The following is a 57,671-nucleotide window of genomic DNA, read 5'->3' on the forward strand; positions in this document are numbered from 1 at the left end:
TTAATCTATAATATTCTATATTATCAAATTCAAAATAATTCTTATGATTATTTGATGTACATCCAAAATTAAAAATAAGTACTAATAAGATTAAAATACTTTTATTCATATTAAAAATTTTAAATTTAACTATAAATATAAAACAAAAAAAGCCCAAGAAAATAAATTCTTGAGCTTTGTTGTACCTCAGGCGGGACTTGAACCCGCACGTCCTAATGGACACAGGATTTTAAGTCCTGCGTGTCTACCAATTCCACCACCAAGGCATCCACTTCTAAGAAAGAAGTTGAGCGGGAAACGAGACTCGAACTCGCAACATTCAGCTTGGAAGGCTGACGCTCTACCAATTGAGCTATTCCCGCGATTGTGAGTGCAAATATAGAACAGCTTTTTGAATTACAAAACTTTTAGGAAACATTTTTTTCATAATTATTTTACATCAAAAGCTAAGTTTCTCATCATAATATTTTTAAGCACTAAAATAATTTTACTTTTCTTCGATTAAATTATTTTGAACATAGAAAATTCATCTTAAATAATTGCATTTTTCCAGATTTCAAGCAATCGTTCGTAAGAAAATTGAGCATTTGCTGGACTTGTACTTGGCAAAGAAATATACTCTATGGATGTTTTTTTATCAAAATATTTCCAAAATAATTGCTCTGCTTTCTTTCCATTGAAAATTATTTTATCAATTGTAGGATATTCATTCAACAATTCATCAATCTGATTTGGCAAAACATTTTTCATATCCACATCCATGCTTCCTTTTCGTTCAGCAGAATGTGCAACATCCCAAAGCGCAAACTTATTCTGTAAAATAAGTTGTTTTCTTATTTCATAATCTTCTGAAAATTCTGTCTCAAAAATCTCAAACATCATTTTCCAAAATCGATTACGCGGATGTCCATAATATTGATTGACTTCTAACGATAAATCACCAGGTAAAGAGCCAAGAATTAATGTTTTTGGTAGTTCTGATATAATTGCAGCAAATGATTGTTTATGCATTTTGTTTTATTCTAAAAATATAATGTACAAAAAAAGTGCTACAGTTTGTAGCACTTTTTTTTCTATTTCTATCATTAGATAATTTGTTCAGAAACCTCCTCCCACTCTAACATTTTTTTGTCTAAATCATTTTTCAGATTCGAGTATTTATCTAATTCTTGTTGCGTTTGCGAACCTGCATGCAACTTATTTTCTAAATCGGCAATCTTCGTCTCTAAATCAGAAATCTCCGTTTCTATTCTTGACAATCTATTTTTAAGACGTTTTTGCTCTTTCTCTTCCTCAAAAGATAAAACTCTTTTCGCTTGTTCTATTTTAACCTCAATCGGTTTCTCTTCTTTTCGTGCAGCCAAACTATTTCCTTTCTCCACTTCACGGAAACTTCCCGCTTTTATTTGCGCCAAATAATCATCAATTCCAGAAAGATATTCTTTCACTTGACCATTACGGAAATCGAACACTTTATCTACTAAACCTTCTAAAAATTCACGGTCATGAGATACTAAAATCAAAGTTCCAGAATATTTTTGTAAAGCTTTTTTCAACAATTCTTTTGATACAATATCCAAGTGGTTCGTTGGCTCATCCATGATTAATACATTGAATGGACGTAACAATAATTTACACAACGCCAAACGATTTCGCTCACCTCCCGAAAGAACCGAAACTTTTTTCTCAACAGCATCACCACCAAACATAAATGCACCTAAATAATCGCGAACATGTTTACGAGTTTCTTCTGTTGCAGAATTTTCCGCTTCTTCTAAAACCGTTAATTTATCATTCAAAACATGTGCTTGATTTTGAGCAAAATATCCGATTTCTACATTATGTCCATGTTTTATTTTACCTGAATGCTCTTGTTCGTTGATAATCGCACGTGATAAAGTCGTTTTTCCTTGACCATTTTGACCAACAAACGCTACTTTCTCTCCACGATTTACATAAAACGAAACATGATCAAAAACTTGATGATCGCCAAAAGCAACTCCAACATCATCTAATTCGAAAATAATTTTACCTGGCTGAACAGCGTCCACAAAACGGATATTCATCTTCGTCACATCATCATTTTCAATTTCGATGCGTTCTATTTTATCTAATTTTTTGATTAATGATTGCGCCATCGAAGCTTTGTTCGCTTTTGCACGGAATTTGGAAATCAAATCTTCCGTGTGCTTAATCATTTGCTCTTGATTCTTCTGTGCTTGCTCTAATTTTTCGCGACGATCTTCACGCAATTCTAAATAACGCGTATAATTCGCTTTAAAATCAGAAATGTGGCGATTTGCAATTTCGATTGTACGATTAGTTACGTTATCCAAAAATTGACGGTCGTGCGAAACCAACACAACAGCTCCAGGATAATCTTTCAAGAAATCTTCTAACCAAACAATCGAATCGATATCCAAATGGTTGGTAGGCTCATCTAAAAGCATTACATCATGTTTTTGCAACAATAGTTTTGCCAATTCAATTCGCATTCTCCAACCTCCAGAAAATTCTTCTGTTGGGCGATGAAAATCTGAATTTTTGAATCCTAAACCAATTAAAATTTGTTCGATTTCAGCATCTTTTGTGTAACCACCTAAAAGTCCGAAACGTTCTGTTAAATGAGAAATATCTTCAATTAATTTTCCATATTCGTCCGATTCGTAATCTGTTCTTTCAGCTAATTCTTTGTTTACAAAATCAATACGTTCTTGAATTTCAACCAATTGCTCAAAAGCAGAATCCGCTTCTTGCCAAACCGTTCTTCCTTGTACAAAATCAATATCTTGCGATAAATATCCGATTGTAACGTCGCCTTCGTAAACAACTTCACCTTCTGAAGATTGCTGACTTTTGGCTAAAATTTTAAGCAAAGTAGATTTTCCTGCTCCATTTTTCCCTACCAAACCAACACGGTTTCCTTTGTTGATGCGGAACGAAACGTTTTCGAATAAATATCTACCCGCAAAATAAACTCCTAAATTTTGTACTAATAACATTTTGCAAAAATACAATGTTTTTTGTTAGATGAAAACTTATCTCAAAACTATAAGTAGTATATTGTGAAAGTGTTTTAAAAATAACAATCACCTTTCAATTAATGATTATGAGTAAAATTATTATTGTTCCTATTAATAAAGAAGCTGAATTAAAATTAGATTATGATACAGCTTCTCCAAACGAATTAATCGAAATTAGGTTAAATGAATCAGAATTTAATATTTTATGGAAGAAAGGTGTTTTTGATTTAATTAATCAAACTTGTAATTCAATAATTGACGATTATGAAGACGAAAAAATTAATAATTTAGTTTTAATTGAAAACACTTATAATCAATTGAAGAAAACATATCCTGAATGCGAAAATATTATTAATATATTTCATAAAGCATTAGAACTTAAAACAAGTATTCATTTCTATTTTTAACAATATTTAAAATCACTTATGAAGATAATATTTGATGGCTGGAATGAAGGATTTCAAAAAGTCACTTTAACACATCTACAAATTGACTTACTAAAAATATCATTAAAAGTTGCTAAAAGTAATGTTGACAAATTATTAGATGGACATTCAATAACAATTGATGTTAACGATGAACAATTAGCTTTAACTTTTATAAAAGAAGCTAAAAATATTAATGCTAATTGTAGAATTTTGCATTGATTTTTTTTAAGGTTTTAAACGATAACTCAAAAAATACAATACAAAACTGATTAAAATCGAAAAAGTTGCTGGCACAAAATAAGCCAATGCGAGATTTTTGGTTGCAATAAAATTAATTGGAAGATTGATTAATCTGAATTGAAAAACTAAAAAACACAACACTACTATAATTACAGACATTTTCCAATCGTAATTGCGTTTATGGTTGATAACTGAACATAAAATATATGCCAAAACAATACCTACAAAACTCAAAATTGTTTTCATTGTAGCTAAATGTTTCAGTTTTTCGCTGATTCCGAATTCGTCACTTTTTCTAACCAAAAAGGCAAAATTATCTTTTCCCATTGAATGAATTAATTCAATCAAATCTAATTCAACCAAAACGTAAAATTGTTGAATTCCTAAAAATAACAAAACGCTTGCTACAAGTTGAATTGCAAATATTTTTATGTCAAAATTTTTCATTCAAAATAGGTTTAAAATCGATCATAGAAACGTGCAATATTCGCTTCTTTATCAATAGGTTGATTATTTTCTAAAAAATCGTACAAATCATCCACCATCACAGGGGCCAACATTGTTCCGCGCGTTCCCATTCCATTCAAACAAATCAATTGTTGATACGTTGGATGCGCTCCAATAATCGGACGACGATCGACAACAGTTGGACGAATTGACGCATGTTGTTCCACAACTTCAAAATCATCTTTAAAAAAATTCTGAACACCTTCAACCAAATATTGTTTTGCATCCTCAGTATTTTTATAATTCACATAATCGCGATCGTAAGTTGCGCCTACAAAATATTGATTATTTTCTAAAGGCATCAAAAATTCTTTTCCTTTTACCACAGCTTCGGGTAAATTGGCTTCAGTTTTTATCTTTAAAACTTCGCCTTTTACACCAATTACAGGTAAATTTTTGAAATATGGATTGCTCAAAATATTATAACCTTCAGCAAAAATTATTTTAGTTGCTTCTATATTTTTATAGCTCGTTTGATTATCATCTAATTTTAATTCTTCGAAATCAAAAGTCTCATCAAGGAACAAATCATTTTCGACTAAATAATCTTTAAAATCAGCCAAAAGATTTGTCAAATCAACACGACCAGTATGCAAAACTTCGCCGGAACCAATCGGAGAATTGATTGAAGAAAAATCATTCAATTGTTCTGTATCTGTTGCTAAATAATCAATCAAATCTGGATGAGTTATCGCTTTTTTCAGCCACGTTTTTTTCTCTTGTTCGTCATTAAAAATTCTATAAACAGGAAAATTGTAGATATATTTTTTGTTTAATAATTGTTCAAAATCACCAAAAACTTCGCGCAATCTTTCGATTTGTTTTGTTGCATTCCAAACAATTGAAAATCGTTTTAGCACTACAGGATTAAAAATTCCAGCAGCAATCGCCGATGCTTTGTGAAAATGATTATCAATCACCACAAAAGATTTCTTTTCCTTCAACAATTTCATCGCCATACAACTCCCTGCAACACCTTGACCAACGATGATATATTCTACTTTTTTCAATTTCTAAAATTTGCTTACAAAGGTAAATAATGTTTCGGTTTTACTTATCTTTATTCTTAAAATCAACCATTTTATGCAAATATTCTATACCATAATTTCTTGCCTCATTATCCTTTCAGTCATTATTCCTTTCATCAAACATACACATTGGACGGTTAGAGTTTTTGATTATCCACGATTTCAGAAATTTGTTTTGGTAATTGCTACTTGTATTTTATTCATTGTTGTGCCTAAAACTTCAATTACAATAAGTTTATTTATTTGTTTAATTTTTACTGCGATTTATTTGCTTTGGGTCATTATTCCTTATTCTCCATTTGGTAAAAAAATGATTGAACAAGTATCCTTAAAACCAAATGAAAAACCGCTTGATTTACTTGTTTATAATGTTTTGCAAGACAATACGAAATATCAAAATTTGGTTGAATTAATTAAGAAAAGAAATCCTTATATCGTTTTTTTATTAGAAACGAACAACGAATGGATGGAACAAATAAAAGAAGCTACAAACGATTTTGAGTACAAAATAGAAGTTCCGTTAGAAAATACTTATGGATTATTGTTTTACTCTAAATTACCTATAAAATACCAAAAAATTAATTATTTAATCAGCACAGAAATCCCTTCAATTATTGCTGATATCGAATATAATAATCAAATTGTGCGTTTGTATGGTTTACATCCAACTCCGCCAGTTCCGCAAGAAAATGAAGAAAGTGCTGAACGCGATGCTGAGATTTTGATTATAGGAAAACAAGCGAAAGAATATAGAAAAGCGTGCATTGTTTTTGGAGATTTGAATGATGTTGCGTGGAGCAGAACAACACGTTTATTTTTGAAAACTTCGCAACTTTTAGATCCTCGTCGTGGTCGTGGAATGTTCAATACTTTTCATGCGCATCATTGGTTCTTACGTTGGCCTTTGGATCATTATTTTTTGAGTTCTCAATTTCGATTAATTGATATGATACGAGAACCAAATATTGGCTCAGATCATTTTCCTATCAGTATTCAAGTTGTTTTACGTAGTGATGATGATTCGGGAGAAATGAAATTGGACCATGAAGAAAAGGCAGAAGTTGAAGAAAAAATAGAGGAAGGAATTGAAAAAGGAGATGCGAATTAGATTTTAGATTTTAGATTTTAGATTTTAGATTTTAGATTTTAGATTTTAGATTTTAGAAAGTTAAATTCTTATAAATACATAAACAATAAAATCCAGTCGATGACTGGATTTTTTCTATTTTAATTCTATCATAACCATTCCAAATAATTCGCCTCTTCTTCCGTAAAGAGCTTCGATTGTTTTATCTTTTTTATACTCAAAAGATTTTAATTGACCTACAGAAATATCATTCAAATCTTTCAATTTCATCGATTCAAATTTACCTGAGTTTCTTTTTACTTGTACACTAAGCTCATCAGTGTTTATCAATAGTTTCTCTCCTTCAAAAGTATTTAATGAATTAATGTAAATACTCTCTACAAACTCTTTTAAAGTTTTTCTATCTGAGCTTTTGTCTAATTTAGTTGTTGATTTTTTAATAGAATTAGAAAGAGTTTTTGCTTGTCCAAAACTATTAATTGAAACAAATAGTGTTGTAGTAAAATAATACTTTTCATCATTATGTTTTTAATCGACCTAATTTAAATAAAAAAAACTCCAATCAAATGATTGGAGTTTTTTTATTGTATTCTGATTAGTAATTCCACATATCAGCTTCTGACTGAATAATAGAATTTCTAATTTTATGATGTTCTTCTAATTGACCTTTCGCATCATTTGGAATGTAATCATCAATCATTTTCGTTCCATACATTGTTTGAGCTTTATAAATAACAGAACTAAATCTGCGTGCATTTAACATCTCATCGTATGTAATTGCCGAATTTGAATTACTTGGATTAAATACTGTTGCATTCACCAAAACATTACGAGCATCAGGATACCAAATCCAAAATAAATCTACGTAAGCTCCGTCAGCAAATTCTGTTCCTAACGATTGCGCATCAGGCCCCATAATTGCTAAACCTAACAAACGATATTTTAATTCTCCTAAACGACGGTCGATATACCAAAGACCTTTCGTTTTTACCATTTTGATATCGTCAGATTTAATTTTATAATTAAAAATAGCAGCTTCGTCAGGAGTTTCTCCAGCAGCTTTCATATCGTAGTAATACTGCTGTGTATCTTTCTTCTCATTACGAGCCATAATTTGCTCATAACTCATTTTAGTTTGAAAGTACTCATCATCGTAAACTTCTCTAATCTTTTTGCTACGAACTCCGTCAACCAATACATCGTATAATGATTTAGAATTTTGCACTAACTCATCACCAGATCTATAATAAGGTTGATTTAGACGCTCATTCAAATCAATTACTTCCCATACAACTTTCGACCATAAAACATCTTTATCTTCGATAAAACCATATTTCATAGGATCTTGAGCCGTACTTACTGTATCTCCAGCTTCATCAACTCTTGTTTTATTTTCGCGGTCTTTTCTTAACTGTTCTGGCGAAACAGCGTTAAGAACATTTTGCGCCATTGTAAGAGTTGAGAAAAAACTCATTAAACCAAACAAAAGATACTTCATATTTTAAATTTTTACTTTTTAAATTATTGTACTTGAATTGCGATAGATGATGCTTCTCCAGTTGCTCCTGAATTTGTACGATATTTAATATCGAAAACACCAATAATATCACCTTTTTTCGCTTTCGAAATAACTCCAGCTGCTCCTGACATTTTATTTCCAGAAACACGAGCCGTTGCCTGACCAGGAACTTTAACATTGAAAGATGTTACTTCACCTGAAATTGGGAATAAGAAATCTGGCCAATCTACACGAATTGTTTGCGCTGCAATTCCATTATCTGGAATAGCTGGACTTGTATTTCCTAAAATAACACCACGTGCTGGTGGAACTGGTTTGATACGGAATGTTTCACGAACTGATAATGTTTTACCAGAACTTGCTCTTGCAGATGCCGTAAACACCACTTCGTTTCCTCCTCCAGGCGTATAATTCCATTTGTTAGCTCCCGCTCCAGAAGGACTTCCAGAAGAAGCACTTAAACTAACAGGTCCGTTTGCACCGTTAATTGTTGCTGAAATTGGATTAGATACTCCACGATAAACTACACGTAAATTATCTGCAACAATAGAACCTCCTGTTGGATCTTTTTCAATAATCTCAGCAGCTTTTTTATCTAATGTTTGTGCAACAACTTGATAAGTTGAAGGTGCTATGGCTACCGTTTTCGTTTTTCCATTCGATACGTATGTAATGTTACCTGTTAATTGATGCATACCAACTGCAGATGTATTCAGCTTAATAGATGCTTTACCATCAACAACAGTAGCAGAACCAACACTTGTAGAAACAGAACCTTTGATTGAATTATCGTAAGCTCCTAAAACTACATTAAGAACAGCTTCATCTCCGACTTTAACAACACCTGGAGATAAGAATAAACCTTGGAAAGCATCCAATTCGATTTTTTCTTCTAATTTACCAGATAATAATGCTCTCACTAAGTTACCTTCTTCTGTACGAGCATCCATTTGCATTTTCGATAAATTCGTTAAAGAAGCAACCATTGGTTGATCATAGAATTTTTCTTGCATCCAACTTTGTTTCTTCGATTTTGGAGTTGTTCCAAAAAATTCGTTGATACGAGCTTCCGCATTTTTAGCATCAGGACTTTGTTTTGCAAAAGTCATTAAGAAATTTCTGAAACCATCAATTTTGTTTGTAAACTCTTGTGCTTTCTCATTTCCTTTGTCACCTCCTTTTCCTTTAAAGAATAAAGATACAACAGGCTCTGTATTAGACAATGCATTGTAATCTGTATCTTCTGATCCAGAAATAAAATCAGCACCAGCTAATTCTTTTTTCAATCCATCGATATAAGCAACAAAATCATTTGTTTGCTTTTTAACTTCTGCAGCCTCAGCTTGAGTTTTTGCATAAGTTGGATCATCCTTCGCTTTTAGATCAATTTGACCATAGAAGGTATCGTTATTTGTTTTCGTTAAAGTCGTTGTTGACTCTAAAGAAGTATTTATCGTTTCGAAAGATCTCAACACCTCACGATCCACGTTCAAAGCCATCATTGCAATGAACACGAGATACATCAGGTTAATCATCTTCTGACGTCCGGTTAGTCTACCACCTCCTGCCATAATAATTTATAGAATTAATGAATAATTAGTTTAATTTATCGGAGCAATGTATTAGTTGTTTTTCATTGCAGAAAGCATACCTCCGTATACTTTGTTTAATGCATTAATGTTAGCAGAAAGCTCTTGCATTTCTTTCAAGAATTGCTCTGAACTACCTGAAGATTTTTGCATTTCTTCGATAAATTGTTTATTTAATTCTACTTGTTTTTGGCTATTTACAATTTGCTCAGCATATACAGCATTTAATTGGCTGATGTTAGTTGATGCTTTTGCAATTTCGTTGCTATATTGTTCTGTTGAAGCGACAGCTGATGTTGTTGTGTTTAATTCGTTAACAGCTGAACCAAATTTATCTAAAGAACCACGTAATCTTTCGAAAACTTCTTTATCTAATTTTGCATCTGCTAATACTTTGTCTAACTCAGCAGTTAAATTATTTCCTGCAGTTGCAACAGCAGCAGTTTTTCTTTGTACTGGTTCTCCATTTAATAATTCTGGATAAGCTTTTTCCCATTCATAGCTTCCTTGAGGTTTATCGAAAAATGCTGAATAAAAGAAGACGAATGCTTCAGCTACTAATCCGATTGTTAAGATTAAATTGGCTGATATTGGTCCTAAATTCGTGTGCGTAATTTTACATAATGCCCCGATAATTACTACTGCGGCAAAGAAATTATACAAAAAATTTGTAAGACGTTCTTGTTTTGAAGCTTGTACTGCCATAAGAGTGCTTTTTATTAAATTGTTTTATTAATTAGGTTATTTGGTTTTTCTAAAATTTACTTTTGATCCTTCTGGGAAAGATTGAACTGTACGGAATCCGATGAAACTTCTTGCAGAATCTTTGTGTTCCCAATCTCTTGCTGAAGTCATTAATAAATATCCAACATCTTTCCAAGATCCTCCTCTTACACTTCTATTTACTTCTCCAGACATTGTAATTGACGGATTAAGTGATGAAGACATTGTATAAGATGATCTGTTATACGGAGAACTTGTCCATTCAGCTACGTTACCAGCCATGTCATAAAGACCATATCCATTCGCACGGAATGTTTTTATAGGAGCCGTATACATGTAACCAGTTTTCTTGCCATCGTTGATTTCTAAATAATCTCCACGTTTTGGTTTGAAGTTCGCTAGATAACAACCTCTATCATCTGTTAAATAAGGACCTCCCCAAGGATAAGGTGCATTTTCTAAACCACCTTTCGCTGCGTATTCCCACTCAATTTCTGTTGGTAAACGGTAACTAATAACTTTTACTTGACTTCCTCTTTTCTTTTTATTATTCAATGCTGTGTTATGATATCTTGTGCGGAAATCACAAAAAGCTGTTGCTTGATTCCAGTTAACACCTACAACAGGATAATTTGCATAAGCTTTATGCCAAAAATAGTCTTGGTGCATTGGATCATTGTACGAATAGTTGAAATCTCTTACCCAAACTGTTGTATCAGGATAAATGTTTAAACTAAATTCTTTACGAAAATCTACACGGAAAGTACCACGTTTTTTTGCTGCAGCAGTTTGATCAACTGTCACATAAGAATAGTTTAATTTACGCGTATCAATACGTCTTTCTCCATTCATACGCTCTTCTGGAGGATAATATAATCCTTCCATAACCTCAGCATAATCTACATCTGGATATTTGTATTTATCCCACTCCAAACGCTGTTTCCAATTTAATTTCTTACCATCTAAAGATTGACCATCACGACCTGTATTACTGTTTTTAATATATTCATCATATGGCGTCCCTTGTCCATCTTGTGAACCAGAAATATATGCATAATCACCAATACCTCCTGCTCCATTATTTGGATTCATAGGGTCAAAACCTAAAGTTTCTGCCTTGTTTGCCAAAGCAGTACGAGCGATAGAATCTTTTACATAATTTACAAAATACTGATACTCAGAGTTTGTAATCTCTGTATCATCCATAAAGAAACCTGTAACAGTAACCGTTTTTACTGGAGCATCATTTGTTTTTGTAAAATCGTAATCGGTTTGTCCTAAAACAAACGATCCACTCGGAATCGGAACCATTCCTTTTGGACGAACTGGCGTCCAAGCCGAAGATGTTTTCGAAACTATTTGTCCATCATTTCTATCACTACTCCCTCTGTTCTTCAACATTTTACATGATGATAAAGAAAGAGATAGCAACAATGCACTTACCAAAATTCTATTCATTCTGTTATAGATTTATTTTTATACAGGTTTTATACTTTTAGTTCTCAATTAATAAGGCTACAAATTAAGGCAATTTATTAATTGATTTTTAAAATTGTTCTTTATTTTTTAATAAAATTTTTTGAAATATTTCCACCACCTATTCGGTATTTCTCCATTCAAGGCTTGCTCATAATCTTTTTCTGAACACGGAATAATTTCAAATTTTCGCTCTCCATCAACAGTGTTATCAACTTCTATCCACAATTGATTGGTTAATATATTTCGGTAAAAAATATAATTGTATCCTTCTGTAGGAACAAAAATTTTCTCAAAATATTGTGTATCCTCAAAACTTTTTATCTCTGGACGGTGATTTTTTCCATCAATAAAATACCAAATCATCTGCGAAATTAATAGATGATCTAATTTTTTATAATTTTCGATATAATCACAAACGTAAAGTGAAGTCAATTTATTGCTGAAACCTAAATATCTTGTTAACGCACAAATTTCGCGTGAAGTAAATCCATTTGGCGTCATATTTTTTGAAGAAGAGAAATCCGAACCTTGTAAACTCGATAAATTAAGCAAAGCCGCATTTGCATCTCTCGAATAAGGTTCTATTTCTTTTACATTTTCAGAAATCACACCCAAACGAACAGCATCAAAATTTAACTGATCTAACAAATCTAATTTTTCTTGAGCAACAAAATACGTTTGAAAACCGATATTCGTATAATCCAATAAATTGAAAGGCTCATTCGAAATAATTTTTGTTAAATAATTATTTTCTGTTGTTTGTGCTTCATCTTTTCCTAATCGTAATTTATGATCGATTGTTAAGTAATAAACTTTATCAACAATTTCGTCATAAGCACGATATTGTTGATAACCTAAACTTGGGTTTCCACCCAAAATAACAACAACATATCCATCACGAATTAATCCGTTGGTAACTTCTCTAAAAACTTTTTCGGTTTCGGCTTTATCATCATAATAAACAACATCGCCAAAATCGTACAAATCTATCGACCAATTTCCCATTTGCAATTCGTACAATTGTGTACGAACAAGGCTAAAATCTACATCTTCGATCAAATCTTTTTGTTTCGAACGAGATTCTGTCACACCAATAATCGCAATTTTATCGTTCGATTTTTCATCGCTTTCGATAACATCTTCGCGAAATTTTATAGCTTGTCCTAACGCAAAAGAATTACAAGATTTAGCAAAATCTTGTAATTCTTCAGAAACGGGTTTTAAAAAGTCGTTGTACATTATTACTTTTTAGTCGTTGTTTTTTTAGTTGTCGTTTTCTTCGCAGTTGTCTTTTTTGCGGGCGCTTTTTTAGTCACTGCTTTCTTTTTAGGTTTCGCAGCTTCTATTAATTTTTCAACCTCAGCCAAAGTCAACGCTTCTGGATTCGTCTCTTTCGATAACTCAACTTTTATTTTTCCTTGAATCAAATTATAACGTCCCCAACGCGCTTTCTCTAATCGAATTTCCTGTTCTGACCATTCGCGAACAACACGTTCAGATTCTTTACGTTTTTTATCTTCAATCAATTCGATAATATCAGCTTGAGATAAATGATCGAAATCGTATTTTTTCGGAACATTAATAAACCATTCATTCCATTTGATAAATGGTCCAAAACGTCCTTTTCCTTTTGTTACATCATACCCTTCGTATTGTGCAATCGGTGCATCAGCTTTTAATTTTTCTTCGATTAATTCTACTGCACGATCAAATGATAAATCCATTGGATCTTCCTCTTTCGGAATCGAAATATATTTATCATCAAATTTCACATAAGGTCCAAAACGTCCAATATTCACTTCTACTTCGTGCGCTTTATACTCACCTAAAGTTTTTGGTAATTCGAACAATTTCATTGCCTCTTCTAAGGTAATATTATGAATAGATTGATGTTTTTGAAGACTTGCAAAGCGAGGTTTTTCTTCATCTTCTGCTTCACCAATCTGAATCATTGGCCCAAAACGTCCAATACGTGCATGCACTTTTTTACCCGATACAGGATCAATTCCTAATTCGCGTTCTCCAGTTGCACGATCAGCATTTTCTTGAACATCTTCTACAACATGATGAAATTTCGTATAAAATTCATCAATCATTTTTGTCCAATTCAATTTACCTTCCGCAATATCATCAAAACTATTTTCGACACGCGCTGTAAAATCGTAATCCATCACATTCGTAAAATAATCAACCAAGAAATCATTTACCACAATTCCGATATCAGTTGGCATTAATTTGCGACGATCAGCTCCAAAAATTTCTTTTTGTTGAACTTTTTTGATTTGATTATCGATTAGCGTTAAGGTATTATATTTTCGTTCTTGACCATCCAATTCCCCAACTTCCACATAGCCTCTATTCTGGATTGTAGAAATCGTTGGTGCATAAGTTGATGGACGACCTATTCCTAATTCTTCTAATTTTTTTACCAAAGATGCTTCTGTATAACGAGCCGAAGGACGAGAAAAACGTTCAGTACCGTTTATTTCATCTGCTTTCAATTGCTCATTTACTTTTACACTTGGTAATAATACTTTATCATCATCAGCATCTTCGTCGTCAAACGATTCTTGATATACTTTTAAGAAACCATCAAACACAATTACTTCTCCTTTCGCTTGGAAAATAAAGTTGTTTTTGTTGTTATCAATATCAATAATAGTTCGTTCCAATTCTGCATTTGCCATTTGAGAAGCAACTGTACGTTTCCAAATTAATTCGTACAATTTTCGCATAGAATCGTCTGCATTTATTGAATGATTTTCGAAATGCGTTGGACGAATCGCTTCGTGCGCTTCTTGTGCAGATGAATTTTTGTTTTTATATTTTCTTATCTCAACATATTTGTTTCCGTAAGCAGATTCTATCTCAGCTTTTACTGCTGTTAATGCATCATCAGACAAATTCACACTATCTGTTCTCATATATGTGATATGTCCAGATTCGTATAATTGTTGTGCGACACGCATCGTTCTTGAAACTGAAAAACCTAATTTACGAGATGCTTCTTGTTGCAAAGTTGATGTTGTAAATGGTGCTGAAGGTGTACGCTTTGCTGGTTTCTTTTGTAAATCATTTACTTTAAAATCTGCTCCAACACATGTTTCTAAGAAATCTTCGGCTTCTTTTAACGTAGAAAATTCTTTTGTTAAAACTGCTTTTAATGTTCTTCCCTCATTTGTTTCGAAAATTGCAATGAATTTATATGACGAAACTGGAACAAAATTTTGAATTTCTTTTTCACGTTCAACAATTAATCGAACAGAAACTGATTGAACACGACCTGCAGATAAGCCTGGTTTGATTTTTTTCCATAAAATTGGCGACATTTCGAAACCAACTAATCTGTCCAAAACACGACGAGCTTGTTGTGCATCAACCAAATTCTCATCAATTTGACGTGGATTTTCTACCGCACGTTGAATCGCTTTTTTTGTAATTTCATTAAAAACAATACGTTTTGTATCTTTCTTTTCTAATCCAAGAACGTGATACAAATGCCAAGAAATTGCTTCTCCTTCGCGGTCCTCATCGGATGCTAACCAAATTGTTTGGGCTTTCGAAGACAATTTTTTCAGTTTACTTACAACCTCCTTTTTATCAGGTGTTACTTCGTATATTGGCTTATAATGATTCTCGATTTCGATTCCCATTCCTTTCTTTGGTAAATCGACCACGTGACCAAAACTTGATTCCACGATAAAATCATCACCTAAAAAACCTTGAATGGTTTTAGCTTTTGCTGGGGACTCAACAATAACGAGATTTTTAGACATATTGTTTTCTTAAAAAATTTCTGCAAAATTAATAACAAAAAAATGAAGCAGCCAAAAATGATTTTCAACTGCTTCATAATTTTGTCTATTTCATGTAAGGATTATCCTTGTAAATATCTGTTCCTATTTGGTCTATTTCTGATTGTTCATTGTCTTCTGTTCCTATAACTGTTTCATATAAAACATATGTAGCAATATAAATTAGAGGCATTGCTACTAATAATCCAACTCCACAAGCAAGTACGCCTAAAATTGCAACTCCAAAACAAGCCAAACAAAAAACAAATGCTGATCCGAAGTTTTTAAATAAAATACTTACACTTGATTTTATAGCTTCCGTTGTAGTAAAACTTGTAAACAATACAAAAGGAATTGCTAGTATTGATGTAACATAGAAAATAAATCCAGGTACAATACATAATAAAATACCTATGAATCCTAAAAATTGAACAGCTAAATATGTTGTAAAAATCACACCAAATTTTCCATCTTTATAATGAACAAACAAATCTGAAAAATCAGGATTTTGATGTTTATTAAATTTTTTAGCCATTGTCAAAATACTTACTGTAATCGGTGCTAAAGCTGCTGCAACTACAATACTAACAATATTACTCACCCACGCTAAAGGAGATGATGCTTCTGCAAACACTTCATTTAAATCAGATGGATCATTAATAACCATAGTTGGTGCTGAAATGATTAATCCTAAGAAGAAATTAATCATGAAACTAATTGCGAATGTTATTACAATTGCAAGAATTGCATATAAAGCGATTCCTGAAAAAATTTCCCATGATTTTGAAAAAATATCGCCAACGTTTATATTTACTCCTCGTTGTTTAATTTCTTCTATTCTTTGTCTAATTCTATCATCCATAGTTTTATATTTTTTTAGATTTCCTCAAATCTACAAAATGTTAATAAAATGCAAAAGAAAATTTTACTGCCAATATGTCACATAGATTTATTATTTTTGCACGATAAAATATCCATTTTAGAATGCATACAGAAGAAAAACATATAGATGAAGCAAGACAAGGAGAGGCTTTGATGACTGCTCCTACTCGTAATGCAACAAAGAAATTATTCTTAGAAAGTTACGGATGTCAAATGAATTTCTCGGATAGTGAAATTGTTGCATCTATTCTAAATAACGAAGGTTATCAAACCACTCAAAAAGTTGACGAAGCAGATTTAATTCTTTTAAACACTTGTTCTATTCGTGAAAAAGCGGAACAAACAGTTCGTAAACGTTTAGGAACTTTAAACGCAATCAAAAAACAAAATCCAAGTCTTAAAATTGGCGTTTTAGGTTGTATGGCGGAACGTTTGAAACATAAATTCTTAGAAGAAGAACATTTAGTAGATATCGTTGTAGGACCAGATGCTTACCGCGATTTACCAAACTTAATCAACGATGTAGAAGATGGTCGTGATGCGGTAAACGTACAATTATCAAAAGAAGAAACATATGCCGAAATTTCTCCTGTTCGTTTAGGTGGAAATGGCGTTACAGCCTTTGTTACGATTACTCGTGGCTGTGATAACATGTGTACATTCTGTGTTGTTCCTTTTACGCGTGGTCGTGAGCGTTCTCGTGATCCACATTCTATCTTGAATGAGTGTAAAGAATTAGCAGAATCTGGTTACAAAGAAATTACACTTTTAGGTCAAAATGTCGATTCATATTTATGGTATGGTGGAGGACCAAAAAAAGATTTCAAAAATGCAACTGATATTCAGAAAGCGACTGCTGTAGATTTTGCTCAATTATTAGACATGGTTGCAACGCAGTTTCCTAACATTCGCTTACGTTTTTCAACTTCTAATCCACAAGATATGGAAGAAGGCGTATTGCAAATGATGGCGAAACACAAAAATATTTGTAAATACATTCACTTACCTGTTCAATCGGGTTCTACCACTGTCTTAGCACGTATGAATCGTCAACATACTCGTGAAGAATATTTCGAATTAATTGATAAAATTCGTCGTATCGTTCCAGATTGTGCTTTATCTCACGATATGATTGCAGGTTTCTGTGGCGAAACAGAAGAAGAACATCAAGATACATTATCGTTAATGGAATATGTGAAATATGATTTCGGTTATATGTTCGCTTATTCTGAGCGTCCAGGAACGCCAGCGCACAAAAAAATGCCTGATGATGTTTTACCAGAAGATAAAAAACGTCGTTTACAAGAAATCATCGAAATGCAACAAAAACACTCTGCAGAGCGTATGAATAGTTATGTTGGAAAAACTCATGAAGTTTTGATTGAAGGAAACTCTAAACGTGACGAAAATTTCTGGTACGGACGTAATACACAAAACGCGGTTTTAGTTTTCCCTAAAGTAGAAGGAACTAAAATAGGAGATTTTGTAAACGTAAAAGCAAATAGCTGTACAACGGCTACTTTGATTGGTGAAATGATAGAAGGATAAACAATCAATCCGTCAATTGTATACTAAAAATAAAATTCGTCAATTCGAGTGATTTTTATAAATGAAATGATTAAAAATTGTATCGAGAATAGAATTTTAATAGTTTAAAACCTTATTTTCGATACAAACTCTAAAAAATTTTACTCGAAATGACGGTTTTAATAAGACAATAATTGAAATTTGATAGATCATTTTTCAAAAACCTAAAAAATAAAAAAATGGATTCTTTACAAACTATCAAACAACGTTTTGGAATCATTGGAAATAATATAGCCTTGAATCGTGCTTTAGAAAAGGCGATTCAGGTTGCACCTACAGACATTTCTGTTCTTGTTATCGGAGAAAGTGGTGTAGGTAAAGAATTTATTCCGAAAATTATTCACAATCAATCTGCACGCAAACACAACAATTATATTGCAGTGAACTGTGGTGCGATTCCAGAAGGAACAATCGATTCTGAATTATTTGGACACGAAAAAGGTGCTTTTACAGGCGCTACACAAACACGTAAAGGTTATTTTGAAGTAGCAGATGGTGGAACTATTTTCTTAGATGAAGTTGGTGAATTGCCTTTAGCTACACAAGTGCGTTTATTGCGTATTTTAGAGTCGGGTGAATTTATGAAAGTTGGTTCTTCGGAACTTCAAAAAACAAATGTTCGTGTTGTTGCTGCAACGAATGTAAAATTGAAAGAAGCTGTTGAAAAAGGTAAATTTCGTGAAGATTTATATTATCGATTAAATACAGTTCAAATTGATATTCCTGCTTTGCGCGAGCGTAAGGAAGATATTAATTTATTGTTCCGAAAATTTGCTTCAGATTTTGCAAATAAATACAGAATGCCGCATATTGAGCTTTCTCCAGAAGCCCAAAATTATATTGCGAATTATCCTTGGCCGGGAAATGTGCGTCAATTAAGAAATTTTGCTGAACAAGTTTCTGTTGTGGAAAAAGACCGTGTGATTTCGTTAGAAAAAATCATGGAATTATTACCCAATAATTCAACAATGTTGACGGTAACAAATAAATCGAAAGATGGAAGTTCTTCTGATTTTATGGAACGTGAATTATTGTTCAAAGTTTTATTGGACATGAAAAAAGATTTGAACGATTTACGTGCTTTAACATTAGATTTAATCAAACACAAAGATGTTGAAGATTTTAATGGCAATACACAAGAATTGATTCAGCGCGTTTATCAAGATCAAAACGAACCAGAAGAAGATTTTGTGCCAAGTCAATATAATTTGGTTCCAACGAAATCTGCTCCAATTACACCAAATTATCAACAATCGCAATACGATTATTCGAACGATGTATATGATGTAAGTCCAATCGAAGAACCAGAATCTCTTTCGTTGCAAGATAATGAAAAGGAAATGATAAAATTGGCGTTGGAAAAACACAAAGGAAAACGTAAAATGGCGGCTGACGAATTGGGAATTTCTGAGCGAACATTGTACCGAAAAATCAAACAATATCATTTGTAATATGAACAAAATAAAACTATTCGTCCTTAGTATTTTTGCTATTTTTAGTTTAACAGGATGTATAAAATATTCACTTTCGGGAGCAGCAATTCAACCAGATTGGAACACAATTTATGTGGCAACTTTTCCGAATTACGCACCTCAACAAAATCCTACTTTGAGTCAAGATTTAACGATTGCGATTCAAGATATTTTTAGAAGTAGAACGAAGTTGAAGTTAAACTCAAACGAAAATTCTGACTTAATTATCGAAGGTGAAATTACGGGATACGATGTTGTTCCAGAAGCAATTCAATCGAATGATATTGCAGCAAAAAACCGTTTGACAATTTATGTAAAAGTTCGATATATCAACAATAAAGACGAATCAAAAAGTTATGACAGAACATTTTCTGCTTTCCAATTATATGACGGAAATGCGATGTTAAGCGCTGTAGAATCGTCAATTGTTCCTTTAATTATTGATGATATTCGCGACCAAGTTTTTGCGTCTATTGCGATGGATTGGTAAAAAAATAACCTTATATTTGAGCAATGACCAGAATTGAATATTTAGTAGCACATCCGTACGAAGTCGAGAAATCGGACATTCCACTTCTTAAAAAAGAGGTAGAAAAATACCCGTATTTCTACACATTGCGCGCTTTGTTACTTTATGGTTTAAAAAAGGAAAATCATCCTTCTTTTGAGGATTATTTGAACAAAACTTCAATTCACAGCAGCAATCGTGTCGATTTGTATCATTACATCAATTCGGAAACAATTCAGAAAGAAATTCAAACAAAAACTGAAACTATTTCTCCTGAAATGGTAGAAGAAAAAGTGGAAGAATTAGCTGAAAACAAAATTATTTCTGAACCTATTTTAGAAAATTCTACTTCTGAAATCATCGAAAACAATAACGAAACAGTTGAAGTTATTGATGAAATCATTGAAGAAAAAGAAGAAGAATTAAACCAAGAAATTGAAGTTGTTTCTGAAACTAATTCAGAAGAAATCAATGAAGATATTGTAGACGAAATGATCGAAAATGATACAGAAGAATCTGAATTGAGAACAGATCATGTTGTTGATATTATTTCGGATGAAGAATTGAACGAAGTTGCTGAAATCACGAATAAAGTTGTGGTAGAAAATAATTCGAAAGAAGAAAATTTAACTTCTGAGAATGATATCGAAAATGCTGTTCAACAAACTTCTGGAATTGAAATTATTGAATCTGAACCTCAGCAGGTAATTGAAACAATTGAAGATAATCAGGAAGAAGAAATTATAGAAGGATTGTCTGAAAATGCGGAGGTAATTGAAGAATCTGAACCTGAAACGATTGAAGAAAAAGTAGAAATCATTGAAAATAATTCGGATGATTCGACGTTCTCTTTTTCGGATTGGTTGAAGAAAGTTCCTTCTCAATCAAAAACTCAACAAGAGATTGAGGAAGAGCAAGAAATTGCAGAAAGAGAAATAAAATATAAGTTGATTGATGACTTTTTGGAAAAAAATCCGAAAATCGTTCCGATGAAAAAAACGGATATTACACCAGTTAACACACCATCAAATTTCGTTCAGAATACGGAAGAATATTCGGATTTGATGACCGAAACTTTGGCTCAAATTTATATTGAGCAAAAAAAATATGATAAGGCAATTAAAGCTTATAAGATATTAATTTTGAAATATCCAGAAAAAAATAGTTTATTTGCAAATCGAATTAAAGAAATTGAAAATTTAAAAAACTCTAAATAATAAAATGGGACTATTTCAGTTTTTCATGATTATTATCATGATTTTATGTGTATTATTAGTACTAATCGTATTATCTCAAAACCCTAAAGGAGGAGGATTATCTTCTACTTTCGGAGGTGGCGGAGGAAGCCAAATGTTTGGAGTTCAAAGAACGAATAAATTCTTAGACAACACAACTTGGGGATTATTTATCGCTGTAATCGTATTGATTATTGGAGCAAGTGCTTCGCATGAAAATCCAAATGCGATAAAACCAATTAAGCCAAATGTTACGGCACCAGCTAATAATTTACCAACGCAACCTGCTGCAAACGGAGCAAGTCAAAATCAATTACCAGCTCAACCAGCGAAGTAATTTTGATAAGAAAATATACAAGCCTCACAAATTGTGAGGCTTTTTTTGTTGATTGATTAATATTATCTTTAAATTTATCAAAACCTAAATTATGAAAACATTCGTTTCATTTATAACCATCTTACTTACTTTTATAAGCTGTGTTGGTCAAAAAGTATATCAGAAAATTCCAAAAGAAAATTATCAATTACTCACAACTTTTTCTGCGCAATATGAATTATCAGGAACACATTTCTTCAAAAATGAAACTGAATTAAACAACATGTATGCCACATTACCAAAAGATTACAATAAATCATTACCTCGTTTCGTTATTGATTATGAACAAAATCAAATAATTTTGATTCCTCAAAAACATATTAATTCATATAATATTGATTCTATTACTGGTAATGAAAAGATTTATAATTTACATTTAACACCTATAAAAGGAATTAATCAAACACAAGATTCTTCAAATTTATTGATGATGATTGTACCTAAATCTGTAGAGAAGATTTTAGTAAAAACTAAATAAAAATGGAAAAATATACATCTAAATATTTACTTATTTGTCTTGCATTTAGCACAAACTTATTTGCTCAACAAAACTTTTGGAAAACTACCAATGCGAAAGGAAATATTTCTAAAGAGCAATTAAATCCAAGAGCACATATACCAACTAAATCGGTTAAATTAGACTTAGCTTATGATAATTTGGTGAACTATTTAAACAATACGAATCAACAAAATTTTTTATTAAAATTTCCAACTGAGAACGGAAAGTTTAATACATATCGTATTGTAGAAACCTCAAATTTATCTCCTGAATTACAAACTAAATACCCAGATATAAAATCTTTTTCTGGATACAATACAAATGATTTGACAGAGAAAATCAATTTTAGTTTATCTCCTCAATTTGGTTTGTATGGTTTAGTTTCAAACGGCAATAAAACAGTGTTAATAGACGCTTACACCAAAAATAAAGCGTCATATATTGTGTATGATAAAAAAGATTTAGTTAATACAAATTCTTTCAAATGTGCTACAGAACCTTCTGAAAGTGCTCTTGGGATAGATAATTTGAATTTTGAAACTATTAAACAATCTTCTCGAACAGCAACTCAAAATGGAAGTTTAAGAAAATTTAGATTAGCCATTACAACAACGACTGAGTATTCAGATTTTGTAATCAAACAAGCTAATTTATCATCTGGTACAGAAGCTCAAAAGAAAGCGTCAATATTAGCTGCAGTCAATTTATCACTCACACGAATTAATGGCGTTTTAAAAAATGATGTTGGTGTTTTTTTAGAATTAATTCCAAATACTGATCAATTATTTTTTATTGATTCTGATTCTTTCCAAGACCCTAATATTAATTCTAATTCTGCAGCAAATTACAATCTTGAGGAAAATATTACTGTTACAAATAATGTTATTGGAGTTGCTAACTACGATATTGGTCATTTATTTTTTCAAGTGAATGATGATAATAATTCAAATGGATTAGCCAATACGCCAGCAGTTTGTAATGATAGAGCAAAAGCAGGAGGAGTGACTGGTACAATAGTTCCTATTGGGGATGCTTTTGATATTGATTATACTGCCCACGAAATTGGTCATCAATTAGGTGCCTACCATACACAAAACAACAATTGTAATCGTACACTTAACAGTTCTGTTGAACCTGGAAGTGGTTCTACAATTATGGCTTACACTGGTATCTGTTCACCAAACGTACAAAATCAAAGTGATGCATATTTCCATACAAAAAGTTTAGAAGAAATGGCAAAAGTGCTAAATTATGTGAATTGTGGACAATTCGTTACAACAACTAATGCTGCACCTATTATAGCTTCTAACTTGAAAACAAAATATAACATTCCAATTTCAACTGCATTTGCTTTAGAAACATTAGCCACTGACTCAAATAATGATCAATTAACATATTCTTGGGAGCAGATGAATCCTGAAGTTTCTGAAACTTCTATTAAATCACTTCCTCCTATTTCCTCTAATTCTCAAGGCCCAAATTTCAGATCATTCTCTCCACAAAAAGTTGGAATTCGCTATTTTCCTCGTTTAGAAAAAATTATTTCAAATGAATTAGTATTTCAAACAAATCTATATCTGTCAAACGTTTCAAATTACGATAAAAACAATTGGGAAGTCATTCCTTCAGTTCCTCGTACAATGAATTTCTCTGTAACAGTTCGTGACAATAATTCTGAAGTTGGATTAACCGCTCGACAAAATGTTCAGTTAAACTTTCTAAATTTTGGTCCATTCAAAGTGACTTCGCAATCAATTGCAGAAAATTGGAAACAAGATAACACTGCTACAATTACTTGGAATGTTGCAGGAACTGATGCAAACGGTATTGACACACAAAATGTAAAAATTTTATTATCGGTTGATGGAGGAAAAACATTTGATTATGTTTTAGCTGAATCAGTTCCGAACAACGGTTCTTATACATTCACAGTTCCTGCAGGATTAGGAATTACTAATAAAGCGAGAATTATGATTAAAGCTATTGATAACGTTTTCTTAGCTGTTAACTCTACTGATTTTTCTATAGAAAGTTCTTTAACTACAAATGATATAAAAGGAAAAGATTTAGGTACGATTTCTCCAAATCCTTCAAATGGAATAATCAATTTAGATTTTACAAACTCATTTACAACAGGTAAAATTACTGTGACAGATTTAGCAGGAAGAACAGTTTACTCAAACAAATTGAATTCTTCGAAATCTCAACAAGTTAATTTATCTAGTTTATCAAATGGTGTTTACATTGTTTCGATTGAAGCAGGTAACGAACAATTCACGAAAAAAGTGATTATCAAAAAATAATTATTCATAAAAATCACTTTAAATGCCAAGTTGTCATACAACTTGGCATTTTTGTTTTAAGGAGTGAAATTAACTTATCCATAATGGCAGAAATTGTGTGTTGGCACGTTTTTCGTTTATTTAAAACCATCAATTATTAAAATAAAAATACAAATATGTCACAATTAAACATTAAACCATTAGCAGATCGAGTGGTTATTGAGCCTGCTCCTGCAGAAACTAAAACAGCATCAGGAATTATTATCCCAGATTCAGCAAAAGAGAAACCTCAAGAAGGAATCGTTGTAGCAGTTGGTAATGGTAAAAAAGATGAACCAATAACTGTTGCAATTGGAGACAAAGTTCTTTACGGAAAATATTCAGGAACTGAATTAAAATTAGAAGGAAAGGACTATTTAATCATGCGTGAAGCTGATATTTTGGCAATCATCTAAATTTAGTTGTAATTAGTAAAATGTATTAAGTACAAAGTAACTTATTTTTTAATTTTTAATCATATTCGACTTAAGACTTAAGACAACAAAACTTATAAAAAATGGCAAAAGATATTAAATTCGATATTGAATCAAGAGACGCTTTAAAAAGAGGTGTTGATGCATTAGCAAATGCAGTTAAAGTAACATTAGGACCAAAAGGTCGTAACGTAGTTTTAGAAAAATCTTTCGGTGCTCCACATGTAACAAAAGACGGAGTTTCTGTAGCAAAAGAAATCGAATTGGAAGATCCAATCGAAAACTTAGGTGCACAAATGGTGAAAGAAGTTGCTTCTAAAACAAACGACGTTGCAGGTGATGGTACTACAACTGCTACAGTTTTAGCTCAAGCTATCGTTCGCGAAGGTTTGAAAAACGTTGCTGCAGGTGCAAACCCAATGGACTTAAAACGTGGTATTGACAAAGCTGTTGCTGGAATTGTTGCTAACTTAAGAGAGCAATCTCAAGAAGTTGGTGATTCATCAGAAAAAATTAAACAAGTTGCATCTATCTCTGCAAATAACGATGATACTATTGGATCATTAATCGCAGAAGCTTTTTCTAAAGTTGGAAAAGAAGGAGTAATTACTGTTGAAGAAGCAAAAGGAACAGAAACTTACGTTGACGTTGTAGAGGGAATGCAATTCGATCGTGGATATCAATCTCCTTACTTCGTTACAAACGCAGATAAAATGATTGCTGAATTAGAGAATCCTTACATCTTATTATGTGAGAAAAAAATCTCTAACTTACAAGAAATCTTACCTTTATTAGAACCAGTTGCTCAATCAGGACGTCCATTCTTAATTATTTCTGAAGAAGTTGAAGGTCAAGCTTTAGCTACTTTAGTAGTGAACCGTTTAAGAGGATCTTTAAAAATTGCTGCTGTTAAAGCACCAGGATTCGGAGATCGTAGAAAAGCAATGTTACAAGATATCGCTATCTTAACAGGAGGTACTGTTATCTCAGAAGAGCAAGGAATTACGTTAGAAACTGCTACTTTAGAAATGTTAGGTACTGCTGAAAGAGTAGTTATCGACAAAGACAATACAACTATTGTTAACGGAGCTGGTGATGCAGAACAAATCAAATCTCGTGTTAACCAAATTAAAGCGCAAGTAGAAACAACTACTTCTGACTATGACCGCGAAAAATTACAAGAGCGTTTAGCTAAATTAGCTGGAGGTGTTGCTGTATTATACGTTGGTGCTGCTTCTGAAGTTGAGATGAAAGAAATCAAAGACCGTGTTGATGATGCTTTACACGCAACTCGCGCAGCTGTAGAAGAAGGTATCGTTGCTGGTGGTGGTGTTGCTTTTGTTAGAGCTTTATCTAACTTAACAATTGATACTACAAATGCTGACGAAGCGACAGGTGTTAAAATAGTAACGCGTGCAGTTGAAGAACCATTACGCCAAATCGTTCACAACGCTGGTGGTGAAGGTTCTGTAGTTGTTGCAAAAGTAAAAGAAGGAAATGGAGATTTCGGATACAATGCAAAAACTGACGAATATGTAAACATGATCGAGGCTGGAGTTATTGATCCAACTAAAGTCGCTCGTGTTGCATTAGAAAACGCTGCTTCTGTTGCAGGTATGTTAATTACTACTGAGGCGGTTGTTACAGAAATTAAAAAAGATGAGCCAGCTATGCCACCAATGGGAGGCGGAATGCCAGGAATGATGTAATCATCAACTCATAAAAATATACAATAGAAAAAGCCATTCAGAACTCTGAATGGCTTTTTCATTAAGTCATAAATAATAAAAACTATATAATCGTCGATTTCCCCATCAATACATTTTCAAAATTAAAATATGAATGATGATCATGATCGCTCAATAATATCTTCGCAATATAATTTGCCACAACAGATGTCGAATAATCACTCGTTTCATCTAAATCTGAAGTTACAATCAAATTATTAATCGCATTTTCCACCGCATTCTCAATTGCTTTTGCACCTTCTTCTAATCCCAAATAACGCAACATCATTGCAGCACTCAAAATAGAAGCCATAGGATTTGCAATTCCTTTTCCTTTTGCTTGTGGATACGAACCATGAATTGGTTCGAACAATGCATTTTCTGTCCCAATAGAAGCCGAAGGCAACAACCCTATACTTCCTCCAATTACACTTCCTTCATCCGAAATAATATCACCAAACATGTTCTCCGTTAATATCACATCAAATTGTTTTGGATTGATGATTAATTGCATCGCCGCATTATCAACAAACAAGAAATCTAACTCAACTTCTGGATATTCTTGGCTAATATCCATTGCAACTTTTCGCCATAAACGAGACGTGTCCAACACATTTGCCTTGTCTACCAACGTTACTTTTTTGCGGCGTTTCATTGCTTCCTGAAAAGCTAAATGTGTAATTTGCTCAATGTCTTTTCTGTTGTACGAACACGTATCATACGCATGCGAACCATCTTGCGCCGTAAATTTTTCTCCGAAATAAATTCCGTTAATCAACTCGCGAAAAATAACCATATCCGTTCCTTCGATGTGCGAACGTTTCAATGGACTTTTCCCCAACAAAGATTCGTAAGCCTTGATTGGACGGATATTTGCAAATAAACCAAGTTCCTTTCTCAGCTTTAACAAACCTTGTTCGGGACGAACTTTTGCGTTCGGATTATTATCATATTTTGGATCTCCAATAGAACCAAACAAAACCGCATCTGCATCTTTACATAATTGCAACGTCGTATCTGGCAAAGGATTTCCCGTTTCGTCAATCGCAATTGCACCAATCAAAGCTTCCTCAAATTCGAAATCATATTTAAAAAGTTGTTCTACGACTTTCAGAACTTTTATTGTTTCCGAAACGACTTCTGATCCTATTCCATCGCCAGAAAGTACTGCAATTTTATGCGTTTTCATGTTGTAAAGATTTATGGTTTTGTTCGTAAGTTTCTATTTTATCTTTTTGACTGATTAAAAAATCAATGTCATCATATCCATTTAATAAACAGATTTTTTTATAAGAATCAACATCAAAGTTGATGGTTTGATCTTGAATTTTTAAGATTTGATTTTCTAAATTAACTTCAAATTCAGTTGAAGAATTTTGATCGATGATTTCAAAGATTTGATTTAAAATTTCATCTGAAACAACGATTGGTAAAATTCCGTTATTCAATGCGTTTCCTTTAAAGATATCTGCAAAATAACTACTAATCACTACATCAAACCCATAATCTTTAATTGCCCAAGCGGCGTGTTCTCGGCTACTTCCACAACCAAAATTTTTGCCTGCAACTAATATTTTTCCAGCATATTTTGAATCATTCAGCGGGAAATCTTCAATTGATTGATTATCTTGATTAAATCGCCAATCTCTGAACAAATTATCTCCAAAACCTTCTCTACTAATCGCTTTCAAGAAACGAGCTGGAATAATTTGATCGGTATCTATATTTTCTATTTTAATCGGAACAGCCGATGATTTTAGTTGATTGATTGAATCCATTTTGAATAAATTTTAATTGATATCAACAATTTTTCCGTGAATTGCAGCAGCAGCAGCAATCAAAGGACTTGCTAATAATGTACGAGAATTTGGACCTTGACGACCTTCAAAATTTCTATTCGAAGTCGATACACAATATTTTCCTTCTGGAACTTTATCGTCGTTCATTGCCAAACAAGCCGAACAACCTGGTTCGCGCAATTTGAATCCAGAAGCTTCAAAAATTTTATCCAAACCCTCTTCTATCGCTTGTTTTTCTACTTGTTTCGATCCTGGAACAATCCACGCTGTTACATTTTCATTGCGCTGTTTTCCTTTTACATAATTTGCCACTTCACGCAAATCTTCGATTCTCGCATTGGTACAACTTCCGATAAACACATAATCAATTGGATGATTGATAATCGATTGATTATCTTGGAATCCCATATATTTCAACGCTTTTTCAAACGATTCTTTTTCATTATCGCTTAATGAATCTTTTGATGGAATGATATCTTTCACCGAAATTCCCATTCCTGGATTCGTACCAAACGTAATCATTGGATAAATATCCGCAGCGTCAAATTCTATTTCTTCATCAAAAATTGCATCAGTATCACTTGGTAAAGTTTTCCAATATGCTACTTTTTGCTCCCAATCTTCTCCTTTCGGTGCAAATGGTTTATCTTTTAAATAAGCAAAAGTTGTTTCATCTGGTGCAATCATTCCACCACGAGCGCCCATTTCTATCGACATATTACAAACTGTCATTCGACCTTCCATCGACATATTCTCGAAAACATCTCCTGCATATTCACAGAAAAAACCTGTTCCTGCATTTGTTCCAACTTTAGAAATGATATACAAAATCACATCTTTTGGTTGAACATTTGGATTCAGTTTTCCATTAACTGTAATTCGCATCGATTTTGGTTTATTCATCAACAAACATTGACTAGCAAAAACCTGTGCAACTTGACTTGTTCCAATTCCGAAAGCAATTGCTCCAAAAGCTCCATGCGTAGATGTGTGACTATCGCCACAAACCATGCTCATTCCTGGTTGCGTAACACCCAATTCTGGCGCAATAATGTGAACAATTCCTTGATACGGATGACCTAAACCATAAAAAGTAATATTATTTTTTTCGCAATTAATCGCTAATTGCTCTAATTGTTGTTTTGATAATGGATCTCGAACTGGCTTATCTTGATTAATCGTTGGTACATTGTGATCCGCAGTTGCAACAATTTGATTTGGTCGAAAAATTGGAATATTTCTCGCTTCTAATTCTGCAAAAGCTTGTGGACTTGTTACTTCGTGAATTAAATGTTTATCAATATAAATCACTTGTGGTCCATTTTCTACTTGGCTGACAACATGGGCATCCCACACTTTATCGAATAATGTTCTCATGCGAATTTTCTCTGTGATGTTTGATTAAACTGATGCATTAATCCAAGTAAATCTTCACGAACAACTTCTTTCTTCAAATCTGCAATTTCTAAAAATTGTTCATATAAAATATCTAATTCATTTTTAGATGTATCGAAACCGATATCTTTTAGACGATAAGCTAACGCCGAACGCCCGCTACGAGCTGTCAAAATAATAGAGGATTCATTAACTCCAACATCTGCTGGATTGATAATTTCGTATGTTTCACGGTTTTTAATCACACCATCTTGATGAATTCCAGAACTGTGCGCAAAAGCATTCGATCCTACAATTGCTTTGTTTGGTTGAACCATCATTCCCATTGTTTCAGAAGTTAATTGACTTAATTCTGTTAACATTTGAGCATTGATATCTGTATAAAAATTCAATTCTTTGTGTTGTCTAAAAATCATCACGATTTCTTCCAAGGCCGTATTACCAGCACGCTCACCAATTCCATTAATTGTACATTCTATTTGGCGTGCTCCATTTATAGCTCCTGCAACTGCATTCGCTGTCGCTAAACCTAAATCGTTATGATTGTGGCAAGAAATAATCACATTATCAATTCCTTGAACATGATCTTTTAAATATTTAATTTTATTTCCATACTCAAAAGGCAAACAATAACCCGTTGTGTCTGGAATATTAAGAACCGTCGCACCAGCTTTTATCACTTCTTCACAAACTTGAGCAAGAAAAGCATTATCCGTTCTTCCTGCATCTTCAGCATAAAACTCAACATCATCTACAAATGTTTTTGCATATGCAACCGCTTCAACTGCACGTTCGATAATCGCTTCACGATTCGAATTAAATTTGTGAATAATATGAGAATCCGAAGTTCCAATTCCGGTATGAATTCTTGGTTTTACGGCATATTGTAAAGCTTTAGCTGCAGATTCTATATCTTTTTTGTTTGCACGAGTTAAACCACAAACTGTGGCATTTTTCACTAATTTTGAAATTGCATTTACGGCTTCGAAATCTCCAGGACTTGAAATTGGAAAACCAGCCTCGATAATATCAACGCCTAATTCGTCCAATCGAGCCGCAATTTCTAACTTCTGTTTTTTGTTTAACTTACACCCCGGCACTTGCTCTCCATCTCTCAGTGTCGTATCAAAAATTTGAATCTTCTCAGCACTCATTGCAATTAGTTTTGTTTGTTATTGTGATGTAAAATTAAAATTGTACTAACTTTAAATTTTCAAATTGAAAAGTGTTTTACAATTCTTAAAGCTAAAATATTTATCATAATCATTTTATTTTCAATACATTATATATAATTTAATTACAATGTCAAATCATAACAAAGACGCACTATTTAGTTTAATAAAGTCACTTAATCGTTCCGAAAAACGTCAATTCAAACTTTATGTAAATCGTCTGCAAATTAATGCAGATGCAAAATTTTTGTTATTATTTGAAGCATTGGATAAGTTGGAAGAATATGATGAAACGGCTATTTTGAAGAAAAAAATTACCACGAAACAACAATTATCTAATCTAAAAGCGCATTTGTACAAACAAATTTTGTTTAGCTTGAGAATGAATCCTTCGCAACAAAATTCGCGTATGCAAATACGTGAACAGTTTGATTTTGCTACGATTTTGTATCAAAAAGGCTTACACAAACAAAGTCTAAAAATGTTGGACAAAGCCAAAACTCAAGCCTTAGATTTTGACGAAAAAGCCATTGCTTATGATATTTTAGAACTCGAAAAAATTATCGAATCACAATTCATTACACGAAGTATTTCTGGTCGTGCAGATCAGTTGATTGAACAATCGGAGGAATTGAGTTTACAGAATTTACAAGCAAGTAAATTGTCTAATTTATCGCTAAAATTGTATAGTATTTTGCTCGAGAATGGATACGCAAAAGATGATGATGAAATTCAAAAAATTCAGAATTTCTTTGATTCGGAAACAAAAAATATCGATTTTAAGAAATTAAAATTCAAAGAGAAACTGTGGTTTTACAAAGCAAATGTTTGGTTGTCGATGTTAACGCAAAACCTACACTCTGCCTATGAATTTTCGAAAAAATGGGTTGAATTATTTTACGAGAAAAAAGAACGAATTCTTAGTCATCCAGTTTGGTTTATTAAAGGAAATAGCTATTTATTAAAGATCTTATACCTGAAAAAAAATTCTGAAGAATTTAAATTTTGGTTTGATAAATTAGAATCTGTTTACGAGATTTTGCCTCAAAATGATAATGTGGAAGCGCTTTGGTTTATCAATAAATTTAATAGTAAACTGAATTATTTTTTCATTAATCCAAAAGAAAATATTAGCCCTTTTTTAATTAAAGATATTTTGCGCGAAATAAAATTGCATCAACATAAAATCGATAACCACCATATTTTAGTGCTTTATCTAAAAATAGCTGCGTATTATTTTCTGAATAAAGATTGGGATAATTCCTTTGATTATTGTCAAAAAATTATCAATAGTGAATCTACAATTCAAGAAGATTTACATTTTTACACCTTGGTTTTGATTATGATGAATTTATATGATTCTGGCAACGATCAAGAATTGGATATGTATTCGTACAAAACGCATCAATTCTGTAAAAAGATGAAAAATAGTAACATTATTACACGAAAAATTAGTTTATTTTTTATTGAATTAAATGATTTGTATCCTCATGAAAAAGTTAAAGCTTTCAGAGAATTAGATGATTTCTTGAAAGATTCGGACAATGAAAATTTGTTGCGTAGAAATACCAATTATATCAACCTTAGACGTTGGATGGAAGATAAAATTTAATAATAATTCCACTAAAATTATCATTTATCATATATTTACAACTAATTAACACTAAACATTATGTATCAAGATTACAAAGTTGGCGAACACAAAACCAATCAAGGTTTGAGATTAGCAAATTATTTAATAGATGGCATAGTATACTTGATATGTACATTTATTATTGGATTGATATTAGGTGTAGTAGCAGTAATGATGAATTTCCAATTACCTGAAAGCAATTTGATTTATAATATTATAGCAGCAATTGTTTTAGTTTTTTATTACTTTCTGATAGAATCTATCACAAAAGGACGTTCTATTGGCAAATTAGTTACCGGAACAAAAGTTGTGATGATAGATGGTTCTACACCTACCACGAAAGATTATTTTATGAGAAGTCTTTGTAGAATAATTCCTTTTAAGTTTTATCTTTTTTAGGAGAAAATGGTTGGCACGATAAGATTTCTAAAACTACAGTTGTCAATAAAAAAGCTTTTGAATTAGATTTATCACAAGCAGACAACATCGAAAGTATCGGAAAAACAGAGTTTGAATAATTTTCTATAAAATAAAATCTATTCAAATTATCTCAAAACAATAATTTATGTAAAAAATCATTGTTTTTTCTGCGTATTATTTCGCAAAAAAGGCTATTTATTAATACCTTTGCAACGTAAATATATTTTTGAGAAATGGAAAAACAACCTCAAGAGGTAGTGTTAGTTGGTGCTGGTATCATGAGTGCTACTTTAAGCATACTTCTTAAAAAAATAAATCCGGCTATTAAGATTTCTGTTTTCGAAAAATTAGATAAGATTGGATTTGAAAGTTCTGATGCTTTCAATAATGCAGGTACTGGTCACTCTGCTTTTTGCGAATTGAATTATACGCCAATGGACAAAAATGGAGTGGTTAATATTGATAAAGCAATTAATATTGCAAAACAATTTGAAACTTCTAAAGAGTTTTGGTCTTACTTAGTCGAAAATAATTACGTTTCTTCTCCCGAAAAATTCTTACGTCCTACTCCACACATGTCTTTTGTTTGGGGCGATGACGATGTAAATTTCTTGAAAAAACGTTACGAAAAATTATCTCAACATCCTTTATTTAAGGATATGGAATATTCTGATGATGTTTCTAAAATCAAAGAATGGGCTCCATTAATTGTTGATGGTAGAAAAGGTAATGAAAAAGTCGCGGCAACGCATATGAACTTGGGAACTGATGTGAATTTTGGTGAATTAACGCGTCAAATTTTCAAAGGTTTACAAGACAAAAAAGAAATTACGTTAGAAACTGAACACGAAGTAAAAGACTTAACTCGTCTTAGCAACGGAAAATGGGCAGTTAAAGTAAAAGATTTAAAATCTGGAAATAACAAAGCACTTAATGCTGATTTCGTATTTATTGGTGCAGGTGGAGGAGCAATTTTATTGTTGCAAAAATCTGGAATTCCAGAATCGAAAAAATTTGGTGGTTTTCCAGTTGGTGGACAATGGTTAATTTGTCAAAACGAAGAAGTCATCAAAAAACATCATGCAAAAGTATATGGAAAAGCAAAAATTGGTGCACCACCAATGTCTGTTCCTCACTTAGATACACGTGTTATTGATGGAAAACAATCTTTATTATTTGGACCATTTGCAACATTCTCAACAAAATTCTTAAAATACGGATCTAATTGTGATTTATTCAAATCTGTAAACTTAGGAAACGTAGGATTTTTGATGAATTGTGGTTTAAACAATATCGATTTAACAAAATACTTGGTAGAACAAGTGATGTTGTCTAAAGCGAAAAAAGTAGAAGAATTACAAGAATATTTCCCAGAAGCGAAATTAGACGATTGGTTCGAACAAACTGCTGGACAACGTGTTCAAGTAATCGAAAAACAAGATGGAAAAGGAGTTTTAAAATTTGGTACAGAAATCGTAACATCTCAAGATGGAACAATGTCTGCCTTATTAGGAGCTTCTCCAGGAGCATCTACATCTGTTAGTGCAATGTTGAACTTGATGAAACAATGTTTCCCAGACTTGATGAAAAACAACTGGAACGAAGCAATCAAAGAAATGATCCCTTCTTACGGTGAAGATTTAGCACAAGCTGAATTAGTTGAAGCATCAAGAGCCCGTACAACTAAAGTGCTTAAAATTTTAGATTAAGATTTTCTTACATCATATAATTATAAATCCTGATATTCATTTGTCAGGATTTTTTTTGCACGAAACTTAAGAGCATAAAAAAAGGTTTGAGAATAAATTCTCAAACCTTTTAATTTTTTCTGAACATCTTAGTCTTTCTTGTCTTCGCTTTTGATAATTTCGTATTCAACTTGCATCACTCCTGTATTGGTGTGACCAATTTCGCTGAATGCAGCTTGACTTAAGTCTAAAACTCTAGATTTAGCGTATGGACCTCTGTCGTTGATTTCTACAACTACAGATTTACCATTTCTGATATTCGTAACTTTTACTTTCGTACCAAATGGTAAAGACTTATGGGCAGCTGTTAGTTCGTGTTTGTCATACGTTTCACCACTAGCTGTCTTGCGTCCGTGGAATTTGTCTCCATACCAAGAAACAACTCCTGTCGAGATTTTTCGAGCACTATTCTCGATAAGTTCTCCAACCAACTTTTCATCTTCAACTGATAATGTATCTTTTTTGATGGTATCATTATCAATATCGTTACTAAATCTTTTCTCAGAAGCTGGCATAATAATTGTGTCATTATTACCAGAATCCTTAAAAATTTTACCATCAGCATTTGCTATTGGAAAAATCATTAACATTGCTATAAACGCTGTAATGCTTTTCGTCATCCTTTAGATATTTCTGATTTACTTTGCAAATTTAAGGGTATAAACAGCTTCTTATTTAGAATTATTCTAATCAATTGATTTTTAATTCTAAAATCTCTTGTGCTTTGCGAATTTAGATGCCTACAGCGATTTGTTAATTTAATGTTAAAATAAAACTATAATCCTAATTTTTTTGGGAATTATTTATTTAAATCGGATATACTATTGATTATCAACAAATAATAGTTTTGTATAATTTGAAGAAATTTATCTAATAAAGAAATAAAAAAGGTAAAGTTTATAATACTTTACCTTTTCTTAATTTTTAAATCTTTAAAAATCAATTATAAACTAGCTAAAATGTCTTTTACTTTAGCTGAAATTAATTTCCCTTCCGCTTTACCAGCTAATTTAGATGAAGCAGCTCCCATTACTTTTCCCATATCTTTTGGAGAAGTAGCGCCAACCTCTGCAACAATTTCTGTAATTGCAGCTGTTAATTCTTCGTCTGATAATTGAGCAGGTAAAAATTGTTGAATAACTTCTGCTTGTGCCAATTCTTTTTCAGCTAATTCAGCACGTCCATTTGCTTCGAATTGTTCAGCAGCTTCTTTACGTTGTTTTACTAATTTTTGTAATAAAGCAATTTCTTGATCTTCTGATAATTCTCCGTTAGCACCTGATGTTTTTGCTAATAATAATTCAGATTTTACAGCTCTTAAAGCTTCTAAAGCAACAGTATTTTTAGCTTTCATCGCTTCTTTTAACTGTGCCATTATTTGAGTTTCTAAATTCATTTGTTTTGCTTTTAGACTACAAATTTAAGACAAAAAAAGGCTCATCGCAAAAGCAATGAACCTTTTCTATAATAAGAATATTTTTTACGAGTGATCGTTTATTAATCTACGTTATCGTGTAGAAAATTGTTTGGACGAATTTGCGTTTCGTTGTTACGATTAGTTCCTACAGAAAAATCAGAAGATTGATTATCATTACGATCAGACAAATTCAATCCTTGACGTTTGTAAGCAGGAATTGCTTCGTATTCGTCTACTTGAGAATTTGTCATCGTGTTGTTGAATTTAAAATTAAATTGTTTCAAACGATTTCTTCTTTCTTCAATCATACTATTCAATTCAGGATCATTTGATTGCTCAATTGGTTGACTAAATGGATCTATAGCAACTTGTAATTCTTCAGCTTGTGGAGCAACAGAATGAGCTACATTAGATTGAACTGGCTCTACATTTCCATATCCTTCGTTCTTTGGAGCTTGATATCCAGCATAATTATTTTGAGGATAGTTTGACTGCTCTGAAGCTACAGGATTAGAATATGAATTATATGTTTGATTATTATTTACATTATTCGTTGGTTCTTGCGGACGATTAAAATCTGATTTCAAACGTGGTTCGAAATCATCATAAGAACGTCTCTCTTGCACTGGCTCATCATCAATATCATCTAAAACATAACGCTTTGGAGAATTATTTTCTTCGAAAGATTCTTCTGGCGTATTGTGATAAGTTTGTTGTTGAAAACTTTGGTTAATATCTGCTTGACGATAATTATTTTGAGGAGCCTCTGGCGTTTGATTTTGTTGAGGCGTTTGTGGTGCTTGCTGAGAAGCATTAGAACGACCAAAATCTAACGTCATTGGTTTTACACGATTCACAAAAGGTTGCTCAACTGATAACGTTTTATTAATTGGTTGTTCTTCCTCTAATGTATGTACAATTTTTTGTTCCTCTTTTCCTGTATACGCCTGATCTTCTGTAGGAAAACCAGTTGCTACAACAGTTACAGAGATAGAATCTCCTAAATCTAAGTCTTCACCAATACCCATGATAATATTTGCACTATTACCAGCTTCTTGTTGAATGTAATCATTGATGATACCGATTTCATCCATTGTAATTTCGTTATTACCAGATAAAATCAATAACAATACGTTACGTGCACCTGTAATTTTGTTGTTGTTTAACAATGGAGAATCTAAAGCAGAAGAAATTGCGTCTTTCGCTTTGTTTTCACCAGAACCTTGCGCAGATCCCATGATTGCTGTACCAGAATTTTTAAGTACTGTACGCGCATCACGTAAATCGATGTTCATTGCATAGTGTTGAGTAATAACTTCTGCAATTCCTTTAGCTGCTGTTGTTAAAACCTCATCAGCTTTCGAGAAACCATTTTTGAAACCTAAGTTTCCGTATAATTCACGTAATTTATCATTGTTGATAACAATTAATGAATCGACGTTTTGTCTTAATTTTTCGATACCTTTTTCGGCTTGTTCCAACCTCATTCTTCCTTCGAAAAAGAATGGCGCTGTAACAATCCCAACTGTTAAGATATCCATTTCTTTTGCAATACCAGCAATTACTGGTGCTGCTCCGGTTCCTGTACCACCACCCATTCCGGCAGTAATAAATACCATTTTAGTACCCTCGTCTAAAACAGCTTTTACATCATCCATACTTTCGATAGCAGATTGCTCTCCTACCTCAGGATTTGCTCCAGCTCCTAAACCTTCTGTTATTGCTTGTCCTAATTGAATTCTTGTTGGTACTGGACTATTTGCTAATGCTTGAGAGTCCGTATTACAAATTACAAATTCTACACCTGCAATTCCTTGTTCAAACATGTAGTTTACGGCATTACTACCTCCACCACCTACTCCGATTACTTTGATAGCTTGAGATCTGCTCTTTGGTAAGTTGAACACAATATCTCCTGTTAACATATCACTCATATTCTTCTTATTAAATTGGTTCGTAATTTATTCTAGTTTATTCTTATTATTCAGTTTCGTTGATCATTTGGATAAATTTATCCGTCCATTTCGAAAAGAAATTTTTCTTTTCTGGTTTAGATTTAGCTTCTTTCTTTTCACCAATTTCTTGATCCAAAAATTCGTCAACTATTTCTTCTCTTTTTGGTTTTTGGATTACCGATTCCTCCTCTACTATAACTTCTGCTTTTGCAGTTTTTTTGTGCTGAGTTGGTTGAATTCCAATTTCTAATTCTTCTTGGTTATTTAAGTTATTAATTACTGGTTTTTCATAAATTTCGTGCTGATAATTCGCCGCTAATTCTTCTAAACCTTTCATCAATAAACCTACAGATGTTGCATATTCTGGACCACTAATTTCTTCTGCTTTAGCACCAACAATATGTTCGTTAGAGTATCCAATTCTTACATCCATTCCTGTTACATATTCTGTTAACTGACGAATGTGTTTCAATTTAGATCCACCACCTGTTAAAACGATTCCTGCAATCAATTTTTTGTTTTGATCTTCGCAACCATAATTTTTCAATTCCAAATATACTTGTTCCAAAATCTCCTGCACACGTGCATGAATAATTTGTGACAATCTTTTTAATGATATTTCTTTTGCTTCGCGTCCTTTTAAACCAGGAATCGATACAATTTCAGTTTCTTTATTTTCTCCTGGCCAAGCAGAACCAAATTTTTCTTTTAAAGCTTCGGCTTGCTTACCAATGATAGAACATCCAACTTTGATGTCTTCTGTAATCACATTTCCTCCAAACGGAATAACAGATGTGTGACGAATAATATTATCCTTGAAAATTGCAATATCCGTTGTTCCACCACCTATATCAATCAATGCAACACCAGCTTCTTTTTCTTCTTCGCTAAGCGCAGCACTAGACGATGCAATTGGTTCTAAAGTAATACTTGCCAAACGTAAACCAGCAGCTTTTACACAACGTGCAATATTTCGGATAGATGATACTTGTCCTACAACCACATGGAAATTAGCCTCTAAACGACTTCCGTACATTCCGATTGGTTCGCGGATTTCACCTTCGTTATCAACCTTAAATTCTTGAGGAAGAACATGGATAATTTCTTCTCCAGGTAACATGACCAATTTGTAAACTTGATTTGTTAATAACTTTAAATCATTATCATCAATCACGTCTTCTGAATTGGTACGAGTAATGTAATCGCTATGTTGTAAACTACGAATATGTTGTCCGGCAATACCAACAGTAACATCAGTAATTTTGACACCAGATGACCTTTCAGCCTTATCAATTGCTTCTTTTATCGAGTTGATGGTTTGTGTAATATTATTCACAACACCTCTGTGTACACCCAAGCTTTTTGCTTGTCCGTGTCCAAGAATCTCAATTTTTCCGTTTTCATTTTTTCGTCCGACAAGCGCTACAATCTTTGTAGTCCCTATGTCTAAGCCAACTGCAATCTTACTATTGTTCTCCATTTTTTATTCGTTTGGTTGCTACAACTTGGTTTACAAATTTCAAGCTCAATTTTTCATAATCTTCAGTTCCTATAAAATCAATGTATTGATTATAGAATAATTTTAGATTATGTAACTTCTGTTCAAAGTTGTTTAAAGTTCCTAATTCTATATAATAGTTTCCTGTGTTTACAATTAAATTAAAAGAACGTTGTCCCACTTTTTGAATGGCTATGATGTGATTTTTTAATAAATCGTCTGCTTTCAAAGCTTGAACAAATTTACTCAAATCCTCATATTCATTCGGTTTTACATCACCAGAAACTAAGATTACATCTGCTGAATTTAATTTAGATAAAGGCATTTTTCCGCCTTTTGTTGTCAAATAAAATTCATTTTTCAGCGTCTTTATTCTTGCTACTGCTGAGTTTGCTTTTATGTCAAGTCGTAAATGTCCGTTGATATCTTTACTTACTTGTACAGAATCTACAAAAGGACTCTCACTTACTTTTTGTTCGATTTCCTTAACATTCACATCTCGTAGAGATTGTTTCAGAATGTCTTTTCCATCTTTGTTGATAATTTCTCTTATCGATTCATCATTAATAAAATAATTATCAACTGGCTGAACAAACGCCACGTCAATTTTATTCACTGTACGCGAAGCATTCTTAATTACCGTAAAACTAATCAAACCGATTAGCAAGGCAACTCCAAAAATCACTTTTATGATTTTCAATTTACGCTTCACTTAACCACTCTTTTATTGGTTTAACAATTGTATCAATATTTCCTGCTCCAACAGTCAATAATACATCAAAATCTTGTTTTTTGATGTTTGCTAAACTATCTTCTAATGAAGATACTATTTTTTCATTTAAATTCACCTTTTCTAGCAACCAATTTGAAGTAATTCCTTCGATTGGTAACTCTCTGGCAGGATAAATGTCTAATAAAATCAAACTATCTAACTGCGATAAACTTTGTCCAAATTCTTCTGCGAAATCTCTTGTACGTGTAAATAAGTGAGGCTGAAATACTCCCAATACTTTTTTACCCGGATAAAGTTCACGAACTGAACGAATTGCTGCATTCAATTCTGTTGGGTGATGTGCATAATCGTCAATGTAAATTTTTCCATTTGCTTCGAAACGATTAAAACGTCTTTTAACTCCAACAAAAGTTGATAAAGCTTCTTTAATTTTATCATGTGGAACACCCATGTAATCTGCAACAGCTAAAGCCGCAACCGCATTTTCCATATTGTGATGTCCTGGTAATAAAATTCCAACATCTGTCAATGAACCGTTTGGTGTTTTTACATCAAATACATAATGTCCATCAATAATTCTTACATTGTGCCCATCATAATCTGCGTCCAAATCTACTCCATACGTAAAAGCTCCGTCGAAAGGCAAACCTTTGTGAACAAATAATTTTTCTTCCACAATTGCCGCAAATTCTTGAAACGATTTTTTCACTTCATCACGCTCACCATAAATATCCAAATGATCTGCATCATCACTTGTGATAATCGCTAATTTTGGAGAAAGACGTAAGAAAGAACGGTCAAACTCATCGGCTTCTGCAACTGTATATTTAGAACCATTTAAGATGATATTCGAATCGTAATTTTCTGCAATACCACCTAAAAAAGCTGTACATTCTACATTCGCAACTTTTAGAATATGTCCTAAAATAGACGAAGTCGTTGTTTTTCCGTGCGTTCCCGCAACACCAATATTGTATGTATGTTTGGTAATTTCACCTAACACTTCAGAACGCTTCATTACTTTAAAATCATTCACTAAAAAATAATTTAGTTCTGAATGATCTTTTGGTACCGCTGGCGTATAAATTACCAACGTATTTTTTGGATTAATTCCTGCTGGAATTAACTCGATGTTATCTTCGAAATGAATATCAATTCCTTCAGCAATCAATTCAGTTGTTAACTCGGTTTGTGTTTTATCATAACCAGCAACTTCTTTTCCGATTGACTTGAAGAAACGTTCCAAAGCACTCATTCCGATTCCTCCTGCACCGATGAAATAATAATATGTTTTATCTAAAATATTCATTATAATAAATTCAATAATATATCTACAATCTCTTTTGTCGCATTCGGTTTCCCTAATTGCTTAATGTTTTGAGATAATTTATTTTTTAATTCTTCATTGTTCGCCAAAGCAATTACTTCTTTGACTAAAATTTGTTTTGCATCTGCATCTTTCACCATAATCGCTGCATCCTTCTCAACCAATGCTTGTGCATTTTTGGTTTGATGATCTTCTGCTGCTGTTGGCAATGGAAGCAAAATAGTTGCTTTTCCAACAATACACAATTCCGAAATTGCCATTGCTCCTGCACGAGAAACAATCATATCCGAAGCTGCATACGCATCTTTCATGTTATAAATAAATTCGGTTACATGAATCGTTGGATATTTATCGCCAACCAAATTTTTGATTTTTTGATAATCTAACTTTCCTGTTTGCCAAATCAACTGAACACCACTTGCAACAAATTCGTCAAGGTTTTCTAACCAAGCATTGTTCATTGCTCTTGATCCTTGTGAACCACCAACTGATAAAATAGTTGGTTTTTCTGGATCTAATCCAAAAGCTGAAATTGCTTCTGCTTTTGAAGGTAAATTTTGAAAAATTTCGGCACGAATAGGATTTCCTGTGTAATGCACTTTTTCTTGCGGAAACTGAGAAATTCCTTCGTAAGCTGTACAAATAGCACTCGCTTTATTTTTCAAAATTTTGTTGGTAACTCCCGGAAACGAATTCTGTTCTTGTAATAAAATCGGAACATTTTTGCTTCCTGCTACCCACAACATTGGTCCACTCGCATAACCTCCTGTACCAACAGCTAAATCTGGCTGAAAATCTTTGTAGATTTTTTTTGCAAGACTTAAGCTTTTTATCAATTTGAAAGGGAACTTTAAATTCGCTTTCATGTTACTTCTATCAAATCCAGAAATTGGTAAACCTTTTATGTCATACCCAACTTTTGGCACTTTTTCCATTTCCATTCTTCCTTCTGCTCCAACGAACAAAATTTGTGCATCTGGCAAACGACGTTTTATTTCGTCTGCAATTGCAATGGCTGGATAAATATGTCCACCTGTTCCTCCGCCACTTATTAAAACTTTAGGCGATGTCTTCGATGTATTCTTCACTTAATACTTTTCTATCTTGTTCTAATTCTTCTTGCGATTTAATCTGAGTACTTACACTCAAAATTATTCCGAACGAAATACATGTCATCCAAATGGATGTTCCTCCGTAACTAATCATTGGTAATGGTTGCCCCGTTACTGGAATTAAATTAACCGCTACCGCCATGTTTACCATTGCTTGTATAATAATTGGTAAGCCCACTGCAAACACAAGTAGCGTACCAAAAACGGTATGAATCTTTGATGCGATGATACAAATCCGTATTAAAATCAGAAGGAAAATTCCAATTAATAAAATTGCACCAATTGCACCATATTCTTCTACAATAATAGCGAAGATAAAATCGGATGATGACTGAGGTAAAGTTTGTTTGAAAACACTTTTTCCTGGTCCAGCCATTTCATTCAATCCTCTTGCAATTGCAGCTTTTGCGTGTAAAACTTGATAACTTTCTAATCCAGAATCGTCATTAAATTTCTCGATACGTGACATCCATGTGTGCACACGAGAATTTGTTACTAAGTCTGGACGAGATAAAGCCATCCACACAAATCCGCCACCAAGTACTAAACCTACCCCGGCAATTGTAAATAAATATTTGAATGGAAATCCACCAATAATCAACAATATTCCGCACATTCCAGCTAACATCAACGCTGTTGAACCATTAGAAGGAAAGATTAATCCTACAATTACAATAATTGGTAAGAATAATGGAACTGCCGTATTTTTCCACGTATATTCTTTGTCTCTATTTTTTGTCAAATAACGAGCTATATAAATCAACAACGCTTGCGAAGCAATCATCGAAGGCTGAATACCAATTCCAGTCCCTGGAATAGTTAACCAACGCGCAGCATTTGCACCTCCAATGGTTTGTCCTTGTACGAGTGTTATTGCCAAAACTCCAGAAAGTATAACAACAGCTGTTAAAGCAAACAAACCAAACCAACGATAATCAATACGTTGTAATCCATAAATGATAAATAAACCAATTAATAAAATCACAGCGTGCTTACCTAAATGCCCAAAAATAGTTCCCGATCCTACCGTATACACCAAGTTAGAACTTGCTGAATAAACAGGTAAAAACGAAAATAGTGCTAACAATAAAATGAAAGCCCAAAGCGGTTTATCGCCTTTAAAATATTTTTGTACGATGTTAGACATTGGTTGGTTGTGTTATTATAATTTGCGTACGTTTTCTTTAAATTGATCTCCACGATCTTCATAACCATTGAACAAATCGAAACTTGCACAAGCTGGTGACAGAAGAACCGTTTCTCCTTTTGTTGCTAATTTATATGATTGCTCTACACAATCTTTCATTGTATTTGTCTCAACAATTGTATCGATATATGGACTGAAAAAATCAACAATTTTTGCGTTATCAACACCCAAACAAACAATTGCTTTCACTTTCTTTTTCACGAAAGGTAAAACTTCGTTGTAATCGTTTCCTTTATCAGTTCCTCCAACAATCCAAACAACTGGCTTTGTCATACTTTCCAAAGCAAAATATGTTGCATTCACATTTGTTGCTTTAGAATCGTTGATAAAATCAATTCCTCCAATTGTCAAAACAGGCTCTAAACGATGTTCAACCGATTTAAAATCAGACAAACTCTTTTTTAGTTCCTCATTATTGATATCAATAATTTTTGCAGCTACAGCCGCAGCCAATGAATTAGAAACATTGTGTTTACCAATTAATCCTAAATCATTCACTAACATTGTAAAATCACCATTCGAATCGTTCACACGGAACAATTCATTGTTTGCGTATGCTTCATTTGTTGCATCCATCATTGTGAACGGTTTGCGATGAGCACGAATATCAATCTTATCAATCATCTCCATTGTTTTTGGATCATCCAAATTGTAGATAAAATAATCGTTTTCATCTTGGTTTTCAGTAATTCTGAATTTAGCCTTTGCATACAAATCAAACTGATAATTGTATTGGTCTAAATGATCTGGTGTAATGTTCAGTAAAATTGCAACATACGGTTTGAAATCTATTTTGATATCATCTAACTGAAAACTACTTACTTCTAGTACATAATAATCGAAGTTATCTTCAGCTACAGATTTTGCAAAACTTTTTCCGATGTTACCACCTAATCCTACATTTAATCCAGCTTGCTTTAGGATATGGAACATCAAACTTGTTGTTGTTGTTTTTCCATTAGATCCTGTAATCGCAATAATTTTTGCATCTGTATAACGAGACGCAAATTCAATTTCAGAAATAATTGAAATTCCTTTTTCTTCTAATTTCTGAATTAGCGCTGCTTTTTTTGGAATACCTGGACTTTTCATTACTTCATCGGCATTCAGAATTAATTCTTCTGTGTGCTGACCTTCTTCATAAGCAATTCCGTGCTCCTCCAAAAGTTGTTTATACTTGTCTTTTATTTGTCCCATGTCCGAAAGAAAAACATCAAAATTTTCTTTCTTCGCAAGAATAGCTGTTCCTACGCCACTTTCTCCTCCTCCTAAAACGACTAATCTTTTCATTTTTTATCTAATCTTTAAGGTAATAATACTAATTACCGCTAAAATGATTCCGATGATAATTGCACGCACCACGATTTTACTTTCGTGATAACCTAACTTCTGAAAATGGTGATGTAGAGGAGACATCAAAAAGATTCTACGACCTTCACCAAATTTCTTTTTCGTGTACTTGAAATAAGACACTTGTAACATTACTGATAAACTTTCTGCGAAAAATATTCCGCACAAAATTGGTAGTAACAATTCTTTACGAACGATAATTGCTAAAACAGCAATAATTCCTCCGATTGTTAAACTTCCTGTATCTCCCATGAACACTTGAGCTGGATAGGTATTATACCAAATAAATCCTATCAAACCTCCAAGGAAAGCTCCACAGAAAATCAAGACTTCTTCTGAACGCGGAATAAACATAATGTTCAAATAATCGGCGAACATTAAATTTCCGGAAACGAAAACAAACATCGAGATTGCCGCCATAATCACAGCCGAACTACCTGCTGCTAAACCGTCGATTCCATCTGTTAAATTTGCTCCATTCGATACTGCTGTAATGATAAAAATTACTGCAAAAATAAAAATCGCTGCAACCGCCCATGTTGGTCGATCTTGCGCATCCATCCAAAATAAAATATCAGAATAGTTAAATTCATTTCCTTTCACGAAAGGCATTGTTGTTTCTAACGTTTTTTCTTCTGAACCAAATTTTATTTGTCGGCTGTATTCTGTTTGTTCTGTTCCTACAGGCGTTTTTACTCTATTTTCTTGATGTTTTACAGTAACTGTTGGACTGAAATAAAGCATTAATCCAACTACAACTCCAAGACCAACTTGTCCTAAAATTTTAAATTTACCTTGTAAACCTTCTTTGTTTTTTCTAAAAACTTTGATGTAATCGTCTAAAAAACCAATCACACCTAACCAAATTGTTGAAACCAACAAAATAATAATGTAAATATTATCTAATCTCGCAAAAAGTAAAGTCGGAATTAATGTCGCCAAAATGATGATTAAACCACCCATTGTTGGCGTTCCTGCTTTTTCGATTTGTCCTTTTAAACCTAAATCACGAACAATTTCGCCCATTTGTTCTTTACGTAAATAACTGATGATTCGTTTTCCGTAAAACAAACTGATGAACATTGCCAATAAAATTGCCATTCCCGCGCGGAAAGACGTGTATTGAAACATACGCGCTCCTGGAAAATGGATACCTTCTAAATAATCAAATAAATAGTATAACATTCTTTATTTGTTCAATATTTTACTCAATTCTGATGCAACTTCTACATCAGAAAAATGTGTTCTTACTCCGTTAATTTCTTGATACGTCTCGTGACCTTTTCCCGCAATCAAAATAATATCTTTTGGTTCGGCCATTTTAAGTGCTGTTTTTATAGCTTCTTTTCGATCTGTAATCTTCAAGGTGCGATTATAAAATTGCGCTTTTACACCAACTTCCATTTCGCGAAGAATTTCTTCTGCATCTTCGGTTCTTGGATTATCTGATGTAAAAATGGCAAGATTAGATTTTTCGCTCGCGATATCGGCCATTTCTGGACGTTTTGTTTTATCGCGATCTCCACCACAGCCTACAACTGTTATTAGTTTTTCGTTTTTGGTACGAATCCCTTCTATTGTATCCAAAACATTTTCTAATGCATCAGGTGTATGTGCATAATCTACAATTACGATAATTCCTGACTCCGTTTTGAATGTTTGAAAACGACCATCAACATTTCCTAGTGTGCTCAATGCTTTTAGAACTTCTAACTCATCTTGTCCTAAAATTGACGCTACACCAAAAACTAATAATAAATTATATGCATTGAATTGACCAATTAATGATGTCCAGAATTCTTTTCCGTTGAATTCTAATTGCATTCCATCAAATTGGTGTTCAATAATTTTCCCTTTAAAATCTGCATCAGTTTTTAGCGCATACAATTTTTTCGTAGCAACTGTATTCTGAAGCATTACTTTTCCGTTTTTATCATCTGCATTCGAAATTGCCGTAGACGTTTTTGGCAAATCGTCGAAGAATTTCTTTTTTGCTGCAAGATAATTTGCAAACGTTTTGTGATAATCTAAATGATCGTGTGTGATATTCGTAAATCCAGCCACTTCAAAATGCAAACCAGCAATTCTATTTTGATGAATTCCGTGCGAAGAAACTTCCATAAAAGCAAATTCGCATCCTCTATCTACCGCTTCACGAAACATTTTGTTCAATGTCAAAATATCTGGCGTTGTATGCGTAGACGGAATCACTTCACCATCAATCACAATTTTAATCGTCGAAATTAATGCACAAGCATAACCTAATTTTGTAAACAATTCGTACAACAAAGTTGTCGTTGTTGTTTTTCCATTCGTACCTGTAACTCCAACAAGTTTTAAATCTTTTGTTGGATTTCCATAAAAATTAGAAGCTAAAATTCCTAATGCAATCGTTGAATTTTCAACTTTCACATACGTTACTCCATCAATTAAATTTTCTGGCAAAACTTCGCAAACAATTGCTTTAGCACCTAAACCAATCGCTTTTTCTATATACTGATGACCGTCAACTGTAACTCCATTTACAGCGACAAAAACATCATCGTTTGATACTTTTCTTGAATCAAATTGAATATTATTGACTTCAACTTTTGTTGAACCAATCGTTTCTGAGATGGAAACTTTATATAATAAATCAACTAAATTTCTCATCCTTCCAACATTAAATAAATTGTCTCACCCTTCTTAAATCTTGTTCCCGCAGGAATGGATTGATTTGTTACTTTTCCAAACCCTGAATATTGTACATCTAATCCTAAATTTTCTAATACCGGAATTGCTTTAGACCCTGTATGACCAGTCACATTTGGTACTATATTTTTAGAATTACTAACATTAATATCATCTCCTTTTTTAAACTCTTTCACCGCGTTCTTTTTTACTAAATCGCGTGGCAAAGGTATGGGAGTTTTTGAATATACCCAATCGGCAATTTTCTTAAAAACCGGAGCTGTTACACTACCTCCATAAAACCCTTTGGCTGTATTTGGTTTGTGCACAACTACGATACAAGAATACTTTGGTTTTTCTGCTGGAAAATATCCTGCAAATGAAGCACGATATTGCATTCCTTTACCATCTCGCTTCCAATAATCAACACGAGCAGTACCAGTTTTACCAGCAATATCGTAATTACTATTACTAATAATACGTCCCGTTCCTTGTTCTACTGCACCACGAAGCATTTCTTGCATCTGTTTTACATTTTCCAAAGAAGTTAGTTGATCCACTAAAACAACAGGCTCGAAAACTTTATCAGGTTCACCTTTACGCGTGATTTTATCCATAAATAATGGCTTCAACATTTTACCATTATTTGCCACTGCGTTGTAGAAAGTCACAATTTGAATTGGAGTTAACTGTAAACCATACCCATAACCCATTACAGGCAACGTAATATTACTCCAAGATTTACTATCTGGACGATGCATAATTGGGCTTCCTTCTCCAAGAATATCTACTCCAAGAGGCGAAGTCATATGCCATTTATCCATTTTTTTGAAGAAAGCTTTCGGGTTTTCTCCGTAGTATTTATTAATAATTTTTGCTGTACCAATGTTAGACGATTTTTTCATCACGCCATCCACAGTCAATGTTCCGTATCCGTGTGTATCTGTAATCGTACGACCATAGAATTTATAACTTCCACCTCCCGTTTCTACTGTCGAATTTTTATTGATAAAACCATCATCCATTGCTGCAAGCAACGAAACTGTTTTGAAAGTAGATCCTGGCTCTGCAGCTTCACCAACCGCATAGTTATAATCGTCGATATATGTTCCGTCTTTTTTGCGAGATAAATTCACAATTGCACGAACTTTTCCTGTCTGAACTTCCATTACAACGACACTTCCGTGTTGCGCTTCAAATTCAGAAAGTTGTTTGTACAAAGCATCGTAAGCAACCATTTGTAAATCGGCATCTATTGTTGTGTAAACAGATGAACCCGCTTGAGGCTCTTGCTCCCAACTTTTCATTGGTTTCCATTTTCCACGTCCCATAAATTGTTCCCAACGACGTCCTTCAATACCACTTAATAAGTCAGAATAAGCTCCTTCTAACCCAACTTTTCCACGTTGATCATCGTAACCAATTGTACGAACACCAATGTCTTGAACAATTAATTCTCGTTTTGACTCAGTTTCATGAATAAATCCACCTTTGTTTTGACCTTTGTTGAAGATTGGAAATTTTTTGATGCGTTGATATTGCTCATAATCCAAATCTTTTACTAACATCATGTAGCGATTCTTCTTTTTACGTTCTGTCGAAAATTTGTCGTAAAAATAAGAAGGTGATTTTGTAAACATCTTACCTAAAGAATCGGCAAGATTGTGCATTTCTGTTTTAAATAATTCATCTTTGATCACCGTCAAATCCACATAAACATTGTGTTTTGTAACAGTTGTAGCCATTAATGCGCCATTAGAAGCATATAAATTACCACGCTCCGCCGTAACGGTATCTAATCTAAAATTATTCTTTTCAGCAAAACGCTCTAATTCAACCCCTTCTACAATATTAATTCGAAACATAAAAACAATAATAAAGATGGCCCAAATCGCTAGCGCGCCGGCAAATACCCATCCTTTGATGACAATATTGTTTTTATTTTTCGCTGACTTCGTCATAAACTTTGTCTACTATATAATAAGGTTGTTTATCTGGAATTTTCAAACCATACACTGCTGTACGCTCCAAAATTTCCGTTTCTAATTGCATACGCATCAAATCGCGATGCTTATCTGTATATTGAGATTTTAAATCTTCTACTTTATCTTGTAATTCAGCGATTCGAACCACTTTACGATCAACTAAATGCGAACTCGAAATACTCAAAAAAGCCAAACCTACCAGATACAACATAAACTTCCAGTTTTGTTCTGAGCCAGTTTTGATTAAAAACTCACCTCTCAACAAACCTATAAAAGTTTTTTTCTCTGGTAATATTTTTTTCTTTTTTGCCATTCCTATTTCTTAATCCTCATTACGAACCGCAATACGCATTTTCGCACTACGCGCTCTTGGATTTTCATTAATTTCTTCTTGCGTTGGCACAATCACCTTTGATTGTAAAGGTTTGAAAGGTGCCGACCAATTTCCAAAAACATCACGTTCAGGTTCACCTTCAAACATTCCGTTTTTCATGTAGCGTTTTGTTAAACGATCTTCTAACGAATGATACGAAATAATCACCAAACGACCACCTGGTTTTATCACTTCTCCACATTGCGTTAACATCTCTTTCAATGCAGCCATTTCATCATTTGCTTCGATTCGTAATGCCTGAAACATTTGAGCGAAAAATTTATTTTCTTTCATTTTTGGAATGAATGAAAAAATTTGCTTCAACTCATCAATTGTATTAATTTGTTTATCTGCTCTTGCTTTCACAACTTCTCTCGCCAAACGATACGAACCTTGCAATTCTCCAAAATCATAAAAAACACGAGCAAGATCTTCTTCTTCGTATTCATTAATAATTGTTTTGGCAGAAAGTTTTGCATTCTGATTCATTCGCATATCCAATTCTCCATCAAAGCGAGTTGAAAAACCACGTTCTGGCGTATCAAACTGATGAGAAGAAACTCCCAAATCACCCAAAACACCATCAACTTGTTTTATTGCACGAAATCTTAAATTATTTTTCAAGAATCTAAAATTTTGTTCAACTAACTCAAATCGATCATCATCAATTTTATTGCGAACCGCATCTACATCTTGATCAAATGAAAATAATTTCCCATTTTTATCCAAACGACTTAATATTTCACGTGAGTGTCCTCCACCCCCGAACGTACAATCTACATATATACCTGATTCGTTAATAATTAACGCATCAACACTATCTTTTAATAATACTGGATTATGATATTCACTCATCTTCTCCTAAATTTCCCATTACATCTTCTGCCAAAGAAGCAAAATCTAAATCATCTACATTAATCGACTCTTCATATTTGTCTTTATCCCAAATCTCGATCATATTTACAGAAGAATTCAGAACGACTTCTTTATTAATTTCTGCAAATTTCACTAAATCTTTTGAAATCTGTAGCCTTCCATTTGCATCAACTTCGACAATTTTTAATCCAGCCGTAAAAATTCTAATAAAATCATTGTTTTTCTTCACAAATCGATTCAATTTATTCAAATCATTCATCACTTTTTCCCATTCTTTCATTGGATGCAGTTCTAAACAATTTTGAAACACAGATCTTTTCAACACAAAGCCATCTTCCAAACATTCAGCAAGTTGTTTCTTCAAACCCGCTGGTATTGGGAGCCTACCCTTTGTATCTACCTTACACTCATATGTTCCAATTAATGAATTCATGATAGAATTTTTTCAAAAATAAAGAAAATATTACCACAAATTACCATTTTTTACCACTTTTATTGAAATAGTTATCAACAATTTAAAATTTAGTATCAGATAGTTATGTTTTTTCTAACGCTAACCCCATGTATAAAATGAGAAATAATGTTTATATAGACCTTGTTTTGATAAGTGATTAATATGGATTGTTAAAGTTTTTCATATAAACCACGAAATAAAAAATATAATTAATTAAATTTGTCGACTTAATATCGAGTAAATGTTTTTTAGCTTAAAGAAAAAAGATAAGTTCTCTTACATAGAAGAAGGAGAAGGACAACCAATTGTTTTGCTTCATGGATTAATGGGTGAACTTAGCAATTTCAGCTCACTTACAAATTATTATGCACAAAGAGGATATAAGGTTTTCGCACCAGAATTGCCATTATATTCTTTATCTGTCATCAATACTAATATCAAAAATATTGCAAAACATGTTGCAAATTTTATTGAAGAAGTCGTTAAAGAACCAGCTATTTTAGTTGGAAATTCTTTAGGAGGACATATTGGTTTGATGGTTTGTCACAGACATCCAGAATATGTAAAAGCACTTTGTTTAACAGGAAGTTCTGGTTTGTACGAAAAATCTTTTGGAGAAACTTATCCAAAACGTGGTAATTACGAATATGTAGAACGTAAAACGCGCGAAGTTTTTTACGATCCTGCTATCGCTACAAAAGAAATTGTAGATGATGTTTTTGACACTGTAAATGACAGAAATAAAGCTATCAAAACTTTATATATCGCAAGAGACGCGATCAAATCTAACATGAAAGATGATTTAAAAGACATCAAAATGCCTGTTTGTTTGATTTGGGGAAAACAAGATAATGTAACTCCACCAGAAGTTGCAATAGAATTTGAAGAAGAATTACCAGACGCTTCTTTATTTTGGATTGATAAATGTGGGCACGCTCCAATGATGGAACACCCTGAATTATTCAACGAAATTTTATACAAATGGCTAATCGAAAAACAATTAGATCCAGCCACTAAAGCATAATTATGATTAAAAAAGCTGAATTCGTAAAAAGTTCGCAAAAATATACAGATTGTCCAGATCCTTTCAAACCAGAATACGCATTTATTGGGCGTTCTAATGTTGGAAAATCATCATTAATCAATATGTTAGCAGATAAAAAAGCATTAGCTAAAACTTCTGCAACTCCAGGTAAAACTCAATTGATTAATACATTCGAAATGGACGATACTTGGTATTTAGCCGATTTACCAGGTTATGGTTTTGCTAAAGCACCAAAAGGTGTTCGTGGTGGTTTCAATAAAATGATTTATGATTACATTGAGTTTCGTAAAAACTTGGTCAATGTTTTTTTATTGATTGATTCTCGACACACGCCTCAAAAAATAGATTTACAGTTTATGGAATGGTTAGGAAACAAACAAATTCCGTTTGCGATTGTGTTTACAAAATTAGACAAACTAACGAGTACACAAATGCAAAAAAACTTGAATCACTACAAAAACGAGTTATTAAAAACTTGGGAAGAATTACCAAAAATATTTACAAGTTCGGCTTCGAGTAAAATTGGTAAATTAGAAATCTTAGGCTACATTGATAGTTTGAACGAACATCTTGTAGACGAGTTTAAGAAAGAACAATACAAAAAAGAATATTAAAAAAGTCGGAACATAGTTCCGACTTTTTTGTTTATTACTCTCCTAATTCAGCAGATTTTGTTTTCAAATCATTGATACAAGGTTCTATTAATTTCATTAATCGTTCTTGTAATTCAGGTGTTGGATTATTCATTTGCATCATTTCTGTATATGTAAATTCATCCATCATTTTATCTGTCGAACAGTCACAATATTTTGTAATCAGCTCTTTTTTAGCCGCAGATATCCCTGGTGTTATTGCCGCTTGTTCACAAGCCGTCATTGCCTGAGCTTTTTGCTCTGTATTGTTTTTATCAGCTTTCGAATTACAGCTAATAATGGTTAATCCAAAGATTAATCCTAAAATAATTTTATCCATAGGTAATAGATTTTAATCTTGTTAAGATAATGATTATTAATTATTTCACAAAATTATTCACAGCTTCAACATAACCTGGTAAACCTTTTCCTGAAATAATTTTTAGACAACTTTCACCTGTTACACTATTTTTTCTGAAATCTTCGCGCGCATAAATATCCGAAATATGAACTTCTATCACTTTAGTCGTAATCGCTTTTATCGCATCTGCAATCGCATACGAATAATGCGTATACGCACCAGCATTCAAGATAATTCCGTCATATTTAAAACCAATTTCGTGCAATTTATCAATAATATCTCCTTCGTGATTTGATTGAAAATAATGCAACGAAACTTCTGGAAATTGCTTTCTCAATTCATTTTCAAAAAAATCTTCGAAAGTTTGTGTTCCATAAATCTCTGGTTCGCGAACGCCAAGTAAATTTAAATTAGGTCCGTTTATAATTTGTATTTGTTTCATTTTCTTTATTTTATAAATATAAATTCCTTTTTTAAATCGAAAAACTTTAATTTTTTCTTTTTTTTAATCAATTTTTTACTTTTTATTAAGTTTTGGCACAAACCTTGTATATATACAATCACCAACCTATTATCATATAAAACCAATCTAAACCAAAAAAATCAACCAAACCTTAAAATCTCAGTTAAACTTGATTAACTGAGATTTTTATTTTTAGTATCCATACTTACCTTTCCACTTTTGATTCAGCGATTGTTTATCCACTTGTTCTCGCTTATTATTTCCTGGCTCATAAAAAGTCGTCCCCGAAATTTCATTTGGTAAAAATTCTTGTTCAGCAAAATTTCCTGGAAAATCGTGCGAATATTTATATTCTTTTCCATAATCCAAATCTTTCATCAGCTTAGTTGGTGCATTTCGTAAATGCAACGGAACAGGTAAATCCCCTGTTTGTTTCACAACTTGTTGCGCTTTACCAATCGCTAAATAGGTTGCATTACTTTTTGGAGAATTCGCCAAATAAACCGCACATTGACTCAATAATATTCGAGATTCTGGATAACCAATTACCGAAACAGCCTGAAATGTATTATTCGCCAAAATCATCGCTGTTGGATTTGCATTTCCCACATCTTCGGAAGCTGAAATCAACATTCTTCGCGCAATAAATTTCAAATCTTCACCACCTTCAATCATTCGAGCTAACCAATAAACCGCTCCATTTGGATCTGAACCACGAATCGATTTGATAAAAGCTGAAATAATATCATAATGTTGTTCACCCGTTTTATCATAACGCGCTAAATTTTGCTGAATACGTTCATGCACAATTTCATCGTTGATGATGATTTTATCAGTTGGAGAAAAACTATTAATTACCAACTCCAAACCATTCAATAATTTTCTTGCATCACCTCCCGAATATCTTAATAATGCATTTGTTTCAACTAATTCAATATTTAATATAGATAAAACTGTATCTTTTTTTGTAGCTCGTTCAATCAAATCGACTAAATCTTCTTTTTCGAGATGTTTCAACACATAAACTTGCGCACGTGAAAGCAAAGCTGGCACAACTTCGAAACTTGGATTTTCGGTTGTCGCTCCAATCAAAGTCACCAAACCAGTTTCTACCGCTCCCAACAAACTGTCTTGCTGTGATTTATTGAAACGATGAATTTCATCTATAAATAAAATCGGATTTTTCGTTCCCGAAAACAAATTTTGATTCTTTGCTTTTTCAATTACTTCACGCACTTCTTTCACACCAGAATTTATGGCGCTCAACGTATAAAATGGTCGATCAGTTAATTCGGAAATCAATTGAGCTAGTGTCGTTTTTCCTGTCCCTGGCGGTCCCCAAAAAATCATCGAAGCAATCATATCATGTTGCAACATCATTTTTATTGGTCCGTTTTCGCCCACCAAATGCTTTTGATTAATGTATTCTTCAAGCGTTTTTGGACGCATTCTTTCAGCTAAAGGCGCATTCATAAAATCTTGTTTAGATTTCAAAGTTAGGGAATGTTTTGTCAAAATGAATGATTTTTTGGGCGACATATTTTGGCATTTAGATTTATTTTCTTTGTGTTAGAATAAAAATTAAAATGATGAAGAAAGCGTTAGAATGTGCTTTAATTTTAACAAGAAAGCACCAACTTTTGGGTGATAAAATTGCTTTATCAACTGATTATTTGAAAAAGATTGAACTAAAAGATAAACAATCAGAAATCAATAAACAAATGATTGAGTTTTTGGTCGAATTGCAAGAATTTGTAGAATTTATCAGAGTAAATCAAGAACTTAGATTGATGTATGTTGAATTGGTGAATTATTATTTCACACAAATTCATCATCAAATTAATTTTTATGAAATAGAATTGGACCGTTTAGAATTTGAATCAAAATTCTCAATCAATATGATTAATCAATTTAATCAAAACGAAAAAAATAATGAAATAAATTCGGTTCAAGAAAAACTAAATTTATATTACACGATTATTAATTCGTAGAAAAACGTTTTCGGCATAATTTTTTATTGTAAATTCGACTTAATATTTAGAATTTGAAATGAAAAAATTAACTATGTTTTTTAGCTTAATGATTTTATCATTAAGTTTTGCATTTGGTCAACAAACTGAAAAACCAAAAATTTATAGCGAAGAAGCAAATCCGAAAGTAGATATTGCGAATGCGGTACAAAAAGCTTCTGCAGAAAAGAAACACGTTTTATTGCAAATTGGAGGTAATTGGTGCGCTTGGTGTGTGATGTTTGATAAATTGACAAAAGAAAATCAAGAAGTAAAAGATTATATTGCGAATAATTATGAAGTGGTTCATGTAAATTATTCTCCAAAAAATAAAAACGAAGAAACGTTAGCTGCATTGAAACACCCAGAGCGTTTTGGATTTCCTGTTTTTGTAATTTTAGATGAGAAAGGAAATTTAATTCACACACAAAACTCAGCTTATCTTGAAAGCAAAGAAGTGAAAGGACATGATCCGAAAGTTGTGTTAGAGTTTTTACAAAACTGGTCTTACAAAGCATTAGATCCAGCGAGTTATACTAAAAAATAATATGCGTTAAGCACGTATCGTATAGAGAATCAATCAGCAAAAGCATAAACTTTTTAGATTGATTCTTTTTTATTTCGGTTATTGATTAACTTTGTGAGATGAACAAAATTTTGGTTACACCATTTATTCTGTTGGTAAGATTTTATCAATTAGCGATTTCTCCTTGGATGGGAAGCAATTGTAGATATCAACCAACTTGCTCTTCTTATATGATAGAGGCGCTAAAAGAACATGGTTTGCTAAAAGGTTTGTGGCTCGGAACAAAAAGAATTGGTCGCTGTCATCCTTGGGGAGGACATGGATACGACCCTGTACCTAAAAAGAAAAATTAATGATTAACTTAATTTCGTTTATCGATTGGAATCCAAAACCTTATTTATTTGAAATAGCAGGATTCAAAGTACATATTTACAGTTTATGTTGGATAGTCGCCTTTGTCGTAGGCTGGTATTTGATGTCAAATATTTTCAAGAAAGAAAATCAGAAAAAAGAATTACTTGACCCTTTATTCCTTTACACATTTATTGGAGCAATTGTAGGTGCAAGACTCGGAGAATATATTTTTTATGATCCTGCTGCGTTTATTGAACGACCAATCGAAGTTTTCTTACCTGTACAACACTCACCAGGACAAAGTGCTTTCTTTGGATTATTACAAGATTACGAATTTGTAGGATTTAGTGGACTTGCAAGTCACGGAGCTGCATTAGGTGTAATTTTAACTTCCTATTTATTTAGTAGAAAATATTTGCATCGTAATGTATTGTGGTTGTTAGACCGTATTGCTGTTGTTGTTCCTTTTGGTGGAGCTGCGGTTCGAATTGGAAATTTTTACAACTCAGAAATTGTAGGAAAAGCATCAGAATTACCTTGGGCAGTAAAATTTCATCAACAAAGTTTGGGATATGGAGAAGTAATTCCTCGTCATCCAGCTCAAATTTATGAAGCGATTGGATATGTTATCTTAGGAATTATTATGCTTTATATGTACAACAAAACAGATAAGACAAAATATTTGGGAGCTTTGTTAGG

The 57,671-nt window shown here is 32.8% G+C and carries 55 protein-coding genes and 2 tRNA genes (1 of these 57 running past the window's edge); 21 read left to right on the forward strand and 36 right to left on the reverse strand.

Annotation, left to right across the window (positions count from 1 at the left end; genetic code table 11):
- Positions 1 to 182: 182 nt before the first annotated feature.
- From N5E64_RS01625 to N5E64_RS01640, 4 genes are all read right to left on the reverse strand, one after another.
- A tRNA-Leu gene (locus N5E64_RS01625) sits at positions 183 to 266 on the reverse strand.
- Positions 267 to 289: 23 nt separating this feature from the next.
- Positions 290 to 362 (reverse strand) — tRNA-Gly (locus N5E64_RS01630).
- A gap of 169 nt (positions 363 to 531) precedes the next feature.
- Positions 532 to 1,011 (reverse strand): DNA-deoxyinosine glycosylase, encoded by a 480-nt coding sequence (locus N5E64_RS01635; protein WP_280035414.1) that lies wholly within the window; start codon positions 1,009 to 1,011, stop codon positions 532 to 534.
- 74 nt (positions 1,012 to 1,085) lie between these two features.
- Positions 1,086 to 3,002, reverse strand: a complete 1,917-nt coding sequence (locus N5E64_RS01640) for an ABC-F family ATP-binding cassette domain-containing protein (protein WP_180905128.1) — start codon at positions 3,000 to 3,002, stop codon at positions 1,086 to 1,088.
- A gap of 107 nt (positions 3,003 to 3,109) precedes the next feature.
- On the opposite strand from N5E64_RS01640, the gene N5E64_RS01645 reads away from it, so the two are divergent.
- Complete coding sequence (locus N5E64_RS01645; RefSeq protein WP_115002126.1) at positions 3,110 to 3,430, forward strand: hypothetical protein; 321 nt, start codon at positions 3,110 to 3,112, stop codon at positions 3,428 to 3,430.
- 18 nt (positions 3,431 to 3,448) lie between these two features.
- Positions 3,449 to 3,670 (forward strand): hypothetical protein, encoded by a 222-nt coding sequence (locus N5E64_RS01650; protein ID WP_115001689.1) that lies wholly within the window; start codon positions 3,449 to 3,451, stop codon positions 3,668 to 3,670.
- Positions 3,671 to 3,676: 6 nt separating this feature from the next.
- Here the strand turns inward: N5E64_RS01650 and N5E64_RS01655 are convergent, their stop codons facing one another.
- Positions 3,677 to 4,138: a hypothetical protein gene (locus N5E64_RS01655; protein ID WP_125349616.1), complete on the reverse strand. Its 462-nt coding sequence runs from the start codon at positions 4,136 to 4,138 to the stop codon at positions 3,677 to 3,679.
- 11 nt (positions 4,139 to 4,149) lie between these two features.
- Positions 4,150 to 5,208 (reverse strand): FAD-dependent oxidoreductase, encoded by a 1,059-nt coding sequence (locus N5E64_RS01660; protein ID WP_280035417.1) that lies wholly within the window; start codon positions 5,206 to 5,208, stop codon positions 4,150 to 4,152.
- Between the two features lie 73 nt (positions 5,209 to 5,281).
- Here N5E64_RS01660 and N5E64_RS01665 point away from each other — a divergent pair, with 73 nt between their 5' ends.
- Positions 5,282 to 6,334 (forward strand): endonuclease/exonuclease/phosphatase family protein, encoded by a 1,053-nt coding sequence (locus N5E64_RS01665; protein ID WP_280035419.1) that lies wholly within the window; start codon positions 5,282 to 5,284, stop codon positions 6,332 to 6,334.
- Between the two features lie 114 nt (positions 6,335 to 6,448).
- On the opposite strand, the gene N5E64_RS01670 is transcribed toward N5E64_RS01665, so the two are convergent.
- From N5E64_RS01670 to N5E64_RS01705, 8 genes are all read right to left on the reverse strand, one after another.
- Positions 6,449 to 6,643 carry a hypothetical protein gene (locus N5E64_RS01670; protein ID WP_280035420.1) on the reverse strand — a complete coding sequence of 65 codons (195 nt, stop codon included), beginning with the start codon at positions 6,641 to 6,643 and terminating at the stop codon, positions 6,449 to 6,451.
- A gap of 265 nt (positions 6,644 to 6,908) precedes the next feature.
- Complete coding sequence (gene gldN, locus N5E64_RS01675) at positions 6,909 to 7,811, reverse strand: gliding motility protein GldN (protein WP_257468103.1); 903 nt, start codon at positions 7,809 to 7,811, stop codon at positions 6,909 to 6,911.
- Positions 7,812 to 7,834: 23 nt separating this feature from the next.
- Positions 7,835 to 9,403: a GldM family protein gene (locus N5E64_RS01680; protein ID WP_219034384.1), complete on the reverse strand. Its 1,569-nt coding sequence runs from the start codon at positions 9,401 to 9,403 to the stop codon at positions 7,835 to 7,837.
- Between the two features lie 51 nt (positions 9,404 to 9,454).
- Positions 9,455 to 10,126, reverse strand: a complete 672-nt coding sequence (gene gldL, locus N5E64_RS01685; RefSeq protein ID WP_125349619.1) for a gliding motility protein GldL — start codon at positions 10,124 to 10,126, stop codon at positions 9,455 to 9,457.
- Positions 10,127 to 10,162: 36 nt separating this feature from the next.
- Positions 10,163 to 11,602, reverse strand: coding sequence for a gliding motility lipoprotein GldK (gldK, locus tag N5E64_RS01690; protein ID WP_185144160.1), 1,440 nt, complete (start codon positions 11,600 to 11,602; stop codon positions 10,163 to 10,165).
- Between the two features lie 108 nt (positions 11,603 to 11,710).
- Positions 11,711 to 12,862 carry an arginase family protein gene (locus N5E64_RS01695; RefSeq protein WP_125349620.1) on the reverse strand — a complete coding sequence of 384 codons (1,152 nt, stop codon included), beginning with the start codon at positions 12,860 to 12,862 and terminating at the stop codon, positions 11,711 to 11,713.
- A gap of 2 nt (positions 12,863 to 12,864) precedes the next feature.
- Positions 12,865 to 15,399, reverse strand: a complete 2,535-nt coding sequence (gene topA / locus N5E64_RS01700; RefSeq protein ID WP_125349621.1) for a type I DNA topoisomerase — start codon at positions 15,397 to 15,399, stop codon at positions 12,865 to 12,867.
- Between the two features lie 85 nt (positions 15,400 to 15,484).
- Positions 15,485 to 16,279, reverse strand: a complete 795-nt coding sequence (locus N5E64_RS01705; RefSeq protein WP_125349622.1) for a hypothetical protein — start codon at positions 16,277 to 16,279, stop codon at positions 15,485 to 15,487.
- Positions 16,280 to 16,401: 122 nt separating this feature from the next.
- On the opposite strand from N5E64_RS01705, the gene miaB reads away from it, so the two are divergent.
- From miaB to groL, 9 genes are all read left to right on the forward strand, one after another.
- Positions 16,402 to 17,847 carry a tRNA (N6-isopentenyl adenosine(37)-C2)-methylthiotransferase MiaB gene (gene miaB / locus N5E64_RS01710; protein WP_125349623.1) on the forward strand — a complete coding sequence of 482 codons (1,446 nt, stop codon included), beginning with the start codon at positions 16,402 to 16,404 and terminating at the stop codon, positions 17,845 to 17,847.
- A gap of 218 nt (positions 17,848 to 18,065) precedes the next feature.
- Positions 18,066 to 19,337: a sigma-54-dependent Fis family transcriptional regulator gene (locus N5E64_RS01715; RefSeq protein WP_125349624.1), complete on the forward strand. Its 1,272-nt coding sequence runs from the start codon at positions 18,066 to 18,068 to the stop codon at positions 19,335 to 19,337.
- Between the two features lies 1 nt (position 19,338).
- Positions 19,339 to 19,848, forward strand: a complete 510-nt coding sequence (locus N5E64_RS01720) for an LptE family protein (protein WP_125349625.1) — start codon at positions 19,339 to 19,341, stop codon at positions 19,846 to 19,848.
- 23 nt (positions 19,849 to 19,871) lie between these two features.
- A complete protein-coding gene (locus N5E64_RS01725; protein ID WP_125349626.1) occupies positions 19,872 to 21,083 on the forward strand; it encodes a tetratricopeptide repeat protein in 1,212 nt (403 codons plus the stop codon).
- A 4-nt stretch (positions 21,084 to 21,087) separates the two neighbouring features.
- Positions 21,088 to 21,438, forward strand: a complete 351-nt coding sequence (secG, locus tag N5E64_RS01730) for a preprotein translocase subunit SecG (RefSeq protein ID WP_038332909.1) — start codon at positions 21,088 to 21,090, stop codon at positions 21,436 to 21,438.
- 91 nt (positions 21,439 to 21,529) lie between these two features.
- Entirely contained in the window at positions 21,530 to 21,955 is a 426-nt protein-coding gene (locus N5E64_RS01735; protein ID WP_125349627.1) for a hypothetical protein, read from the forward strand.
- A 2-nt stretch (positions 21,956 to 21,957) separates the two neighbouring features.
- Entirely contained in the window at positions 21,958 to 24,279 is a 2,322-nt protein-coding gene (locus tag N5E64_RS01740; protein ID WP_125349628.1) for a zinc-dependent metalloprotease, read from the forward strand.
- Positions 24,280 to 24,434: 155 nt separating this feature from the next.
- Positions 24,435 to 24,713 (forward strand): co-chaperone GroES, encoded by a 279-nt coding sequence (gene groES, locus N5E64_RS01745; protein ID WP_125349629.1) that lies wholly within the window; start codon positions 24,435 to 24,437, stop codon positions 24,711 to 24,713.
- A 101-nt stretch (positions 24,714 to 24,814) separates the two neighbouring features.
- Positions 24,815 to 26,440, forward strand: coding sequence for a chaperonin GroEL (gene groL / locus N5E64_RS01750; protein WP_115001715.1), 1,626 nt, complete (start codon positions 24,815 to 24,817; stop codon positions 26,438 to 26,440).
- An 82-nt stretch (positions 26,441 to 26,522) separates the two neighbouring features.
- Here groL and leuB read toward each other — a convergent pair whose 3' ends face one another.
- From leuB to N5E64_RS01770, 4 genes are read right to left on the reverse strand one after another with little or no spacing between them, the layout of a single operon-like run.
- Positions 26,523 to 27,647, reverse strand: coding sequence for a 3-isopropylmalate dehydrogenase (gene leuB / locus N5E64_RS01755; RefSeq protein ID WP_125349631.1), 1,125 nt, complete (start codon positions 27,645 to 27,647; stop codon positions 26,523 to 26,525).
- The gene (gene leuD / locus N5E64_RS01760) at positions 27,634 to 28,236 is read right to left on the reverse strand and encodes a 3-isopropylmalate dehydratase small subunit (RefSeq protein WP_125349632.1); all 603 of its coding nucleotides are present in this window, start codon (positions 28,234 to 28,236) and stop codon (positions 27,634 to 27,636) included. Before leuD ends, leuB begins: the two co-directional genes overlap by 14 nt.
- A gap of 12 nt (positions 28,237 to 28,248) precedes the next feature.
- A complete protein-coding gene (leuC, locus tag N5E64_RS01765; protein ID WP_280035424.1) occupies positions 28,249 to 29,634 on the reverse strand; it encodes a 3-isopropylmalate dehydratase large subunit in 1,386 nt (461 codons plus the stop codon).
- The gene (locus tag N5E64_RS01770; protein ID WP_221855341.1) at positions 29,631 to 30,806 is read right to left on the reverse strand and encodes a 2-isopropylmalate synthase; all 1,176 of its coding nucleotides are present in this window, start codon (positions 30,804 to 30,806) and stop codon (positions 29,631 to 29,633) included. The genes leuC and N5E64_RS01770 overlap by 4 nt, the downstream gene beginning before the upstream one ends.
- A 148-nt stretch (positions 30,807 to 30,954) precedes the next feature.
- Here N5E64_RS01770 and N5E64_RS01775 point away from each other — a divergent pair, with 148 nt between their 5' ends.
- From N5E64_RS01775 to mqo, 3 genes are all read left to right on the forward strand, one after another.
- Entirely contained in the window at positions 30,955 to 32,436 is a 1,482-nt protein-coding gene (locus N5E64_RS01775; RefSeq protein WP_280035425.1) for a hypothetical protein, read from the forward strand.
- Positions 32,437 to 32,496: 60 nt separating this feature from the next.
- Entirely contained in the window at positions 32,497 to 32,856 is a 360-nt protein-coding gene (locus tag N5E64_RS01780; protein WP_115001726.1) for an RDD family protein, read from the forward strand.
- Positions 32,857 to 33,110: 254 nt separating this feature from the next.
- Positions 33,111 to 34,586 carry a malate dehydrogenase (quinone) gene (gene mqo / locus N5E64_RS01785; protein ID WP_115001727.1) on the forward strand — a complete coding sequence of 492 codons (1,476 nt, stop codon included), beginning with the start codon at positions 33,111 to 33,113 and terminating at the stop codon, positions 34,584 to 34,586.
- 128 nt (positions 34,587 to 34,714) lie between these two features.
- On the opposite strand, the gene N5E64_RS01790 is transcribed toward mqo, so the two are convergent.
- The 15 genes from N5E64_RS01790 to mraZ form a co-directional block, all read right to left on the reverse strand.
- The gene (locus N5E64_RS01790) at positions 34,715 to 35,245 is read right to left on the reverse strand and encodes a septal ring lytic transglycosylase RlpA family protein (protein ID WP_125349637.1); all 531 of its coding nucleotides are present in this window, start codon (positions 35,243 to 35,245) and stop codon (positions 34,715 to 34,717) included.
- A gap of 323 nt (positions 35,246 to 35,568) precedes the next feature.
- Positions 35,569 to 36,021 carry a GatB/YqeY domain-containing protein gene (locus N5E64_RS01795; RefSeq protein ID WP_125349638.1) on the reverse strand — a complete coding sequence of 151 codons (453 nt, stop codon included), beginning with the start codon at positions 36,019 to 36,021 and terminating at the stop codon, positions 35,569 to 35,571.
- A gap of 101 nt (positions 36,022 to 36,122) precedes the next feature.
- Positions 36,123 to 37,967: a cell division protein FtsZ gene (gene ftsZ / locus N5E64_RS01800; protein ID WP_125349666.1), complete on the reverse strand. Its 1,845-nt coding sequence runs from the start codon at positions 37,965 to 37,967 to the stop codon at positions 36,123 to 36,125.
- 55 nt (positions 37,968 to 38,022) lie between these two features.
- Complete coding sequence (ftsA, locus tag N5E64_RS01805) at positions 38,023 to 39,477, reverse strand: cell division protein FtsA (protein ID WP_219034378.1); 1,455 nt, start codon at positions 39,475 to 39,477, stop codon at positions 38,023 to 38,025.
- Positions 39,464 to 40,195, reverse strand: a complete 732-nt coding sequence (locus N5E64_RS01810) for a cell division protein FtsQ/DivIB (RefSeq protein WP_280035426.1) — start codon at positions 40,193 to 40,195, stop codon at positions 39,464 to 39,466. Before N5E64_RS01810 ends, ftsA begins: the two co-directional genes overlap by 14 nt.
- Before the next feature lies 1 nt (position 40,196).
- Complete coding sequence (murC, locus tag N5E64_RS01815; RefSeq protein ID WP_280035427.1) at positions 40,197 to 41,537, reverse strand: UDP-N-acetylmuramate--L-alanine ligase; 1,341 nt, start codon at positions 41,535 to 41,537, stop codon at positions 40,197 to 40,199.
- Positions 41,537 to 42,643, reverse strand: coding sequence for an undecaprenyldiphospho-muramoylpentapeptide beta-N-acetylglucosaminyltransferase (murG, locus tag N5E64_RS01820; protein WP_038332836.1), 1,107 nt, complete (start codon positions 42,641 to 42,643; stop codon positions 41,537 to 41,539). Before murG ends, murC begins: the two co-directional genes overlap by 1 nt.
- Positions 42,615 to 43,814: an FtsW/RodA/SpoVE family cell cycle protein gene (locus tag N5E64_RS01825; RefSeq protein WP_115001740.1), complete on the reverse strand. Its 1,200-nt coding sequence runs from the start codon at positions 43,812 to 43,814 to the stop codon at positions 42,615 to 42,617. The genes murG and N5E64_RS01825 overlap by 29 nt, the downstream gene beginning before the upstream one ends.
- A gap of 15 nt (positions 43,815 to 43,829) precedes the next feature.
- Positions 43,830 to 45,164, reverse strand: coding sequence for a UDP-N-acetylmuramoyl-L-alanine--D-glutamate ligase (gene murD / locus N5E64_RS01830; RefSeq protein ID WP_280035429.1), 1,335 nt, complete (start codon positions 45,162 to 45,164; stop codon positions 43,830 to 43,832).
- A 3-nt stretch (positions 45,165 to 45,167) separates the two neighbouring features.
- On the reverse strand, positions 45,168 to 46,409 hold the full coding sequence (gene mraY, locus N5E64_RS01835; RefSeq protein ID WP_221855353.1) for a phospho-N-acetylmuramoyl-pentapeptide-transferase: 1,242 nt from the start codon (positions 46,407 to 46,409) through the stop codon (positions 45,168 to 45,170).
- Between the two features lie 3 nt (positions 46,410 to 46,412).
- Positions 46,413 to 47,876, reverse strand: a complete 1,464-nt coding sequence (locus tag N5E64_RS01840; protein ID WP_280035430.1) for a UDP-N-acetylmuramoyl-L-alanyl-D-glutamate--2,6-diaminopimelate ligase — start codon at positions 47,874 to 47,876, stop codon at positions 46,413 to 46,415.
- Positions 47,873 to 49,855: a penicillin-binding protein gene (locus N5E64_RS01845; protein WP_038332822.1), complete on the reverse strand. Its 1,983-nt coding sequence runs from the start codon at positions 49,853 to 49,855 to the stop codon at positions 47,873 to 47,875. The genes N5E64_RS01840 and N5E64_RS01845 overlap by 4 nt, the downstream gene beginning before the upstream one ends.
- Complete coding sequence (locus tag N5E64_RS01850; protein WP_280035432.1) at positions 49,833 to 50,192, reverse strand: FtsL-like putative cell division protein; 360 nt, start codon at positions 50,190 to 50,192, stop codon at positions 49,833 to 49,835. The genes N5E64_RS01845 and N5E64_RS01850 overlap by 23 nt, the downstream gene beginning before the upstream one ends.
- Positions 50,193 to 50,201: 9 nt before the next feature.
- Positions 50,202 to 51,107, reverse strand: a complete 906-nt coding sequence (gene rsmH / locus N5E64_RS01855) for a 16S rRNA (cytosine(1402)-N(4))-methyltransferase RsmH (RefSeq protein WP_280035434.1) — start codon at positions 51,105 to 51,107, stop codon at positions 50,202 to 50,204.
- Positions 51,100 to 51,561 (reverse strand): division/cell wall cluster transcriptional repressor MraZ, encoded by a 462-nt coding sequence (mraZ, locus tag N5E64_RS01860; RefSeq protein WP_038332815.1) that lies wholly within the window; start codon positions 51,559 to 51,561, stop codon positions 51,100 to 51,102. The genes rsmH and mraZ overlap by 8 nt, the downstream gene beginning before the upstream one ends.
- 262 nt (positions 51,562 to 51,823) lie before the next feature.
- Here mraZ and N5E64_RS01865 point away from each other — a divergent pair, with 262 nt between their 5' ends.
- Together N5E64_RS01865 and yihA are read left to right on the forward strand one after the other, a co-directional pair.
- Positions 51,824 to 52,606, forward strand: coding sequence for an alpha/beta fold hydrolase (locus N5E64_RS01865; RefSeq protein ID WP_038332809.1), 783 nt, complete (start codon positions 51,824 to 51,826; stop codon positions 52,604 to 52,606).
- Between the two features lie 2 nt (positions 52,607 to 52,608).
- Entirely contained in the window at positions 52,609 to 53,241 is a 633-nt protein-coding gene (yihA, locus tag N5E64_RS01870) for a ribosome biogenesis GTP-binding protein YihA/YsxC (RefSeq protein ID WP_084106860.1), read from the forward strand.
- Between the two features lie 34 nt (positions 53,242 to 53,275).
- Here the strand turns inward: yihA and N5E64_RS01875 are convergent, their stop codons facing one another.
- From N5E64_RS01875 to N5E64_RS01885, 3 genes are all read right to left on the reverse strand, one after another.
- Positions 53,276 to 53,599: a hypothetical protein gene (locus N5E64_RS01875; RefSeq protein WP_038332805.1), complete on the reverse strand. Its 324-nt coding sequence runs from the start codon at positions 53,597 to 53,599 to the stop codon at positions 53,276 to 53,278.
- A gap of 40 nt (positions 53,600 to 53,639) precedes the next feature.
- Positions 53,640 to 54,062 (reverse strand): type II 3-dehydroquinate dehydratase, encoded by a 423-nt coding sequence (locus N5E64_RS01880; protein ID WP_038332802.1) that lies wholly within the window; start codon positions 54,060 to 54,062, stop codon positions 53,640 to 53,642.
- A gap of 213 nt (positions 54,063 to 54,275) precedes the next feature.
- Positions 54,276 to 55,556, reverse strand: a complete 1,281-nt coding sequence (locus N5E64_RS01885; RefSeq protein WP_280035512.1) for a replication-associated recombination protein A — start codon at positions 55,554 to 55,556, stop codon at positions 54,276 to 54,278.
- A 113-nt stretch (positions 55,557 to 55,669) separates the two neighbouring features.
- Here N5E64_RS01885 and N5E64_RS01890 point away from each other — a divergent pair, with 113 nt between their 5' ends.
- The 4 genes from N5E64_RS01890 to lgt form a co-directional block, all read left to right on the forward strand.
- Complete coding sequence (locus tag N5E64_RS01890) at positions 55,670 to 56,074, forward strand: hypothetical protein (RefSeq protein WP_115001760.1); 405 nt, start codon at positions 55,670 to 55,672, stop codon at positions 56,072 to 56,074.
- A 58-nt stretch (positions 56,075 to 56,132) separates the two neighbouring features.
- Positions 56,133 to 56,639, forward strand: a complete 507-nt coding sequence (locus tag N5E64_RS01895) for a thioredoxin family protein (RefSeq protein ID WP_125349652.1) — start codon at positions 56,133 to 56,135, stop codon at positions 56,637 to 56,639.
- 98 nt (positions 56,640 to 56,737) lie between these two features.
- Positions 56,738 to 56,971, forward strand: a complete 234-nt coding sequence (gene yidD / locus N5E64_RS01900; RefSeq protein ID WP_125349653.1) for a membrane protein insertion efficiency factor YidD — start codon at positions 56,738 to 56,740, stop codon at positions 56,969 to 56,971.
- On the forward strand, positions 56,971 to 57,671 hold the 5' portion of the coding sequence (gene lgt / locus N5E64_RS01905; protein WP_219034371.1) for a prolipoprotein diacylglyceryl transferase. Its footprint extends 193 nt past the window's final position; the window shows 701 of its 894 coding nt (coding positions 1-701); its start codon is at positions 56,971 to 56,973; its stop codon lies beyond the right edge, outside the window. The genes yidD and lgt overlap by 1 nt, the downstream gene beginning before the upstream one ends.

It is taken from the genome of Empedobacter sp. GD03739 (assembly GCF_029843245.1).
Classification (GTDB): Bacteria; Bacteroidota; Bacteroidia; order Flavobacteriales; family Weeksellaceae; genus Empedobacter; species Empedobacter falsenii_B.

Bases quoted from the DNA above. Each gene is read 5' to 3' on its own strand.
- N5E64_RS01875 (WP_038332805.1), bottom strand. From the start codon at position 53,599: ATGGATAAAATTATTTTAGGATTAATCTTTGGATTAACCATTATTAGC.
- N5E64_RS01865 (WP_038332809.1), top strand. From the start codon at position 51,824: ATGTTTTTTAGCTTAAAGAAAAAAGATAAGTTCTCTTACATAGAAGAA.
- ftsA (WP_219034378.1), bottom strand. From the start codon at position 39,477: ATGGAGAACAATAGTAAGATTGCAGTTGGCTTAGACATAGGGACTACA.
- rsmH (WP_280035434.1), bottom strand. From the start codon at position 51,107: ATGAGTGAATATCATAATCCAGTATTATTAAAAGATAGTGTTGATGCG.
- N5E64_RS01775 (WP_280035425.1), top strand. From the start codon at position 30,955: ATGTCAAATCATAACAAAGACGCACTATTTAGTTTAATAAAGTCACTT.
- mraY (WP_221855353.1), bottom strand. From the start codon at position 46,409: ATGTTATACTATTTATTTGATTATTTAGAAGGTATCCATTTTCCAGGA.
- N5E64_RS01880 (WP_038332802.1), bottom strand. From the start codon at position 54,062: ATGAAACAAATACAAATTATAAACGGACCTAATTTAAATTTACTTGGC.
- N5E64_RS01825 (WP_115001740.1), bottom strand. From the start codon at position 43,814: ATGTCTAACATCGTACAAAAATATTTTAAAGGCGATAAACCGCTTTGG.
- groL (WP_115001715.1), top strand. From the start codon at position 24,815: ATGGCAAAAGATATTAAATTCGATATTGAATCAAGAGACGCTTTAAAA.
- mraZ (WP_038332815.1), bottom strand. From the start codon at position 51,561: ATGAATTCATTAATTGGAACATATGAGTGTAAGGTAGATACAAAGGGT.
- N5E64_RS01740 (WP_125349628.1), top strand. From the start codon at position 21,958: ATGGAAAAATATACATCTAAATATTTACTTATTTGTCTTGCATTTAGC.
- N5E64_RS01655 (WP_125349616.1), bottom strand. From the start codon at position 4,138: ATGAAAAATTTTGACATAAAAATATTTGCAATTCAACTTGTAGCAAGC.
- N5E64_RS01695 (WP_125349620.1), bottom strand. From the start codon at position 12,862: ATGTACAACGACTTTTTAAAACCCGTTTCTGAAGAATTACAAGATTTT.
- N5E64_RS01780 (WP_115001726.1), top strand. From the start codon at position 32,497: ATGTATCAAGATTACAAAGTTGGCGAACACAAAACCAATCAAGGTTTG.
- murD (WP_280035429.1), bottom strand. From the start codon at position 45,164: ATGAAAAGATTAGTCGTTTTAGGAGGAGGAGAAAGTGGCGTAGGAACA.
- ftsZ (WP_125349666.1), bottom strand. From the start codon at position 37,967: ATGTTAACAGGAGATATTGTGTTCAACTTACCAAAGAGCAGATCTCAA.
- N5E64_RS01680 (WP_219034384.1), bottom strand. From the start codon at position 9,403: ATGGCAGGAGGTGGTAGACTAACCGGACGTCAGAAGATGATTAACCTG.
- N5E64_RS01890 (WP_115001760.1), top strand. From the start codon at position 55,670: ATGATGAAGAAAGCGTTAGAATGTGCTTTAATTTTAACAAGAAAGCAC.
- N5E64_RS01705 (WP_125349622.1), bottom strand. From the start codon at position 16,279: ATGGATGATAGAATTAGACAAAGAATAGAAGAAATTAAACAACGAGGA.
- N5E64_RS01715 (WP_125349624.1), top strand. From the start codon at position 18,066: ATGGATTCTTTACAAACTATCAAACAACGTTTTGGAATCATTGGAAAT.
- yihA (WP_084106860.1), top strand. From the start codon at position 52,609: ATGATTAAAAAAGCTGAATTCGTAAAAAGTTCGCAAAAATATACAGAT.
- gldN (WP_257468103.1), bottom strand. From the start codon at position 7,811: ATGAAGTATCTTTTGTTTGGTTTAATGAGTTTTTTCTCAACTCTTACA.
- N5E64_RS01895 (WP_125349652.1), top strand. From the start codon at position 56,133: ATGAAAAAATTAACTATGTTTTTTAGCTTAATGATTTTATCATTAAGT.
- N5E64_RS01795 (WP_125349638.1), bottom strand. From the start codon at position 36,021: ATGAATTTAGAAACTCAAATAATGGCACAGTTAAAAGAAGCGATGAAA.
- N5E64_RS01840 (WP_280035430.1), bottom strand. From the start codon at position 47,876: ATGAGAAATTTAGTTGATTTATTATATAAAGTTTCCATCTCAGAAACG.
- mqo (WP_115001727.1), top strand. From the start codon at position 33,111: ATGGAAAAACAACCTCAAGAGGTAGTGTTAGTTGGTGCTGGTATCATG.
- N5E64_RS01735 (WP_125349627.1), top strand. From the start codon at position 21,530: ATGAAAACATTCGTTTCATTTATAACCATCTTACTTACTTTTATAAGC.
- N5E64_RS01650 (WP_115001689.1), top strand. From the start codon at position 3,449: ATGAAGATAATATTTGATGGCTGGAATGAAGGATTTCAAAAAGTCACT.
- groES (WP_125349629.1), top strand. From the start codon at position 24,435: ATGTCACAATTAAACATTAAACCATTAGCAGATCGAGTGGTTATTGAG.
- leuC (WP_280035424.1), bottom strand. From the start codon at position 29,634: ATGAGAACATTATTCGATAAAGTGTGGGATGCCCATGTTGTCAGCCAA.
- yidD (WP_125349653.1), top strand. From the start codon at position 56,738: ATGAACAAAATTTTGGTTACACCATTTATTCTGTTGGTAAGATTTTAT.
- N5E64_RS01790 (WP_125349637.1), bottom strand. From the start codon at position 35,245: ATGACGAAAAGCATTACAGCGTTTATAGCAATGTTAATGATTTTTCCA.
- miaB (WP_125349623.1), top strand. From the start codon at position 16,402: ATGCATACAGAAGAAAAACATATAGATGAAGCAAGACAAGGAGAGGCT.
- secG (WP_038332909.1), top strand. From the start codon at position 21,088: ATGGGACTATTTCAGTTTTTCATGATTATTATCATGATTTTATGTGTA.
- N5E64_RS01850 (WP_280035432.1), bottom strand. From the start codon at position 50,192: ATGGCAAAAAAGAAAAAAATATTACCAGAGAAAAAAACTTTTATAGGT.
- gldL (WP_125349619.1), bottom strand. From the start codon at position 10,126: ATGGCAGTACAAGCTTCAAAACAAGAACGTCTTACAAATTTTTTGTAT.
- topA (WP_125349621.1), bottom strand. From the start codon at position 15,399: ATGTCTAAAAATCTCGTTATTGTTGAGTCCCCAGCAAAAGCTAAAACC.
- N5E64_RS01725 (WP_125349626.1), top strand. From the start codon at position 19,872: ATGACCAGAATTGAATATTTAGTAGCACATCCGTACGAAGTCGAGAAA.
- leuD (WP_125349632.1), bottom strand. From the start codon at position 28,236: ATGGATTCAATCAATCAACTAAAATCATCGGCTGTTCCGATTAAAATA.
- N5E64_RS01845 (WP_038332822.1), bottom strand. From the start codon at position 49,855: ATGACGAAGTCAGCGAAAAATAAAAACAATATTGTCATCAAAGGATGG.
- N5E64_RS01885 (WP_280035512.1), bottom strand. From the start codon at position 55,556: ATGAATGCGCCTTTAGCTGAAAGAATGCGTCCAAAAACGCTTGAAGAA.
- leuB (WP_125349631.1), bottom strand. From the start codon at position 27,647: ATGAAAACGCATAAAATTGCAGTACTTTCTGGCGATGGAATAGGATCA.
- N5E64_RS01635 (WP_280035414.1), bottom strand. From the start codon at position 1,011: ATGCATAAACAATCATTTGCTGCAATTATATCAGAACTACCAAAAACA.
- murC (WP_280035427.1), bottom strand. From the start codon at position 41,537: ATGAATATTTTAGATAAAACATATTATTATTTCATCGGTGCAGGAGGA.
- N5E64_RS01645 (WP_115002126.1), top strand. From the start codon at position 3,110: ATGAGTAAAATTATTATTGTTCCTATTAATAAAGAAGCTGAATTAAAA.
- N5E64_RS01665 (WP_280035419.1), top strand. From the start codon at position 5,282: ATGCAAATATTCTATACCATAATTTCTTGCCTCATTATCCTTTCAGTC.
- gldK (WP_185144160.1), bottom strand. From the start codon at position 11,602: ATGAATAGAATTTTGGTAAGTGCATTGTTGCTATCTCTTTCTTTATCA.
- N5E64_RS01640 (WP_180905128.1), bottom strand. From the start codon at position 3,002: ATGTTATTAGTACAAAATTTAGGAGTTTATTTTGCGGGTAGATATTTA.
- N5E64_RS01720 (WP_125349625.1), top strand. From the start codon at position 19,339: ATGAACAAAATAAAACTATTCGTCCTTAGTATTTTTGCTATTTTTAGT.
- N5E64_RS01770 (WP_221855341.1), bottom strand. From the start codon at position 30,806: ATGAGTGCTGAGAAGATTCAAATTTTTGATACGACACTGAGAGATGGA.